General features: G+C 70.2%; 51 protein-coding genes and 1 riboswitch (1 of these 52 running past the window's edge). Of the genes, 37 read left to right on the forward strand and 14 right to left on the reverse strand.

Features of this window, described 5'->3' with window-relative positions:
* Window positions 1-1,013, reverse strand: a 1,013-nt coding sequence (locus ON26_RS01585) for a MaoC family dehydratase (protein WP_040794177.1), incomplete at its 3' end; no start/stop codon positions are given.
* Between the two features lie 200 nt (window positions 1,014-1,213).
* On the opposite strand from ON26_RS01585, the gene ON26_RS01590 reads away from it, so the two are divergent.
* Both ON26_RS01590 and ON26_RS01595 read left to right on the forward strand, forming a co-directional pair.
* Window positions 1,214-2,365, forward strand: coding sequence for an acyl-CoA dehydrogenase family protein (locus ON26_RS01590; RefSeq protein ID WP_040794132.1), 1,152 nt, complete (start codon window positions 1,214-1,216; stop codon window positions 2,363-2,365).
* Between the two features lie 43 nt (window positions 2,366-2,408).
* Window positions 2,409-3,149, forward strand: a complete 741-nt coding sequence (locus tag ON26_RS01595; RefSeq protein ID WP_040794133.1) for a GntR family transcriptional regulator — start codon at window positions 2,409-2,411, stop codon at window positions 3,147-3,149.
* A gap of 49 nt (window positions 3,150-3,198) precedes the next feature.
* On the opposite strand, the gene ON26_RS01600 is transcribed toward ON26_RS01595, so the two are convergent.
* A complete protein-coding gene (locus ON26_RS01600; RefSeq protein ID WP_040794134.1) occupies window positions 3,199-3,846 on the reverse strand; it encodes a TetR/AcrR family transcriptional regulator in 648 nt (215 codons plus the stop codon).
* A gap of 44 nt (window positions 3,847-3,890) precedes the next feature.
* On the opposite strand from ON26_RS01600, the gene ON26_RS01605 reads away from it, so the two are divergent.
* The 6 genes from ON26_RS01605 to ON26_RS01630 all read left to right on the forward strand — a co-directional run bounded on the left by ON26_RS01605 (window position 3,891) and on the right by ON26_RS01630 (window position 9,959).
* Window positions 3,891-4,766, forward strand: coding sequence for an oxygenase MpaB family protein (locus ON26_RS01605; RefSeq protein ID WP_085998929.1), 876 nt, complete (start codon window positions 3,891-3,893; stop codon window positions 4,764-4,766).
* Window positions 4,766-5,731 (forward strand): alpha/beta fold hydrolase, encoded by a 966-nt coding sequence (locus tag ON26_RS01610; protein ID WP_040794135.1) that lies wholly within the window; start codon window positions 4,766-4,768, stop codon window positions 5,729-5,731. The genes ON26_RS01605 and ON26_RS01610 overlap by 1 nt, the downstream gene beginning before the upstream one ends.
* Before the next feature lie 140 nt (window positions 5,732-5,871).
* On the forward strand, window positions 5,872-7,452 hold the full coding sequence (locus ON26_RS01615; RefSeq protein WP_040794136.1) for an LVIVD repeat-containing protein: 1,581 nt from the start codon (window positions 5,872-5,874) through the stop codon (window positions 7,450-7,452).
* The gene (locus tag ON26_RS01620; protein ID WP_051026505.1) at window positions 7,452-8,117 is read left to right on the forward strand and encodes a DUF305 domain-containing protein; all 666 of its coding nucleotides are present in this window, start codon (window positions 7,452-7,454) and stop codon (window positions 8,115-8,117) included. Before ON26_RS01615 ends, ON26_RS01620 begins: the two co-directional genes overlap by 1 nt.
* 55 nt (window positions 8,118-8,172) lie before the next feature.
* Window positions 8,173-8,781: a TetR/AcrR family transcriptional regulator gene (locus ON26_RS01625; RefSeq protein WP_040794137.1), complete on the forward strand. Its 609-nt coding sequence runs from the start codon at window positions 8,173-8,175 to the stop codon at window positions 8,779-8,781.
* On the forward strand, window positions 8,778-9,959 hold the full coding sequence (locus ON26_RS01630; protein WP_040794138.1) for an NADH:flavin oxidoreductase: 1,182 nt from the start codon (window positions 8,778-8,780) through the stop codon (window positions 9,957-9,959). Before ON26_RS01625 ends, ON26_RS01630 begins: the two co-directional genes overlap by 4 nt.
* Before the next feature lie 115 nt (window positions 9,960-10,074).
* Here ON26_RS01630 and ON26_RS01635 read toward each other — a convergent pair whose 3' ends face one another.
* Window positions 10,075-11,142: an alpha/beta fold hydrolase gene (locus tag ON26_RS01635; protein WP_040794139.1), complete on the reverse strand. Its 1,068-nt coding sequence runs from the start codon at window positions 11,140-11,142 to the stop codon at window positions 10,075-10,077.
* 322 nt (window positions 11,143-11,464) lie between these two features.
* Between ON26_RS01635 and ON26_RS01640 the strand changes: the two genes are divergently transcribed.
* A complete protein-coding gene (locus ON26_RS01640; RefSeq protein WP_083883659.1) occupies window positions 11,465-11,950 on the forward strand; it encodes a DUF2752 domain-containing protein in 486 nt (161 codons plus the stop codon).
* A 36-nt stretch (window positions 11,951-11,986) separates the two neighbouring features.
* Complete coding sequence (locus tag ON26_RS01645) at window positions 11,987-12,250, forward strand: hypothetical protein (RefSeq protein WP_373280917.1); 264 nt, start codon at window positions 11,987-11,989, stop codon at window positions 12,248-12,250.
* 12 nt (window positions 12,251-12,262) lie between these two features.
* Here the strand turns inward: ON26_RS01645 and ON26_RS01650 are convergent, their stop codons facing one another.
* Window positions 12,263-13,633, reverse strand: coding sequence for a M1 family metallopeptidase (locus ON26_RS01650; RefSeq protein WP_040794141.1), 1,371 nt, complete (start codon window positions 13,631-13,633; stop codon window positions 12,263-12,265).
* Window positions 13,633-17,592: a Pls/PosA family non-ribosomal peptide synthetase gene (locus ON26_RS01655; protein ID WP_083883651.1), complete on the reverse strand. Its 3,960-nt coding sequence runs from the start codon at window positions 17,590-17,592 to the stop codon at window positions 13,633-13,635. The genes ON26_RS01650 and ON26_RS01655 overlap by 1 nt, the downstream gene beginning before the upstream one ends.
* Window positions 17,593-17,795: 203 nt before the next feature.
* A riboswitch (SAM riboswitch) is annotated at window positions 17,796-17,909 on the forward strand.
* 46 nt (window positions 17,910-17,955) lie between these two features.
* On the opposite strand from ON26_RS01655, the gene ON26_RS01660 reads away from it, so the two are divergent.
* Window positions 17,956-19,275, forward strand: coding sequence for an aminotransferase class V-fold PLP-dependent enzyme (locus ON26_RS01660; protein WP_040794143.1), 1,320 nt, complete (start codon window positions 17,956-17,958; stop codon window positions 19,273-19,275).
* Window positions 19,276-19,458: 183 nt separating this feature from the next.
* Here ON26_RS01660 and ON26_RS01665 read toward each other — a convergent pair whose 3' ends face one another.
* Complete coding sequence (locus tag ON26_RS01665; protein ID WP_040794144.1) at window positions 19,459-20,010, reverse strand: flavin reductase family protein; 552 nt, start codon at window positions 20,008-20,010, stop codon at window positions 19,459-19,461.
* Window positions 20,011-20,226: 216 nt separating this feature from the next.
* Here ON26_RS01665 and ON26_RS01670 point away from each other — a divergent pair, with 216 nt between their 5' ends.
* On the forward strand, window positions 20,227-21,048 hold the full coding sequence (locus ON26_RS01670; protein ID WP_040794145.1) for a crotonase/enoyl-CoA hydratase family protein: 822 nt from the start codon (window positions 20,227-20,229) through the stop codon (window positions 21,046-21,048).
* Between the two features lie 311 nt (window positions 21,049-21,359).
* Window positions 21,360-21,614 carry a hypothetical protein gene (locus ON26_RS01675; protein ID WP_040794146.1) on the forward strand — a complete coding sequence of 85 codons (255 nt, stop codon included), beginning with the start codon at window positions 21,360-21,362 and terminating at the stop codon, window positions 21,612-21,614.
* A gap of 139 nt (window positions 21,615-21,753) precedes the next feature.
* On the opposite strand, the gene ON26_RS01680 is transcribed toward ON26_RS01675, so the two are convergent.
* Window positions 21,754-22,245 carry an inorganic diphosphatase gene (locus tag ON26_RS01680; protein WP_040794147.1) on the reverse strand — a complete coding sequence of 164 codons (492 nt, stop codon included), beginning with the start codon at window positions 22,243-22,245 and terminating at the stop codon, window positions 21,754-21,756.
* Window positions 22,246-22,427: 182 nt separating this feature from the next.
* Here ON26_RS01680 and ON26_RS01685 point away from each other — a divergent pair, with 182 nt between their 5' ends.
* The 4 genes from ON26_RS01685 to hpt are packed head-to-tail and all read left to right on the forward strand — an operon-like array spanning window position 22,428 to window position 26,644.
* Window positions 22,428-23,891, forward strand: coding sequence for a D-alanyl-D-alanine carboxypeptidase/D-alanyl-D-alanine-endopeptidase (locus ON26_RS01685; RefSeq protein ID WP_083883661.1), 1,464 nt, complete (start codon window positions 22,428-22,430; stop codon window positions 23,889-23,891).
* A gap of 13 nt (window positions 23,892-23,904) precedes the next feature.
* Window positions 23,905-25,023, forward strand: a complete 1,119-nt coding sequence (locus ON26_RS01690) for an Rv3626c family coenzyme F420 biosynthesis-associated protein (protein WP_040794149.1) — start codon at window positions 23,905-23,907, stop codon at window positions 25,021-25,023.
* A 10-nt stretch (window positions 25,024-25,033) separates the two neighbouring features.
* Window positions 25,034-26,050, forward strand: coding sequence for a tRNA lysidine(34) synthetase TilS (gene tilS, locus ON26_RS01695; RefSeq protein ID WP_245545685.1), 1,017 nt, complete (start codon window positions 25,034-25,036; stop codon window positions 26,048-26,050).
* Window positions 26,051-26,086: 36 nt separating this feature from the next.
* Window positions 26,087-26,644: a hypoxanthine phosphoribosyltransferase gene (hpt, locus tag ON26_RS01700; protein ID WP_040794150.1), complete on the forward strand. Its 558-nt coding sequence runs from the start codon at window positions 26,087-26,089 to the stop codon at window positions 26,642-26,644.
* Window positions 26,645-26,647: 3 nt separating this feature from the next.
* Here the strand turns inward: hpt and ON26_RS01705 are convergent, their stop codons facing one another.
* The 4 genes from ON26_RS01705 to ON26_RS01720 form a co-directional block, all read right to left on the reverse strand.
* Window positions 26,648-28,939: a protein kinase domain-containing protein gene (locus ON26_RS01705; RefSeq protein ID WP_051026508.1), complete on the reverse strand. Its 2,292-nt coding sequence runs from the start codon at window positions 28,937-28,939 to the stop codon at window positions 26,648-26,650.
* Window positions 28,936-30,972: a serine/threonine-protein kinase gene (locus ON26_RS01710; protein WP_085998931.1), complete on the reverse strand. Its 2,037-nt coding sequence runs from the start codon at window positions 30,970-30,972 to the stop codon at window positions 28,936-28,938. Before ON26_RS01710 ends, ON26_RS01705 begins: the two co-directional genes overlap by 4 nt.
* A 1,421-nt stretch (window positions 30,973-32,393) precedes the next feature.
* Window positions 32,394-33,290 carry a LysR family transcriptional regulator gene (locus ON26_RS01715; RefSeq protein WP_040794151.1) on the reverse strand — a complete coding sequence of 299 codons (897 nt, stop codon included), beginning with the start codon at window positions 33,288-33,290 and terminating at the stop codon, window positions 32,394-32,396.
* Between the two features lie 449 nt (window positions 33,291-33,739).
* Window positions 33,740-35,281 carry an aldehyde dehydrogenase family protein gene (locus ON26_RS01720; RefSeq protein ID WP_040794184.1) on the reverse strand — a complete coding sequence of 514 codons (1,542 nt, stop codon included), beginning with the start codon at window positions 35,279-35,281 and terminating at the stop codon, window positions 33,740-33,742.
* Between the two features lie 233 nt (window positions 35,282-35,514).
* Here ON26_RS01720 and ON26_RS01725 point away from each other — a divergent pair, with 233 nt between their 5' ends.
* On the forward strand, window positions 35,515-36,903 hold the full coding sequence (locus ON26_RS01725; RefSeq protein WP_083883664.1) for a PucR family transcriptional regulator: 1,389 nt from the start codon (window positions 35,515-35,517) through the stop codon (window positions 36,901-36,903).
* Here ON26_RS01725 and ON26_RS01730 read toward each other — a convergent pair.
* Window positions 36,834-37,097 carry a DUF2277 domain-containing protein gene (locus ON26_RS01730; protein WP_040794152.1) on the reverse strand — a complete coding sequence of 88 codons (264 nt, stop codon included), beginning with the start codon at window positions 37,095-37,097 and terminating at the stop codon, window positions 36,834-36,836. The genes ON26_RS01725 and ON26_RS01730 overlap by 70 nt on opposite strands.
* A 141-nt stretch (window positions 37,098-37,238) precedes the next feature.
* Here ON26_RS01730 and ON26_RS01735 point away from each other — a divergent pair, with 141 nt between their 5' ends.
* On the forward strand, window positions 37,239-38,180 hold the full coding sequence (locus ON26_RS01735; RefSeq protein WP_245545686.1) for a DUF1266 domain-containing protein: 942 nt from the start codon (window positions 37,239-37,241) through the stop codon (window positions 38,178-38,180).
* A gap of 36 nt (window positions 38,181-38,216) precedes the next feature.
* Here ON26_RS01735 and ON26_RS01740 read toward each other — a convergent pair whose 3' ends face one another.
* Window positions 38,217-39,170, reverse strand: coding sequence for a hypothetical protein (locus ON26_RS01740; RefSeq protein ID WP_051026511.1), 954 nt, complete (start codon window positions 39,168-39,170; stop codon window positions 38,217-38,219).
* Between the two features lie 323 nt (window positions 39,171-39,493).
* On the opposite strand from ON26_RS01740, the gene ftsH reads away from it, so the two are divergent.
* From ftsH to ON26_RS01825, 17 genes are all read left to right on the forward strand, one after another.
* Window positions 39,494-41,941 carry an ATP-dependent zinc metalloprotease FtsH gene (gene ftsH, locus ON26_RS01745; RefSeq protein ID WP_040794153.1) on the forward strand — a complete coding sequence of 816 codons (2,448 nt, stop codon included), beginning with the start codon at window positions 39,494-39,496 and terminating at the stop codon, window positions 41,939-41,941.
* 68 nt (window positions 41,942-42,009) lie between these two features.
* The gene (gene folE, locus ON26_RS01750) at window positions 42,010-42,684 is read left to right on the forward strand and encodes a GTP cyclohydrolase I FolE (protein ID WP_040794154.1); all 675 of its coding nucleotides are present in this window, start codon (window positions 42,010-42,012) and stop codon (window positions 42,682-42,684) included.
* 83 nt (window positions 42,685-42,767) lie between these two features.
* The gene (gene folP, locus ON26_RS01755; protein WP_051026522.1) at window positions 42,768-43,607 is read left to right on the forward strand and encodes a dihydropteroate synthase; all 840 of its coding nucleotides are present in this window, start codon (window positions 42,768-42,770) and stop codon (window positions 43,605-43,607) included.
* On the forward strand, window positions 43,604-44,032 hold the full coding sequence (gene folB, locus ON26_RS01760) for a dihydroneopterin aldolase (RefSeq protein ID WP_083883654.1): 429 nt from the start codon (window positions 43,604-43,606) through the stop codon (window positions 44,030-44,032). Before folP ends, folB begins: the two co-directional genes overlap by 4 nt.
* Window positions 44,033-44,096: 64 nt before the next feature.
* Window positions 44,097-44,648 (forward strand): 2-amino-4-hydroxy-6-hydroxymethyldihydropteridine diphosphokinase, encoded by a 552-nt coding sequence (folK, locus tag ON26_RS01765; RefSeq protein ID WP_040794155.1) that lies wholly within the window; start codon window positions 44,097-44,099, stop codon window positions 44,646-44,648.
* Window positions 44,645-45,112 (forward strand): DUF3180 domain-containing protein, encoded by a 468-nt coding sequence (locus ON26_RS01770; RefSeq protein WP_218000530.1) that lies wholly within the window; start codon window positions 44,645-44,647, stop codon window positions 45,110-45,112. The genes folK and ON26_RS01770 overlap by 4 nt, the downstream gene beginning before the upstream one ends.
* 70 nt (window positions 45,113-45,182) lie before the next feature.
* Window positions 45,183-46,496 carry a DUF6779 domain-containing protein gene (locus ON26_RS31420; protein WP_157171755.1) on the forward strand — a complete coding sequence of 438 codons (1,314 nt, stop codon included), beginning with the start codon at window positions 45,183-45,185 and terminating at the stop codon, window positions 46,494-46,496.
* Between the two features lie 135 nt (window positions 46,497-46,631).
* Complete coding sequence (locus ON26_RS01780) at window positions 46,632-47,576, forward strand: Rossmann-like and DUF2520 domain-containing protein (protein ID WP_040794157.1); 945 nt, start codon at window positions 46,632-46,634, stop codon at window positions 47,574-47,576.
* On the forward strand, window positions 47,573-48,529 hold the full coding sequence (panC, locus tag ON26_RS01785) for a pantoate--beta-alanine ligase (protein ID WP_040794158.1): 957 nt from the start codon (window positions 47,573-47,575) through the stop codon (window positions 48,527-48,529). Before ON26_RS01780 ends, panC begins: the two co-directional genes overlap by 4 nt.
* 13 nt (window positions 48,530-48,542) lie before the next feature.
* On the forward strand, window positions 48,543-48,962 hold the full coding sequence (gene panD, locus ON26_RS01790) for an aspartate 1-decarboxylase (protein WP_040794159.1): 420 nt from the start codon (window positions 48,543-48,545) through the stop codon (window positions 48,960-48,962).
* 47 nt (window positions 48,963-49,009) lie between these two features.
* Complete coding sequence (locus ON26_RS01795; protein ID WP_040794160.1) at window positions 49,010-49,804, forward strand: type III pantothenate kinase; 795 nt, start codon at window positions 49,010-49,012, stop codon at window positions 49,802-49,804.
* Window positions 49,805-50,143: 339 nt separating this feature from the next.
* Entirely contained in the window at window positions 50,144-50,698 is a 555-nt protein-coding gene (locus tag ON26_RS01800; RefSeq protein WP_245545687.1) for a cysteine dioxygenase, read from the forward strand.
* A gap of 5 nt (window positions 50,699-50,703) precedes the next feature.
* Window positions 50,704-51,126, forward strand: coding sequence for a rhodanese-like domain-containing protein (locus tag ON26_RS01805; protein WP_040794192.1), 423 nt, complete (start codon window positions 50,704-50,706; stop codon window positions 51,124-51,126).
* Between the two features lie 202 nt (window positions 51,127-51,328).
* Window positions 51,329-52,795: a lysine--tRNA ligase gene (lysS, locus tag ON26_RS01810; RefSeq protein WP_051026526.1), complete on the forward strand. Its 1,467-nt coding sequence runs from the start codon at window positions 51,329-51,331 to the stop codon at window positions 52,793-52,795.
* Window positions 52,796-52,930: 135 nt separating this feature from the next.
* Window positions 52,931-53,290 (forward strand): histone-like nucleoid-structuring protein Lsr2, encoded by a 360-nt coding sequence (locus ON26_RS01815; protein ID WP_040794162.1) that lies wholly within the window; start codon window positions 52,931-52,933, stop codon window positions 53,288-53,290.
* A 231-nt stretch (window positions 53,291-53,521) separates the two neighbouring features.
* Window positions 53,522-54,145, forward strand: coding sequence for an FHA domain-containing protein (locus ON26_RS01820; protein ID WP_040794163.1), 624 nt, complete (start codon window positions 53,522-53,524; stop codon window positions 54,143-54,145).
* Window positions 54,146-54,436: 291 nt separating this feature from the next.
* Window positions 54,437-56,992, forward strand: coding sequence for an ATP-dependent Clp protease ATP-binding subunit (locus ON26_RS01825; protein WP_040794164.1), 2,556 nt, complete (start codon window positions 54,437-54,439; stop codon window positions 56,990-56,992).
* A 118-nt stretch (window positions 56,993-57,110) separates the two neighbouring features.
* Here ON26_RS01825 and ON26_RS01830 read toward each other — a convergent pair whose 3' ends face one another.
* Window positions 57,111-57,506, reverse strand: coding sequence for a winged helix-turn-helix transcriptional regulator (locus ON26_RS01830; protein ID WP_051026515.1), 396 nt, complete (start codon window positions 57,504-57,506; stop codon window positions 57,111-57,113).
* Window positions 57,507-57,619: 113 nt separating this feature from the next.
* Between ON26_RS01830 and ON26_RS01835 the strand changes: the two genes are divergently transcribed.
* On the forward strand, window positions 57,620-57,671 hold the start of the coding sequence (locus tag ON26_RS01835) for an NADPH-dependent F420 reductase (RefSeq protein WP_040794194.1). It continues 578 nt past the right edge of the window; 52 of the gene's 630 nt are visible here — the first part of the coding sequence; it begins with the start codon at window positions 57,620-57,622; the stop codon falls past the right edge of the window.

Below are 57,671 nucleotides of genomic sequence, written 5' to 3' on the forward strand. Positions count from 1 at the left end.
AGCAACCCCGTGAAGCGCCAGTCCAATACGGGCTGCGCGGCGGCGGATTCGGAACCGGGCCGGGGGTGCGCGTGGACGATCGAGCGCAGGCGCACGGCGTGGCCGTCACCGAAGGGTTCGGCGGATTCGACGTGCAGTTCGCTGGTGAGGGTGTCGCCCTCGCGGACCGGGCCGGTGTGGTCGCAGGACTGCCAGCCGAGCACGGTCACCAGGGCGGGCAGGGCGCGGGTGGCCTGGGCGAAGGCCAGGCCGATGGTGTGGCCGCCGTAGACCAGGCGACCGGCCGCGCCGGAGCGCTCGTCGTGGTGCACGGCGGCGATGTTCAGGGTGAGCCTGGCCAATTCCGGTGCGCTGGTGACCACATCGCCGCTGCTGTGGAAAACCGTGCCGACGAGGTCGGGGGAGAAGTGCGGGCCGGGGACGCGGGCGCGGTAGGCGGCCAGGTCCCAGCCGTCGATCGCCCGGGGATCGTCGGTGCCCGTCTCGGTGCCGATGGTCGAGAGGTCGTCGGTGCGGCGGACGCGGTCCGCGGCGGCGGCCGGGCTCAGCGGGAGCATGGCGCAGCGGTGGAAGTCCAGGACGGTCCGGCCGTGCTGGTCGGTGCTGGTGATGCGCAGCGCGGCCAGGCCGGTGGGGGCGCGGCCGGGCTTGGCCGAGTTCTCGCGCAGGCCGACCACTTCCGTGCGGGTGCTCAGGGTGTCGCCCAGCACCGGAAAGCGGTGGAAGCGCAGCCCACGGTAGAAGAGATTGGCCTTGACGTGGTGGGTGGCCAGCGTCGACTGGCCGATGGCGACGTCCCAGACCAGGCCGGGATGAGCCAGGGGAGCGGATGAGCCGATGACCGCCGCGCCGGTGTGGGCGTCCAGGGACAGCCGCAGCCGGTCGCCGAGGATCGCCTGGTGGGAGGCGGCCAGGCCGCTGGTCAGCGTGACCGCGGGGGCGGCGTCGAAGGTGGTGCCGGGCTCGAGTTCGTCGAAATACGGTCCGCCGACGAACGTCTCGCGTCGGTTCACAGCGTGGTCCACCTCGATCCCGGTCGCCGGCAAGGCCGGAAGGGCGCCGGCAGCCCGGCGCTGCCGGAATATTGGCAGCGCGACAACAGGCATGTCAAGACCAATGTAGGGCTATGCTACCGAAATGGCCGGTAAATGGCCGTACAAATCGCGCCCGGATGCCGGGCGAACCGTAGTCGTCAATCGGAACTCAGGCGGAAATGTCGAAGCTCAACGACGAAGAGTCCTACCTGGTCGAGACCGTGCGCACGTTCATCGACCGCGAGGTGCGTCCGCACGTGCGCGAGATGGAGCACGCCAACTCCTATCCCGAGAAGTGGATCGAGCAGATGAAGCAGATCGGGATCTACGGTCTGGCCGTTCCGGAGGAGTACGGCGGTTCGCCGGTCTCGATGCCCTGCTATGCCCGCGTCACCGAGGAACTGGCCCGCGGCTGGATGAGCCTGGCCGGCGCGATGGGCGGGCACACCGTGGTCGCCAAGCTGCTCACCATGTTCGGCACCGACGAGCAGAAGAGCCGCTACCTGCCGAAGCTGGCCACCGGCGAGATGCGCGCGACCATGGCGCTGACCGAGCCCTCGGGCGGCTCCGACCTGCAGGCGCTCACCACGCACGCCCGCGCGGACGGCGACGACCTGGTGATCAACGGCGCCAAGATGTGGATCAGCAACGCCCGCCGATCCGGGCTGATCGCACTGCTGTGCAAGACCGATCCGGACGCCTCGCCCCGGCACGCGGGCATCTCCGTGGTGCTGTGCGAGCACGGCCCCGGACTCGAGGTCTCCCGCGATCTGCCCAAGCTCGGCTACAAGGGCGTCGAGTCCTGTGAGCTGGCGTTCACCGACTACCGGGTGCCCGCCACCGCCATCCTGGGCGGCGTGCCCGGCAAGGGGTTCGGGCAGATGATGAAAGGCCTCGAGGTCGGCCGCATCCAGGTCGCCTGCCGGGCGCTCGGCGTCGCGGCGGCCGCGCTGGCGGACTCGCTGGAATACGCCCAGCAACGCGAGAGTTTCGGCAAGCCGATCTGGAAGCACCAGTCGATCGGCAACTATCTCGCCGATATGGCGACCAAGCTGACCGCGGCCCGGCTGCTGGCCTGGCACGCCGCCGAGAAGTACGACGCGGGTGAGCGCTGCGACATGGAAGCGGGCATGGCCAAGCTGTATGCCTCGGAGATCGCGATGGAGGGCGCGCTGTCGGCCGTGCGCATCCACGGCGGCTACGGTTACTCCACCGAGTACGACGTGGAACGCTATTTCCGCGACGCGCCGCTGATGATCGTGGGGGAAGGCACCAACGAGATCCAGCGCAATGTCATCGCGGCCCAGCTCGTCGCGCGCGGCGGGCTGTAGCGGCCGGGGAAAGAGCAGACGGAACGGGAGAGCGCAGAGCACGATGGCCGCACGGGATTCGGAACCGGCGCACCAGCTGGTATCGCGGGAATTGCGCGCGGCCATCGCGGCCGGGAGCTATCGGGGCGGGGTGAAGCTGCCCACCGAAGCCGAACTCGCCCAGCGCTATCGGGTGAGCAGGCAGACCGTGCGCCGCGCCTTCCAGGATCTCGTCGCCGACGGCACCGTCTACCGGGTACCGGGCCGCGGCACCTTCGTGACCGAGTCCGACGGGCGCTATCTGCGCCACCACGGGTCGATCGAGGATCTGATGAACCTGTCCTCGGACACCACGATGGAAGTGATCTCCCCGCTGCAACGGCGGGTCGACATCGAGGCCGCCAGCAGGCTGCGCCTGGACACCGATGTGGTGTACACGGTGGTCTTCCGGCGCATCCACGAAGGCGTGCCGTTCGTGCTGACCACCGTGCATCTGCCCGAACACATCGCCCGGCCGCTGATCGACCTCCCGGAACTCGGCCCGGGCGGCTCCAGCGCGCACACCGTCATCGGTCTGCTGGAACCGCGCCTGGGCAGTCCGATCGTGGAGGCCGCGCAGTCGATCACGGTCGCGCCCGCCACGGCCGAGATCGCGGCCGGGCTCGGGTGCGAAGCGGGGCATTCCATGCTGCGGGTGGACCGGCTCTACTCCGATGCCGCCGGTCAGGTGATCGACCTGTCGATCAGCTACTTCCTGCCCGAGCACTACACCTACCGTGTCACCCTCCGGCGCAGCACGCTCTGAGCCACGACCACGGCGCGGTTCGGCACGGCAGAGCGCAGCGCACGGCGGTTCAGCGCACCGCGCCGGTGACCAGCGGGGCGATCACGCGACGGGCGAGCTCGCGGGCGGCATCGTCGTCGTCGAGGTCGTAGCCGGGGGCGGGCAGCAGCAGGTAGCCCATGGTCAGGCGGATGATCGCGTCGGCCTGCAGGGCGGGATCGCCCGGCGGTAGCGTGCCCTCCTGCTGGCCGGCGCTGATGCGGGCGGAGATGAAGCGGTGGCCGATGTCGATCGGTGAGGGATCGCCCGTGGACAGGATGGCGAGCAATTCGGCGTTGCGGTCGGCGTCCATGCTGTCGGCGAGCAGCCGGTCGCGCAGGCGCAGACAGGCGACGAATGCCTCGGCGATGCGGTCGGCGGGGTCGATGACGGTGAGGAAGGTCGTGGTGATCTCGGCGAGGAATGTGCGCAGGGTGTGCGCGACCGCCGCTTCGAACAACGCGTCCTTGCCGCCGTAGCGGCGGAAGAGGGTGGCCCGGCTGATGCCGGTGCGGGCGGCGATGTCCTCCATGGTTGCCGCGTGGGTGCCGCGCTCGGTCAGCACCCGTAGCGTCGCCTCGTAGACGTCGGCCACATCGGGACCGGCGGTGGAGTGCGCGACGATCTTGGCGACCGCTCGGCCGAACAGACTGGTCAGCGAGGCGGACGGGCGAGGCATTCGGCCATTGTCGCACTTGAGACTTACGTGCTACTAATAGTCTCATGAGCGAGGGAGTGACCGAACGGCCCGCCCCGGCGGCGACCGGCGAGAAGCAGCTTGCGCCGCTGGGACCGGACTCGGTGGCGTGGTCGGTTTTCGGTGATCTGACATTCGTGCTCGGCGCCTCGCGCCGGCTGCTCATCGACGTGGGGCACCCGATCGTGGCCGCGGGGGTGAACGACTACTCGGTGTTCGAAAGCGACCCGTACGGCCGTGCCGACCGCACGCTGAACATGATCATGGGCGTGATCTACGGCCGTGAGGAGGCGCTGGCCACCGCCCAGCGGCTGCGCGATCTGCACAAGCACTTCAAGGGGCAGAATCCCGACGGCTCGCGCTGGAGCGCGCTCAACCCGGAGGCTTTCCACTGGGTGCACGCCAGCCTCGTGCACGGCGTCTACACCCAGCAGAAGCTGCTCGGGCGCGGGTGGAAGCCCGGCGAGGCCGAGCAGTTCTACCAGGAGATGCGCCAGGTCGCCCGCCTGTACGGCGTCCGCGAGCAGGACATGCCCGTGGACTGGGAGAGCTTCCTGGTCTGGTTCGACGAGATGGCCGCCACCAAGCTGGTCCGCACCGAGGTCAGCGACCGGGTGCTCGCCGTGGTCGCCGGTCCCAAGCCGCCGCCGATGATTCCGGTGCTCAGGATCCCGTTCGTGTGGAACTACACGGTGCGGCCGGTCGCGGGCGCGACGCTGACCCTGATCACCGCCGGGCTGCTGCCGCCGAATCTGCGCGAGCTGTTCGGCCTGAAGTGGTCGCGCGGCCGCGAGATCGCGTTCAACGTGGTGGCCGCGATCTCCCGGACCACGATTCCCCGGCTGCCGAAGATCGTGCGGATGGTTCCTCCCGCCCGGCGCGCGCTACGGCGGGCGCGCTGATGCGGGCTCGGCGTGCCGGCGTCGCCGCGCCGAACCGTACACCTGTCGTCGACAGCGGCGGTCCGGCCGAGGTGGTCGAGGTCCGCGGCGCCGACGGCACCCTGCTGCACACCGAGATCCACGGTCGCCAGGATGGGCCGACGATCGTGCTCAGCCACGGCGTACTGTGCGATCTGACCTTCTGGCGCAACCAGATCGCCGCTCTGAGCGCGGACTTCCGGGTCGTCGCCTTCGACCATCGCGGGCACGGCCTCAGCGCGCAGCCGCCCCGCGGCAGCTACACCCTCGATCACCTGGCCGACGACCTGCACGCGGTGCTCACGGCCACCGTGCCGGCCGGTGAACAAGCCGTGCTGGCCGGTCACTCACTGGGCGGTATCGCCGTGATGGCCTGGGCCGCACGGTATCCCGGCGATGTCGCGCAGCGGGTGCGCTCGGTCGCGCTGGTGAACACCACGCCCGGCGAGATCTTCGACAATCTGCACTTCCTGCGCGGTCCGCAACGCCTGCTCGGCGCTCGCAGGCGGCTGGCCATCGCGGTGGCCCCGCTGGCGGGCATCCCGCTGCCGCGTCGGCTGCCGGTGCGCAGGCGACTGCTGTCCTATGTGGCGCTGGGGTCGAAGACCGTGGCGAGCGCGGGCCTGGAACTGGACCGGATGATCGGCGCGACCTCCGCGCGTGGCCGCGGTGGGTACGGCGGGATGCTGGTCAGGATGGTGACCACCATCGACCCGAGCTCGCTCGACGTCCCGACGCTGGTGATCGCGGGTCGCAAGGACAAGATCGCGCCGCCCGCGCGCTCGCAGCTGATCGCCGCGAGCTTGCCGCAGCTGATCGCGTTGCGCGAGTACGACACCGGGCACTGCGGTCCGCTGGAGTGCGCCGACGAGATCACCTCTGCGCTGCGGGCTTTGGGCCGGGGCGAGCTGGGCCGGGCGCAGCGGGCCGGGGAAGCCTCGGCCTGAGCGAAACGTCCCTCGCGATCACCGCGACGGGTGAAACTGTCTTGGAGAGAGGTGGTTTCGCCCTCTCGTGCGACGGCCGAGGGGTGGGGCGGGAAGCGACCGTCCCGTGGCGCCGTTGCGGCGTAGGAACGAGGAGAACGATGATCCGAGGACGAGACAACGATGTCACGGTCCGCCGGACCCGGGGGTGGCGAGCTGTCACCGTCCGCGCGGGTTCGGCACTGGCGGCGGTGGCCCTGTTGGTCACCGGTTCGGCGGTGAGTACCGCCGAACCACCACCGGGCTTCGACGAATTCACCGGGGTCTGGCCCACCGCGGTCGATCGGGCGAACTGCCGCCCCGGCGATCAGGTGGAGACCGGCCTGCAGGGCGAGGTGACGCTCGACGACCGCAGGTCCGGGCGCAGCACGCAGGGCTACAACTGCAATATCGACCTGGTCGGCCGGTACCAGGGCCTGGGCGCCGGACCGGTCAGCCCGACCTACGAGCACTGCGCTTACATCGCGTCGACCTTCCCGACCAACCTGTTCGGTCCCGACGCGGGCGTGCATGTCCTCGATGTCAGCGATCCGGCGAATCCGGTCCGCACCGCGGTGCTCACCGAACCGGCCATGGTCGGCGGCACCTGGGAATCGATGAAGGTGCACAAAGGCCGCGGTCTGCTGGTGGCCACCGGCGTGGGCATGATCGTCGGCGCAGGCTACATCTCGATCTACGACATCTCCCAGGACTGCGCGCATCCCCGGCTGCTGAACACCACGACCGGGTCCATGCTCAACATGCCCATCCCGATCACCACCCACGAGGGCGATTTCTCCCCGGACGGCAACACCTACTGGGCCTCGGGCATCGCGCCCGGTTACGTCAGCGCGATCGACATCACCGATCCCACCCAGCCGATGGTGGTGTGGGGCGGGCTGACCGGCGTCGAGGCACACGGCATGGGCTTCACGCCCGACGGCAACACCATGTATCTGGCGAATCTGGGCGGCCTGACGATCATGGACGTCTCGGCCGTGCAGAATCGCGTGCCGCGCACCGTGGTCGGGCAACCGCTGCCACACATCGGGCAGAAGTTCTGGACCGACGGCTTCATCAACCAGCACAGCATCTACACCACCTACAACGGCGAGCCGCACCTGTTCACCGTGGACGAGGGCGGCTCGGGCGGTGTGAAGCTCTTCGACATCGGCGACCGGGCGAACCCGAAGTGGCGCACCAGCGCGAAGCTGGAGATCAATCTGCCCCAGCACCAGGATCGGTGGACCTCCAGCTCGGCGGGCAACGGCGCGTTCGCCTACGACGCGCACTACTGCCGCTTGGACCGGCCCGACGATCCGCGGCTGATGGCCTGCAGCTGGATCCAGTCCGGCATCAGGGTGTTCGACGTGAGCGATCCCGACCACTTCGAGGAAGTCGCCTACTACAACCCGCCCGCGCAGACCGGCAAGAACCTGCAGTTGCCCAACTCGCTGCACGCCGTGCTCGGATCCATCATCGGCCCGCCGGTCATCGGCACCATCGCGCTGGCACGGGCCTTCGCCGAGGGCCAGACCTCGCTCAACGGCGTGATCAACGATCGCTACCGGCTACTCGGCGGTGATCTGTCCGCGGACTGGTGCCTCTCGCCGCCGGAGTTCCACGGCGACAAGCTGTATGTGGCGTGTATGGACAACGGATTCCTGGCCCTGCAGCTCGATCCGTCGGTGTTCCAGGCCTGATGGGCGCGACGCGCGGAACGCGGGAGCGGCGCACGGGGCGGCGGGCGCAGGCGGTGGCGGTGGCGGTGCTGTGCGTCGCGGCCGGCGTGCTGATCGGGTGGCTCGCTCGTGGCGACGGCGGCAGCGATGCGGCGGGCGGCGGGCAGGTGGTGCTCGCCGACGCCGATATCGTCTTCGCGCAACAGATGTCGGCGCATCACCAGCAGGCACTGACCATGGTGGAGATGCTCGGCCCGGACGCCGCGCCGGAGGTGCGGGCCGCCGCCGAGCAGATCCGCGTCTCGCAGTGGCGGGAGGTGGGTACGCTGACCGGCTGGCTGGAGCTGGTCGGCGCGCCGGTGACGCCCGCGGCCGAGGAGAACGGGCACGACGGCCACGGCGGCCATCAGCACGACGGGTCGTCGGGGATGGCGGGGATGGCCTCGAACGAGGAACTGACCGAGCTGTACCACGCGACCGGCGTCGCTCGGGAAGTCTTGTTCCTGCAGTTGATGATCCGTCATCACCGGGGCGGCGTGGACATGGCCGCGGCGGGCGCGGCCACCACCGATTCGAGCGCCGTGCGGGCCAGGGCACTGTCCATGCTCAACGGCCAGCAGCAGGAGATCTCGACGCTGTCGGTGCTGCTGAACCAGCGCGGAGCAGAGGTTCTGCCGTACCCGTGAAATCGATGCTCCGCCACCTGTTGAATCACTGATTGAAACGTGTTCTACTCGGGAGGTGAGCCGATCCGAGCCCGACACCCGTGAACGGTTGCTGTCGGCAGCCGAGCGCCTGCTGCTGGAGTCGGGCTACGAGAAGGTGTCCATCCGGGCGGTATGCACCGCGGCCGAGGTCAACCCGGCCGCGGTGCACTATCACTTCGGATCCAAGGACGCCCTGGTCGTCGCGCTGTTGCAGAGCAGGCTCGCGCCGCTGTGGGAGTCCTCGATGGACGGCCTCGCGCGCCGGTCGGCCGGCGTGGCCGAGTGCGTGGCGGCCGTGATCGAGCCGCTGGTGTCGCTGGCCGCCGACCCGACCGGGCGGTTGCACCTGCGCTTGCTGGCCAGGCTCGTGCAATCCCGCCGCGACCTGGGCTGGACGGCCCGCTGGTTCAGTCTCGACCCGTTCGTGGAGTTGCTGCGCGAGCAGTGCCCGTGGGTCGGCGAGCGCGAGGCGCGGGCGCGCTGGCTGCTCGCCTTCGATCTGATCCTCGGCCGGTTCGGCGCCCCGCTCGCCGGCGACCACATCCTGTCCCCGCACGCGGTCGCGACGTTGCGCGATTTCGTCACCGCGGGCCTGTGCAGCACCCCCACGGACCTTCGAACCAGCCCCTTGGAGAACCGATGAACAAGGTATTCACCCCCGCCCAGCTCGGGCCGATCACATTGCGCAACAGGGTGATCAAGGCCGCCACCTTCGAGGGGCGCACGCCCGACGCGCTGGTCACCGACGATCTGATCGAGTACCACCGGGCGCCCTCGCGCGGCGGCGTCGGTATGTCCACCGTCGCCTACTGCGCGGTCGCCCCCGAGGGCCGCACCGACCGTCATCAGATCTACATGCGCCCGGAAGCCGTTCCCGGCCTGCAGAAATTGACCGCCGCCATCCACGCCGAGGGCGCCGCCGCCAGCGCGCAGATCGGTCATGCGGGCCCGGTGGCCAATGCCGCGTCCAACCGCCTGCCCGCGCTGGCCCCGGGCCGGTTCTTCAGTCCCCTCGGCATGGCCTTCGCGCACAAGCCCGACGAGGCCGAATTGGCCAGGGTCATCGCGGATTTCGCCGCCGCGGCGCGCACCGCCGAGGAATCCGGCTTCGACGCCGTGGAACTGCACTTCGGTCACAACTACCTGGTCAGCGCGTTCTTCAGCCCGCTGCTCAACCGCCGCCGCGACGGGTACGGCGGCAGCCTGGCCAATCGGGCCCGGCTGGCCCGTGAGATCGCCCAGGCGGTGCGCGAGGCGGTCGGTGGCCGTATCGCGGTGCTGGCCAAGCTGAGCATGGACGACGGCGCGCCCGGCGGCCTGCGCATCGAGGAGAGCCTGCAGATCGGCCGCTGGCTGGAGGAGGACGGCACCCTCGACGCGCTGGAGCTGACCATCGGCAGTTCGCTGCTCAACCCGATGTACCTGTTCCACGGCGACGCCCCGCGCAAGGAATTCGCCGCGGCCTTCCCGCCGCCGATGAGCTGGGGGATGCGCATGGGCGGACGCATGTTCCTGCGGGAGTTCCCCTATCGCGAGGCCTACATGCTGGATCTGGCCCGCCAGTTCCGCTACGAACTGACGATGCCGCTGGTGCTGCTGGGCGGCATCACCAATGCCGACACCATGCAGCTGGCGATGGACGAGGGCTTCGAGTTCGTCGCCATGGCGCGTGCCCTGCTGCGGCAGCCCGATCTGCTGCTGCGCATCCAGGCAGACGAGAAGACGAAATCGCTGTGCACGCACTGCAACAAGTGCATGCCCTCGATCTACGACCGCACCGTCTGCGTGCTGGCGCGTCCGGACGAACTCGCCGCGCACTGACGGAACCGGCGGATACTGTCCGCCGGGAGGCGTTCTCCCGTCCTCGGATCGCCACCGCAGACGACGACGCCGGGGCCCACCTGTCGCGGGCCCCGGCGTCGTCGTGCGGAAAGGGTCAGACCGCGTCCGCCCGGACTTCGTAGGCGCCGGAGGCGATGCGGATCAGTTCGGCGTTGAACCGGTCGGCGGCCTCGACATTGGCCAGGTGGCCGGTCGGCCAGATCTGATAGTCGACGAGCGAGCCGTTGGCGCTCAGCGCCTCCACGATCGGCCGGTTCATCCGCTCCGGCAGCAGCTTGTCGTCGGAGCCGGAGATGACCGTGGTGGGCACCGTGAGGTGCTCGGCGGCGTCGCCCAGGTCCATCACGGCCAGCGCCGCGGCATGCAGGCCGCGGGTGAGGGGCCGGCAGGAGCGGACGATGTTCATCGCGAAGGCGATGTCGTCGTCGGTGGCCTGCTTGCCCACCACCCGTCCGCGCAGCACCGGGCCGAGCATCGGGCTCAGCAGCGGGCCGCCCGGCATCGGCACCGGCGCCGACAGCAGCGTCTCGCCGAGGACCAGCGGCATCCGCAGGTCGCGGCCGAGCAATGTGAGCGGCCGGCTGCCGACCGCCAGAGGCTTGTTCAGCAGCGGAATCAGGTCGGTCTCGCCGCGGATGTTCTGCGCGGCGGTATTGGCGAGCACGGCCGCGGCGGCCCGGTCGGCCACCTGCTCGCGGTAGCGGCGGGCCCAGGCCTGCACGGTGATACCGCCCATGCTGTGCCCGACGAGCACGGCGCGGCGACCGCGCGGCAGGGTGGCGTCCAGCACGGCGGCCAGATCGTCGGCGAGGGTGTGATCGCTGGGCGCGACCCGGCCCAGAGTGGACTCGCCGTGGCCGCGCTGGTCGTAGGCCACCACACGGAATCGGTCGGCCAGTGCGTCGATCTGCGGGTTCCAGTACTCGATGCAGCAGCTCCACCCGTGGATGAGCACGATGACATCGCCGTCGGCCGGGCCGTAGCTGCGCACCCGGAGCCGGGCGCCGTCGACGGTGGTGACGTAGACCTTCTCCGACGGCGTGCGCGGCTTGTTGAGCGCGGGCGTCGAGTATGTCCGCGATCGCAGCGCGGCCCGATAGGCAGCGGTCAGCGGCTCGGCGTCACGCACCCCCGCCAGGGTCTTCATCGACGTCACCAGCATGGCACACACTCCTTTGTGTCTGCGGTCACGGTACCGCTCGACCGGCGGTGCTTGCTAGTGCAAGCGCTCGGTCCCGGAAAACATGACCTCCGATACTGGGTTACCCGATAATCGGTCCGTTCAACTTCCCGGCCAGGCGTCGATTTGTCCGGTGGTCGGAACGGGTTCTGTAGTGACTATCGCGGTGCGGATCGGCAATGCTACTCGCCGTCTTCGCTCGTTGCCGAAGTGAGAACCGGGCGTGCCGCGAACTCGTGCCGCGCCCGTCGCGGACCGCGCCGCCGGTGGCGCCCGGCCGGGACGCGCGGTTACCGTGGGTGGCGTGCAGACCCCCGTCGAATTCCAGTCACCGGAACCGCAGCCGTGGGGGTCCGAGGGGCGCCCGTCGCCTGTGCGCCGGAGCCGTGGTGGCTGGAAGGCGCTGAGCCTGCCGCTGCTGACCGGCGCCGCCGGCGTCGGCGCGCTGGCGCTGCTGCACGTGCGCGACCCGCACGTCGAGAACTCCTACGGCATCTGCCCGACCTGGGGGCTGTTCGGGGTGTACTGCCCGGGCTGCGGCGGGATGCGCGCGGTGCACAACCTCACCGACGGCCGCATCCTCGATTCGCTGCACAGCAACCTGCTCGCGCTGCCGCTGATCGTGCTGTTCTTCTGGTTCGTGGTGGACTGGGCGGTCCGCGCCCGGCGCGGGCAAGGGCCCCGGCTGCCTGCCATCGATCGCACCGTCACCCTGTCGCTCTTCGCGTTCATCGCCGCTTACGCGGTGCTGCGCAACACCCCGTGGGGCACCTGGCTCACACCCGTGTAGCACCTCGCGCCGACGAGAGGAAAGGACCGCTCGCCCATGAAGGATTCTGCTGATTCCCGGCCCTGGGAACCCGTCGCCGAACCCCCGATCGACGGCCACGAGTTCGCGGATGTGCCGGGCACGCTGCGGGACCGGGTGCGCGCGAAGCTGGTGCGGCAACTGCGCGAGGACGGCCCGCCCGACAGCGAGCACGACGATCCGCGCCGCATCTCCGTAGAAGCCGATCTGGACGCCCTCGACAGCGTGCCCGACGGCGACCCCCTGATCGAACAACTCGCCGAGCGCTACCTGGTGTTCTGAGCCGGGCGAGCGCTACCGCGACTCGCGCAGGCCCGTCCCGCCGTGCGGCGGCAGGTCGGGCAGCGCGAGCTCGCCCAGCCACCCGTGGAACAGCGGACGCAGCGGCATCCGGCTGTAGTGCCCGGCCAGGTCGGTGAACTCCTCGGTGGTGACCGAGGAGTGCCGGTACCGGCGTGTCCATTCCCTGAGCAGATCGAAGAACGCGATATCGCCCAGCTCGATGCGCAGCGCGTGCAGGGTCAGCGCGCCGCGCTTGTAGACGCGATCGTCGAACATCAGCACCGGTCCGGGATCGCCGAGCAGGATGTTCTGCGGCTCGCGCGCGAGATTGTGCCGGGCGGCGCGGGCCATCCGGTCCGCGTTCGGCCCGCCGGAGGCCTCCGACCACAGCCATTCGGCGTAACAGGCGAAGCCCTCGTGCAACCAGATGTCGCGCCACTGCCGGATGGTGAGGCTGTTGCCGAACCACTGGTGCGCCAGTTCGTGGGCCACCAGTCGTTCCGAGCCCCGCCTGCCGTCGCAGTGATTGGCGCCGAACACCGAGATACCCTGCGCCTCGATGGGGATCTCCAGCTCGTCGTCGGTGACCACGACGGTGTAGGCGGCGAAGGGGTAGGGACCGAACGCCTCGGCGAAGACCTCCATCATGCGCTGCTGGCGGCCGAAGTCGTGGTCGAAGGCGTCGCGCAGGCGCGTGGGCAGCACCGCGTACATGGGCACCGGCGAGCGCGTGGAGTCGATCCGGTGCTTGCGGTAGGGGCCGATCTGGATGGTCGCCAGATAGCTCGCCATCGGCTCGGCCTGCTCGTAGACCCAGGTGGTCTGACTGGCCTTGGTCTGTTTGCGCACCAGCTCGCCGTTGGCCAGCGCGAAGTACGGGCTGTCGGTGGTGATCGAAATGCGGTAACTCGCTTTGGAACTGGGGTGGTCGTCGCAGGGGAACCAGGACGCGGCGCCGTTGGGCTGGCTGGCGATGAGCGCGCCCTCGGTCAGTTCCTCCCAGCCGACCTCACCCCACGGTCCGCGCACCGGCCGGGGCATGCCCGTGTACACCACCACCACCGACAGCACGCCGCCCGCGGGCACCCGCTGTTGCGGGTTGATCACCAGCTTGCCGCCGCGGTGGGTGTAGCGGGCGGCTCTGACGCCGTTGACCAGTACCCTCGACACGCTCAGCGACTGCGCCAGGTCCAGCGCGTAGCGCGGCCGCACGGAGGTGGTCACCGCGGTGATCTCCGCGCGTCCGGTGAGCCGGTTGCTCGCGACCTTGTAGGTCAGTTCCAGCTCGTAGCGTGAGACCCGATAGCCGCGGTTGCCGTTCTGCGGCAGGTAGTCGTCGATCGGCTCGTCGTAGAGCTTCTCCGCGGGTGACTTGCCACCCATCAGCGTGTGGGCTCCGGATGCGGGCGGGCCCAGGGCGCGATCGGGTTACCCCACCAGCTGCTGGACGCGGGCACGGTGTCACCGCGCATCACCAGCGAGGCCGGGCCGACGGTGGCGCCCGCGCCGATACGCGCGGCGGGCAGGGCGACACAGTGCGGGCCGAGGGTGGCGCCCGGTTCCAGCACGACGGTGTCCATGGCCATGATGCGGTCGTGGAACAGATGGGTCTGCACCACACAGCCGCGTTCCACGGTCGCGCCGTCGCCGAGAGTCACCAGGTCAGCCTCCGGAAGCCAATAGGATTCGCACCATACCCCGCGGCCGATCCGCGCGCCGAGTGCGCGCAGCCACAGGGTGAGCACGGCGGTGCCGGTGGCGGCGCGGGCGAACCAGGGCGCGGCAACGGTCTCGACAAAGGTGTCCGACACCTCGTTGCGCCACACGAACGAACTCCACAGCGGGTGTTCCCCGGCCCGGATGCGGCCGACCAGAAGCCATTTCGCCGCCACCGCGATCGCACCGGCCACCGCGCCCGCGACCAGCAGGGTCACCCCGCTCAGCAGCGCGGCGACCGGATGGCCGAAGGTCCTGGCCAGCCAGGCCAGCGCGAACAACACGCCGAGGCCGATGGCGAAGGTCACCACGACCGGGATCAACCGGCAGGTCTCCACGAACGCGCGCGCCACCTTCAGCTCGGGCGACGGGGCGAAAGTGCGCCGGGCGTCGCCGGATTCGGCGGCGCGGCGCAACCGCACCGGCGGGCTGCCCACCCACGACGAGCCCGCCTTGGCCTTGGAGGGCGCGGCCGAGAGCACCGCCACCAGACCGTTCTTGGGCACCCGGCGGCCGGGCGCGGTCATCCCGGAATTGCCGAGGAAGGCGCGCTTTCCGACCTTGGCCTCGCCGATGCGCAGCCAGCCGCCGCCGAGTTCGTAACCGGCGATCATGGTGTCGTCGGCCAGAAAGGCGCCGTCGGCGACGGTGGTGAACTTCGGCAGCAGCAGCACCGTCGAGGCCTCCACGTGCTTGCCGACCTTCGCGCCGAGCAGCCGCAACCAGATCGGGGTGAGCAGGCTCGCGTAGAGCGGGAACAGGAAGGTGCGCGCGCCGTCGAGCAGCCGCTCGGTGGCCCAGGCCTGCCAGCCGACCCGGCTGCGCACCGGGTGGTAGCCCTCGGTGAGCCCGATCGAGAACAGCCGTACCAGCACGATGGTCGCGCCCGCGTACGCGGCCAGGGTGATCAGCACGGCGGGTGGCAGCGCGCCGTACGCGCCGAGCAGGGCGTCCTCGAGGGTGGCGGTGTCGCGAACGCACCACGCCAGCCAGCCCGCGCCGGCGATCAGCGCCAGCACGGGCAACGACGCCAGCCCCATCGAGGTGAGCGCGAAGACGACGATCCAGTGCCTGGCGCGGGCCGGGGTCTGCTCCGGCCAGCGATGGCGGGCCTTGCCGACCTTCACCGCGGGCGAGCCCGCCCACTCCTGACCGCCCTTGACCCGGCCCGCCACCGCCGAACCGGGCGCGATCTCGGCGCCCTTGCCGATCTTGGCGCCGGGCAACAGGATCGAACGCGAACCGACCACCGCGCCCGCCCCGACCTCGATCGGGCCGATGTGCACGATGTCGCCGTCGAGCCAGTAGCCGGAGAGATCGACCTCGGGCTCCACGCAGGCCCCGTCGCCGAGGTCGAGCATGCCGGTCACGGGCGGCAGCGTGTGCAGATCCACCCCCGTGCCGACCCGGGCACCGAGCGCTCGCGCGAAGGGCACCATGAACGGCGCGCCCGACAGGCTCTCCGCGCCGCTGGCCTCCGAGAGCCGCACCGCCGCCCACAGCCGCAGGTGGACCGCCCCGCCGCGCGGATACCGGCCGGGCCGCACGCCACGCAGCAGCAGTCGCGCGCCGAGGACGCACAGCGTCATCCGGCCGATCGGGGCGATGAACACCAGGAACGCCAGCAGCGCCCACCACCACGACAGCCGGGGCAGCCAGGGCAGCGAACCCGACCAGGCCGCGACATTGCCGACGATGGCCAGCCAGGTGAACCACTGCAGGCCGGTGAGCGTGGTCAGCGGCACGGTCGCCAGCAGCTGGACGAGCTGGGCGCGTCGCGGCGTCGGCTCCACCGTGCGGTTCTCGACGGCCGCGGCGGGCGCGGACTGCTCCAGGAAGGTCACCAGCGCGCCGAAGCGGGGGTGGTCGTAGAGGTCGGCGACGGCGACGGTGGGGTAGCGCTCGCGCAGTGCGGTGACCAGCTGGGCAGCCGCGAGCGAGCCGCCGCCCAGATCGAAGAAGTCGGCGCCGGGATCGGTGACCTCGGCGCCGAGCACGGCGTCCCACTGCGCGGCGACCCAGCGGGCCGTCTCGGAGAGCCCGGCGTCCGCGTCGTCGCCCGCGCGGCGCGGCAGCGGCCAGGGCAGGGCGTCGCGGTCCACCTTGCCGGAGGTGCGGGTCGGCATGTCCTCGACCAGGGCCAACCGGGGGACCAGCGGCGCGGGCAGCTGCCCGGCCAGGATCTCGCGGGCCGCGTGCAGGTCGTAGTTCTCGTCCGGGCCGGTGAGGTAGCCGATGAGGATCTTGTTGCCCGCCTTGGTGGTTCGGATCGCAGCCGCGGCGGCGGTGACGCCGGGCAGATGCTGCAGGGCGTTGTCGATCTCGCCCAGTTCGATGCGCCGGCCGCCCAGCTTGATCTGGTCGTCGGCGCGGCCGAGGAACACCAGGCCCGCGGCCTCGTTGCGTACCAGATCGCCGCTGCGGTAGGCGCGTTCCCATCCGAGTCGCGGTGCCGGAGCGTACTTTTCGGCATCCTTGACCGGGTCGAGGTAGCGGGCCAGGCCGACGCCGCCGATGACGAGTTCGCCGGATTCGCCCTCGCCGACCGGATTGCCCGTGGCGTCGACCACCGCGAGATCCCAGCCGTCCAGGGGCAGGCCGATCCGGACCGGGCCCTCGCCGGTCAGCGGCGCGGCGCAGGCCACCACGGTCGCCTCGGTGGGGCCGTAGGTGTTCCACACCTCGCGGCCGGTGTCGTCCCCGCGCACCACCCGCTCGGCGAGTTCCGGCGGTACCGCCTCGCCGCCGAAGATCAGCAAACGCACGGCATCCAGGGCTTCCGGCGGCCAGGTGGCGGCCAGCGTCGGTACCGTCGAGACCACGCTGATCTCGCGCCGGACCAGCCAGGGGCCGAGATCGGCGCCGGTGCGCACCAGTGCGCGCGGCGCGGGGACCAGGCACGCGCCGTGTCGCCAGGCCAGCCACATCTCCTCGCAGGAAGCGTCGAAGGCCACCGACAGGCCGGCCAGCACCCGGTCGCCCGGGCCGATCGGGGCGTCGCGCAGGAACAGTCGCGCCTCGGCGTCGACGAAGGCCGCGGCGCTGCGATGGGTGACGGCCACGCCCTTCGGGGTGCCGGTGGAACCCGAGGTGAAGATGATCCAGGCGTCGTCGTCGAGGCCGGTGTCGTCGCTGTTCGTGGTGCGGATCCGTTGGTCGTCGCCGGGATCGGCGTCGACGCGTGCGGTGTCGAACTCTTCGATGCCGGAGCCGGTGACCAGGACGCGGATGCCCGCCTCGCCGAAGACGAGTGTCGCGCGCTCGTCGGGGTCGTCCGCGTCGACGGGGACGTAGGCGGCGCCCGCGTAGAGGGTGGCGAGGATGGTCACGTAGAGCAGGCGGTTGCCCGAGGGCATCCTGATGCCGACCCGGTCGCCGCGAGTCACTCCGGCGGCGGCGAGTTCGTTCGCGCGGGCGGCGATTTCGTCGCGCAGTTCGGCGTAGGAGACAACCGTGTCGCCGTCGTCGATCGCGGGCGCGTCCGGGTGCGCGGCGACGGTGGCGTCGAGGATGTCGACCAGCGTGCGCGGGGCCGGAGCGAGCCCGCCGCGCGACAACGGATCGGGCTGTGGCCCCGGCTGCCGCGGCGCCGCCCCCGTCGCCGCATCGGCCTGTGGCTGGAGCATCACGTCGTGCCTGCCTCTCCTGAAACCGTTCGCTCGGTGGTGATCGTCTGGCTCTCTTGCTTCGCAGCAGTTGTTTCACAGCATGGTTACCGGTTGGCGAACAGCGCGTGCGCCCGCTGCCACGGTACCTGCGATGCCGTCGAGAAATGGCCTGCGACCTGGTGATTTGACATAGAGATCACAGATCTGCAAGCCTGGGAAAAGGTCATGAGTACCAGCGTCAAGCCCCGGCTCGCTGGTCGGCAACCCTCCTCCGCGGTGGGGTGCTCCGGGTGACGACCTGGCCGCCGTCCGACCGGACGCGGCAAGCGCGGACTCGACGACTCCATGATCTCGGGTCCATGAGCCGACGGGATTTTCGTCATGACTGCTGTGCTGACCGGGACCAACCGCGCCGCCTTCGCCCGGGTTTCCGGCGACGACCTGCGGGTGCCTCTCGTCCAGGGCGGGACCACCGCCTACGCCAACTTCGACTACGCCGCGAGCGCTCCCGCGCTGGCGCAGGTCACCGACCACATCCAGCGGCTGCTGCCCTTCTACGCCAGCGTGCACCGCGGCGCGGGCTACGCCTCCCGGATCTCCACCGAGTGCTACGAGTCCGCCCGCGACTCGGTGGCCGGCTTCCTCGACGCCTGCGACGACCAGGTCGTGGTGTTCACCCGCAACACCACCGATTCGCTGAACCTACTGGCCGCCTGCGTGCCCGGCGAGACCGTGGTGCTCGACATCGAGCACCACGCCAACTTCCTGCCGTGGACCCGCAACGGCCGTCGCGTGGTCGGCGCCGCCGACACGATCGCCGAGACCCTGGCCCGGATCGAGGCGGAACTGGCGGCCCGGCCCGCCGCGCTGCTCGCCGTGACCGGCGCCTCCAATGTCACCGGCGAGGTGCTGCCGGTGACCGAACTGGCCGAGATCGCGCACCGGCACGGCGCCCGGCTGCTCTGCGACGCCGCGCAACTCGCGCCCCATCGCCGGATCTCGTTGCGCGACAGCGGGATCGATTACCTCGCGTTCTCCGGGCACAAGCTCTACGCCCCGTTCGGCGCCGGTGTGCTGGTCGGGCGGCGGGACTGGCTCGACGCCGCGCAGCCCTATCTGGCCGGCGGCGGCGCGGTCCGCGAGGTCACCGTCGACGACGCGCAGTGGGCGTGCGCGCCGCAGCGGCACGAAGCCGGTTCACCGAATGTGCTCGGCGCGGCCGCGATCGCCGCGGCCTGTGATGCGCTGGCCGCCATCGACTCCGACGACCATCTCGCGCACGAGCGGGCGCTGACCGAGCGGCTGCGCGCCGGTCTGTGCGCGATTCCCGGCGTCGAGACGCTACGGGTGTTCGCCGACAGCACCGATTGCGTCGGCATCGTCGCCTTCACGGTCGCCGGTGTCGAACCCGGCGAGGTGGCGGCCTATCTGTCCGCCGAGCACGGCATCGGCGTGCGCGACGGTCGCTTCTGTGCCCATCCGCTGCTGTCGAGGCTCGGACTCGGCGCGGCCCTGCGGGCCAGCGTCGGTCTCGGCACGACCGCCGACCAGGTCGATCGTCTCGTCGATGCGGTAGCCCGGCTCGTCGAAGCCGGTCCAGGCTGGGATTATGCCCAGGTCGCCGGGCATTGGCATCCGGTGCCCGAAACGCGTTCGCTGACCGCCGATTCCGCGAGCGGCGCCGCGCCCTGCGTCGGCTGAGCGCTCGGTGCTTCCTGTCGGTCCGGTGCCTTCTGCCCGCGCTGCGCTGTCCGCCTGTGCGGCGCCGGCTGTCGAAAATCCCCCTGCGCTCGGATCGAGGCGGTAGAGCTCGGCGATCCCGCCCCGGCGGGACCTGTTCTGCGACCTGATCGCGCGGGGGTTGGTACAGCAGGTGCTCAGGGCTCAGCCCTCCAGTTCGGACGGACGGTGGTAGCGGCCGTTGTAGTACAGCAGCGGCGAGGCGGCCGGACGCTCGCCGGTCTCGTCGTGCACGCGGGTGACCAGGCCGATGAAGATGGTGTGGTCGCCGACCGCGATGCGCTGGTGCACGGCCGCGCGGACCCAGATGGGGGTGCCGTGCAGGACCGGCTCGCCGCTGTCGAGGGTGGTCCACAGCGAGGAGTCGGAGAACCGCTCGGTGGCGGTGCGGGAGAAGCGCTGCGCGATGTGGCGCTGATGCTCGCCGAGGAAATGGATCACCACCGAGTCGGCGGCCAGCAGGGCCGTCAGGCTCGAGGAGGTGTGCGCGATGTTGAACGACACCAGCGGCGGCTCCAGCGACAGCGACGCGAACGAGGTGGCGGTGAAGCCCACCGGCCCGTTCGCCGAATCGAGGGTGACGACGGTGACGCCGGCCGGGTAGTGCCGCATCGACGCCCGGTACTGGTCGGCGGTGATGCCGCTGACGTCGTCGGGGACTTCCAGGCCCGTCTCGGGCGGGGGTACTTCACTCACATCACGAAAGCTACGCCGGTTGCCGGGCCCGCGGACGACCCCTGTGCCGTGCCGCTGTCCGCGCCTTCCATCGAATCAGCTTGCTGACCAGCGAGAACACCGTCGCCGCCGCGGTACGTCGAGGATTCGATCCACGCGGAAGGAAAATCCACGCCGGGCGGCACGTCCGCTCAGGTCCTGGTTTGTACGCCGTCAGGCAGCCGATACGCTGGGCGGATGACTGATTGGCAGGCTTTCACCGTCGAGATCGACGATCATGTCGCCCGGGTGACCTTGACCGGCCCCGGCAAGGGCAACGCGATGGGACCGGATTTCTGGAAAGAGCTCCCCGAGATCTTCGCCCGGCTCGACGCCGACCCGCAGGTCCGCGCGGTGGTTCTCACCGGCAGCGGCAAGCACTTCTCCTACGGACTCGACCTGCCTGCGATGTCGGGCACCTTCGGCCCGCTGCTGGCCGACCGGGCGCTGGCCGCGCCGCGCACCGATTTCCTCAAGGAGATCCGCCGGTTGCAGGCCTCGATCAACTCGGTCGCCGAGTGCTCCAAGCCGGTCATCGCCGCGGTGGCCGGATGGTGCATCGGCGGCGGCGTCGATCTGATCTCGGCCGCCGACATCCGGCTGGCCAGCGCCGACGCGCAGTTCAGCATCCGCGAGGCAAAGGTGGCCATCGTCGCCGATGTCGGCTCGCTGCAGCGCCTGCCCGGCATCATCGGCGAGGGCCACCTGCGCGAACTGACCTACACCGGCAAGGACATCGACGCCGCGCGCGCGGAGAAGATCGGCCTGGTCAACGACGTGTACCCGGACAAGGACGCGCTGCTGGAGGCCGCGCACGCGCTGGCGAACGAGATCGCCGCCAACCCGCCGCTGGTGGTCCAGGGCGCCAAGGACGTGCTCGAGCAGCGCCGCGTGAACGACATCACCGAGGGCCTGCGCTACGTCTCGGCATGGAACGCGGCGTTCCTGCCCTCGGAGGATCTGACCGAGGCCATCCAGGCCGTCTTCGAGAAGCGCGCCCCGGAGTTCAAGGGCCGCTGAGGTTTTCGTGCGCCGGGTCGGTCCGGCGCCGGGTGCTCGTCGAGCCCGCCGGAGTTTCTCCGGCGGGCTCGTTCGTGTCCGGGGCCGGCTCGCGGGCGCCCGGCCGCCGGTGGTGGCCGACCGCGAGTTCGAGGCAGTGCGTGCGGTGCCTACCCGGGGTGCGTCACGCACGTCCGAGGGTGGGGACGGTGAGTACCGCCAGGGTGGGCCGGAACGCCCCCTTGGGGTGGCTGTGCAGGGGTTTCCCGATCCGTAACTTTGATCTCGGCAACCGAGATCAACAACTACCGAACACCGATCAGGAGCACGAAATGCGCATCAAATCCTTCATCGCCGCCGCCGCGCTGGCCACCGCGACCGTCGCCGGGGTGTCGACGGCCGCGACCGCCACCGCCGCCGCGCCGACCGAGAGCACCTACCAGGCCGCCTACTACGAGGGCACCTACATCGGCACCTACGCCACCCTGGCGGCCTGCCGCGCCGACGGCGAAGCGCCGAGCACCGGCGGCTGGTACTGGGAGTGCATCGAGACCTGGGACGGCTACGACCTCTACATCTACTACTGATCCACAGCTGTCCCCGGCTGCACCGGCCGATAGCCACCGAGCACGGTTCCCCCACCACCGTGCTCGGACAGAGGGAAAGGGACGTCCGGCATCGTGCCGGACGTCCCTTTCGCCGTTCCCGGGGCAGAGGGGGAGGGGCTCAGTGGCCGCCCTTCTCCTCCAGCCGCGCGAAGGAGGCGCTGATCTCGGCCTCGGCCTCGGCGCGACCGACCCACTCCGAGCCCTTCACGTACTTGCCCGGCTCGAGATCCTTGTAGCGCTCGAAGAAGTGCTTGATCGCGGCCAGCTCGAACTCCGGGACGTCGGCGAGATCCTGGATGTGATCCCAGCGCGGGTCGCCCGCGGGCACACACAGCACCTTGGCGTCGCCGCCGGCCTCGTCCTCCATCTTGTACATAGCGACCGGACGCGCCTCGACGATGACGCCGGGGAACACCGATTCCGCCAGCAGGACGAGCGCGTCCAGCGGATCGCCGTCCTCACCGAGGGTGTTCTCGATGAAGCCGTAGTCGGCGGGATAGGCCATCGACGTGTAGAGGTAGCGGTCGAGGCGGACCCGGCCGGTTTCGTGGTCGACCTCGTACTTGTTGCGGGAACCCTTCGGGATCTCGATGGTGACGTCGAACTCCACGCCATCTCCTCCTGTGCTTCATCTGGGGGCGCGAGCAGGCGCGCTGCCGACTCGCCCGACTGTCGGGGAGAACGGTAGCCGAACACCGATAGTGTGAGTGGTGCGGATACGGGTGCGCCGGGCGGGTGCGCGGTGGGCGGAGTCAGGGAGACGACGGGCACGTGGTTGGGAACGACAAGAGGATCGGCGACTTGGCCACGCGCAGGCGCAGACGCCTGTGGATTTCGGTGGTCGCGACGTTCGCCGTGCTCGCGCTGCTGGCGGGGACAGCGGCGCTGGTGGTGCGGCCGTGGACCCCGGAATTCCGGCACGGCGGACTGACCATCGCCGAATCACCCGCACCGGTGAAGGCCTTCCCCCGGCTGCAGCCCGCCGACGGCAACGGCGCGCCCAGCCCGGCCGCGGTGGCCGCCGCGCTGGCCGAGCCGATCACCAACCCGGACCTGGGGGATTTCTCCGGCGTGGTCACCGACGCCGAGACCGGGACGACGCTGTGGAGCTCCGACGCCGACGAGCCCCGAATCCCCTCCTCCACCAACAAGGTGCTGACCACCGCGGCCGCGCTGCTGGCGCTGCCCGCGGATCAGCGGCTGGTCACCAAGGTCGTCGCGGGTGCCGCGCCGAACGAGCTGGTGCTCGTGGGCGGCGGCGATCCGACGCTCACCGCCCAGCCGGACGGCAAGGGGTATTACCCCGATGCGGCCGAACTGTCGGATCTGGCCGATCGGATCCGGGCGTCCGGGCGCACGGTCGACACCATCGTGGTGGACACCTCGCGCTACGCCGGGCCGACCATGGCCCAGGGCTGGGTGGACATCGATGTGCAGGAGGGGTCGATCGCGCCGATCGAACCGGTGATGATCGACGGCGGCCGTGCCGAGGCGCTGGTCGAGTACTCCCCGCGGACCACCACCCCGGCGCTGGACGCCGGACGCGCCCTGGCCCTCGCCCTCGGGCTGGATCCGAACCGGGTGCGGACCGGGACCGCCGAACCCACGGCCGCCGAGGTGGCCTCGGTGTCATCGGCGCCGCTGCGCGACCGCCTGCGCGCGATGATGCTGCACTCGGACAATGTGCTCGCCGAGACCATCGGCCGTGAGATCGCGCTGGCCACCGGCCACCAACCCACCTTCGACGGCGCGGCGGCCGCGGTGCGCGCGACGCTCGAGGGTGCCGGCTTCGATCTGACCGGAGTGGTGCTGCACGACTCCAGCGGCCTGTCGACCGACGACCGGCTGCCCGCGCGGCTGCTGAACGACATCCTCGCCGCCGCCGCGCAGGCAGGCGGCGAGATCCCGGAGTCCGGCGACGGTCCGACCGCCGCCACCGCCACCGCGGCGAGCGGCGGCACCGATGCGGACACCGCCGACCACGCGAAGCTCACCCCGCTGCTGGACGCGCTGCCTGTCGCGGGCGCGACCGGGTCGCTGAGCTCGCGTTATGTCCAGCAGAACCGGGAGGGCGCGGGCTGGGTGCGCGCCAAGACCGGAACTCTCACGGTTGCCAGCACGTTGGCCGGGTATGTGCTCGATCGAGACGGGCGGGTGCTGACCTTCGCGTTGATGTCGAACGATCGGCCGCCGGAGGTGAGCAGACCGGCGCTGGACGCCATCGCGCGCACATTACGCAATTGTGGATGCTCGTGATGGGTGGTTGACCATGTTCGAAGGTGCTGACAGGGCAGACCGGACGACAGCGGCGAATTCCGCGTCGGGCGGGCAGGGCAGGCGCGGATCCGGGCTCTCCGCCCCGGTCGACTGGCGGCTGGCCGCGCGCACCGGCGCCGCCCTGGTCCCCACGGGGCCGAGCACGACCAGAGCCGCGGCCGAACAGGTGGTCGCCGAACTCGCGGCGGCCTCGGTGCGCGCCGAGGGGCCGGTGCGCGAGGTGAGCGGTCTGCTCGACGACCGGCCGATCCCGGAGGCCAGGATCGTGGACCGGCCCGGCTGGATCAGCGCGGCGGCCGACTCGATGTCCGTGCTCACCGGTCCGGCCGGGCCGCAGGCCGGCCTGCCGGGCAAGTTTGCGGGCAAGCCCGCCGGTGTGCAGGCGGGCGCGATGCTGGCCTTCCTGTCCACCGCCATCCTCGGCCAGTACGACCCGTTCACCGGGGCGGACGGCACGCTGCTGCTGGTCGCGCCCAATATCGTCGCCGTGGAGCGCACGCTGCGCGTCTCGCCCGGCGACTTCCGGCTGTGGGTGTGCTTGCACGAGGTCACCCACCGGGTGCAGTTCTCCTCCGCGCCGTGGCTGTCGGGCTACATGCGCGACACCGTCGACGTGTTCGGTGACATCGGTGACGACACCATGCCCAAGATGCTCTCCCGGCTGCTCGAGGAGGTGCGCGACCGCAGGCGCGGCGTGGCCTCCGATGATCCCGCCTCGCGCGGCATCATCGGCCTGCTGCGCGCCAGCCAGGCGGAGCCGCAACGCCAGGCGCTCGACCGGCTGCTGATGCTCGGCACGCTGCTGGAAGGGCACGCCGATCACGTGATGGACGCGGTCGGCCCGGCCGTCGTCCCGACCGTCGCCCAGATCCGCGCGGCCTTCGACCGGCGCAGGCAGCGCCCGGCCAATCCGGTTCAGCGGCTGCTGCGGGCGCTGCTCGGCATGGACGCCAAGATCGCCCAATACGTGCGGGGCAAGGCCTTCGTCGACCATGTGGTCGGCCGGGTCGGCATCACCGAGTTCAACGCCGTGTGGACGGACGCGACCACCCTGCCGCGTACCGACGAGATCGAGGATCCGGACCGGTGGATCGCGCGCGTGCTCGGGTGAGTAGCGCGGCGTGAGCGGCCCGCCGTTCCGGTTGCCGGAGACTCCGGCCGCGCTGGTGCTGCGCCGTGCCGTGCGGTCCTGGCTGGCGGAGTTCCTGCCGCCGGACGCGCCCGCGGTGGCTGTCGCCCTGTCCGGCGGCGCCGACTCGCTGGCACTCACCGCCGCGGCCGTGGTGGAGGCGGCCGCGCGAGGGCTGCCGGTGGACGCCCTGATCGTCGACCACGGCTTGCAGGCCGGTTCCGATCGGATCGCCGCCGAGGCCGCCGCCACCGCCCGCAGTTTCGGCGTCCGTGGGGCGCGGGTGCTCACCGTCCGCGTCGGCGCCGAGGGCGGCCCCGAAGCCGCCGCCCGCACCGCGCGCTACGCCGCTCTCGAATCCGCCCGTGCGGGCCGCCCGGTCCTGTTCGGTCACACCCTCGACGATCAGGCCGAGACCGTGCTGCTCGGACTGGCCCGTGGCTCCGGCGCCAGGTCGATCCAGGGGATGGCCGCGCACACCCCGCCGTGGGGCAGACCGCTGCTCGGCGTACGTCGAGCCGAGACCCGGCGGCTGTGCGCCGATCTCGGGCTCGTCCCGTACGACGACCCGCACAACGCGAGCGCGGAGTTCACCCGGGTCCGGGTGCGCACCGAGGTGCTGCCGCTGCTCGAGGACGTACTCGGCGGCGGGGTGGCCGAAGCGCTGGCCCGCACCGGAGCGCAACTGCGAGAGGATTCGGCGGTCCTCGACGCGCTCGCCGCCGATCTGCTGGCGCGGGCGAGCGACGATGCGGGCGCGCTGTCGGTCGAGACGCTCGCCACCGCACCCGCCGCGCTGCGCAGACGGGTGATCCGGGCCTGGCTGCTCGCCGGTGGCGCTAATGCCTTGACCGGCAAGCATCTCCACGCCGTCGACGCGTTGATCGCCGACTGGCGCGGTCAGGGCGGAGTGGCCGTGGGCGGCGGAACAGCGGAGGCGAGGTTGGTCGCCGCGCGCGAACGTGGCAGGCTGACACTGCGCAGGCACGACCGATCGCCCGCGCGGTGAACGTGCCGCGAACACAGGGAAGGGAAACCATTACACGTGTACGGGGACGACATCGCATCGGTGCTGATCACCGAGGAACAGATCGCCGCCAAGACCGCTGAGCTGGCCGAGCTGATCGCCAAGCGCTACCCGCCGGGCTCCTCGGACGAGGATCTGCTGCTGGTCGGCGTGCTGAAAGGCGCCATCTTCTTCATGACCGATCTGGCCAAGGCACTGCCCATCCCGACCCAGATGGAATTCATGGCCGTCTCCTCCTACGGATCGTCGACCTCCTCCTCGGGCGTGGTGCGCATCATGAAGGATCTGGACAAGGACATCGCGGGCCGCAATGTGCTGATCGTCGAGGACATCATCGACTCCGGCCTGACACTGTCGTGGCTGATGCGCAACCTGTCCACCCGCAACCCGGCCTCGCTCGAGGTGGTGACCCTGCTGCGCAAGCCCGACGCGCTGCGCACCCAGGTGGAGGTCGCCCACGTCGGCTTCGACATCCCCAACGAATTCGTCGTCGGCTACGGCCTGGACTACGCCGAGCGCTATCGCGACCTGCCCTACATCGGCACCCTGCACCCCAAGGTCTACGGCGGGGCCTGAGCCTCACCCCGGGACGGTGCCGGCGCCGGTGCCCGGCGGCGGCGTCAGCACCCGTTCCAGCGCGGCCAGATCGCGTTCGATCGCGCCGAACAGCAGGTAGACGGCCACGAACATGACGATGCTGCCGATGCACAGCACCCGCACCGCCACGATGATCCGATCGATGTCCTCGGCGGGCAGCAGGGTGACACCCGCGACCGCCAGCAACGGGATCGACGCGGCGACCAGCAGATATCCGACGCATCGGCGCTGCAATCCACGCAGCAGCGCCACATCCCCGGCGCTCGCCGCATCGTGCCCCAGCAGCATCGGATAGATGCAGCGCACGATGTAGAAGCCGACCAGGAAGAACGGATACGCCAGCGCGATCGCCCCGCACACCGCGTGCGAGGCCAGGAAATGCGCGAAGGCGTGCGGGACGAGTTGTTCGCCCGCCAGCGCCACCCCGATCGGGTAGGTCACCGCGCTGATCATCCAGAACCCGAACGCCACCAGCACGCTGCGATCACCCAGCAGGATCGCCGACTTGCGCGCCCGCGCCAGTTCCGCGGGCGGGTACTCCACGCCGCGGCTCAGCCCGCGCGGCACCGTGATGACCCGGCGGGACCAGTACGTCAGCAGGATCGCGGCCAGCCCGAAGGACAGCACATTGGTGATCGGTGTCGACGTCGCGAACAGCTCTTGGGTGTGCTGCGACAGCCGCCCGGTGACCAGTGCCCGATCGTGGTCGATGTTGTACAGCGAGGCGAGCAGGTTCGGCACCGCCACCGCCGCGACCACCAGGGGGACCCGCCACGGCCGCAACCGCCGCCGCCAGCTGTCCGGCGGCGGGTCGACCAGATCCCTGGCCCGCTGGTCCAGGCAGAGGTCCAGTTGCTGGGCGAGTACCGCGGCGTCGGCCCAGCGGTGCCGCGGGTCGGGCTCCAGGCAGGTGCTCAGCACCCGGTGCAGGGCGGGCGGGCAGTCGCCGGGCAGATGCGCTGCGGCCGCCGGCCCGGTGGTCCGGTCGCCATCGGCCGATATCGGCGTGGGATCGAGAACTTCGGTGTGGCACGGGGATTCGCCGGTCAGTAGTTCCCAGAGCAGTCGGCCGAGCGCGTGGATGTCGTCGGCGCCATCCGGCGGGCGGGGCGTGGCGGCTGGGGACGACGGGGAATGCTGCTCGGCGCGTGCGGAATTCGCGGCCGGGACGGGGGTGAGGGCGAAATCGGCCAGCTTCGGCACACCCTCCGCGGTGAACACGACATTCGCCGGTTTGATGGCGCGGTGCGCGGCGCCGTTGCGGGCGGCGTAGTCGAGGGCGCTCGCCAGGCCGCGGCCGATCCAGGCGACCGTCTCCGGCCAGCTCAGCTCGGCCAGTGCGCGCCGGACCGACGAATCGGCGGGGGCGATCTCGCCTTTCGCCTCCATCGCGGCGTCGACCGCGTGCAGCAACAGCGCCCCGCTCGGGGGTTCGGGATGGGCGCGGCGCAAGGCGAGCAGTTCCTCGGCGGTGCCGCCGGGCAGGTACTCCATCCACACCAGCGCGGCGGTGTCGGCGCCGGGCATTCGCTGGTCGTAGACGCGCACGATGTGCGGGTGGTCGAAGCGCGCCATCGGGCGCGGGCCGCCACCCGCCCGATCGGTCAGCCGCAGGGCGACCAGGCGCTGCATGGAGATCTGCCTGGCCAGGAACACCCGGCCGGAGGCGCGGGCACCCAGCTCGGTGCGCAGTTCGAAATCGCCGATCCGGTCGCCCGGCTGCGCGCGGGCGATGTCCTCGGCTCGAAGCCCTGTCCTGCCGCCCGAGTCCGCCACGGCCGCGATCGCGGAGTCCCCATCCGGTTCGGTGCTCGATGCCCCCGGGTGGCTCCGATCCACCGTGATCGGCCCCGCGGTGACCGTGGAAGTCGGGTAGGCGCACGTGGCGTCGTCCGGTGCGCCCGCCTCGCCGGGCGAGACACGAGTGGTCTCCTCCGGTGTGTCGGCGTGGCGGACAGCGGTGTGCGCGCCGTGGTCGGCGTGCGTGGCCGGGTCGGCGGGGTGGGCCGGGTGTTCGTGGGGCAGCGTCGAAAATGCCGTGGAATCGGACAACTCCGGGAACTCGCGGCGGTAGTCGTCGATGTCCTTGGCGAGTCCGGGCCGGGCGGCGCGCTCGCGCATGTCGGCGCGGACGAGGGCGATCAGGACCGCGCGACGGGCGTACGCCGCGCTCGGCGCGAAATCGGCGGGGTGCGGCGGTTCGCCGCCCTCGTGGAGGAACGTCCGCCAGTGCGCGCCGAACCGGGCGACGGCTTCGGCGACCGGGTCGGTCACGAGCGCGGCTCCGCCGGGCCCGCGCGGTCGGTGTCGCGGCGGGCCGACTCCGGCGCGACCACCCGCTCGAGCGCGTGCAGATCGGCCTCGAGCGCCCGGAACAGCAGGTAGGACCCCACGAAGGCGACGATGGCGCCGACGCACAGCACCCGGACCGCGACGATCACCTGCGGAATGTCGGCGGGCGGCAGGAAGGTCACCCCGGCCACGGCCAGCAGCGGCACCGACGCCGCGACGGCCAGGTAACCGTTGCAGCGCCGGTCCAGCGCCCGCAGCCGGACCGCGTCTCCGGCGCTGATCTCGCCGTGCCGCAGGAAGATCGGATAGATACAGCGCACGATGTAGAAGGTGGCCAGGAAGAACGGATACGACGCCGCGATCGCGCCGCACACCACCAGCGAGGCCAGGAAGTGGATGACCGCGTTGGCGGTGATGCCGCCGGTCGACAGTTGCAGCGCCAACGGGAAGGTCAGCCCGGCCAGCACCCACAGCGCGAACGGGATCACCACCGCCCGCTCGCCGAGCAACAGCGCGTCGTTCCGCGCTTTTCGCAGCGTCTCGGCGTCGTAGCGCTTGCCCTTGCGCAGCCCGCGTGGCACCGCCAGCACGGCTCGCGACAGATAGGCCACCAGGAGGAAGCCGAGCGGGAAGAAGATGCTGTTCACGAGCCCGGTGATGATCAGGAAGGTGCGCTGGGCATCCACCTCCATCCGCGAGACGATCAGGGTCTGGTTGTGCTGGATGTTGTACAGCGAGGCGAGCAGGTTCGGTACGCCGATCGCGATCACCAGCACCGGGATGATCCACGGCCGCAGCCGCAGCCGCCAACTGCCCGGCTTGGGGTCGACCAGCTCCCTGGCCCGCTGATCCATGCACAGGTCGAGCTGTTTGGCGACCACTTCGCCGCTCGCCCAGCGGTTCTCGCGATCGGGTTCCAGGCAGGTCAGCAGGACGCGGCGCAGCGCGGCCGGGCAGTCCGGCGGCACTCGCTCCAGCGCCGACGGGTCGACGCCGAGTGCGCGGCGCTCCAGCATCGCCTCGAGCGTCGTGTCGTCCCCGCGATCACCGATGCCCGCGGTGGAGTCGTCGAAGGGCTTGGCGCCGGTCAGCAGCTCCCACAGCACCACCCCGAGGGAGAAGATGTCGGCGCGGGTGTCCAGATCGGCCGCCGAGCGGGCGCGGCCGGGATGACAGGCCTCCAGCTGCTCGGGCGACATGTAGGACAGCGAGCCGCCGAAATAGGCGACCGGGCTGGCGCCGGCCACATTGCGGCTGAAACTGATGTTGAAGTCGGCCAGCTTCGGCACGGCCTCGGCGGTGAGCAGCACATTCGCCGGTTTCACGTCCCGGTGCAGCACCTCGTGCGAGGAGGCGTACTCCAGCGCCTCGGCCAGCCGGCGGCCCAGCCAGGCGACCGTCTCCGGCCAGCTCAGCGCCGCGATCTCGGCGCGCACACTGGAATCGGTCGGCCGGATCTCGCCCTTCTCCTCCATCGCCGCGTCCACCGCGGCCAGCAGCAGTTTGCCGTTGCGTTCGGCGGGCGGCGTGGTGCGCACCCAGCGCAGCACACTCAGCAAGGTGCCGCCCGGCAGGAACTGCATGTACAGCAGGCGCAGCCGCCGCGCAGCCGCCCCCGAGCCCCGCTGGGCGTCCATCAGCCGCTGGTCGAAGACGCGAACGATGTAGTCGTGGTCGAGCTGGGCCAGCGTCTGCGCCTCGGTGCCGTGATCGGCCGAGATCTTCACCGCGACGAGCCGCTGCATCGATCGCTGCCTGGCCAGGAACACCCGCGCGAACGCCCCGCGGCCCAGACCGGTGAGCAGGTCGAAATCGCCCACCCGCCGACCGACGTGGATCCGGTCGAGCGGATCGGTATCGGTGTCCTGCGTCCCGCGTCCGGTCGAGGTCGCCGTCGGTTCGGTGGCCGCGGCCGTGTCTTCGGCCGTCGCGGCCGGATCGGCGTCGGCGACGGTTGCCGCGTCGGTGTCCGGGCCGGGAGTGCGGGCGGTGGGCCGAGCGGGTTCGGCCGACAGGGTGGACTCGGCGCCGGTGTCAGGGGCGAACGCGGTGGTGGACTCGGCGCCGGTGTCAGGGGCGAACGCGGCGGTGCCCTCGGCGAAGGTATAGGTGGCGGTGGCCTCGAACGAGGCATAGTCGGCGGTGGCGGCCGTGGCGTCGGTCGCGGCGGTGGGGTCGGTCGCGACCGTGGCGTCGGCATCGGCGGCGGGGGAGTCGGTGGCACCGGCGGAGTCGGCGGCGGCTGGGGAGTCGGCGGTACCGGGGGAGTCGGCGGCGGTGGGGTGCGCGGCAGCCGGGGATTCGGTGGCTGCGGTGAGGTCGGCTGCGGCGGTGGGGTCGGTCGCGACCGTGGCGTCGGCATCGGTGACGGTGGAGTCCACGTCGACAACGCCGGTTTCCGCGTCGGCGGTCTCGGTGACGTCGGTGTAGAAGGTGACGTCCGCGTCCTCGATATCCGCATCGCCACGACCCGCGGCGACCGTGGCGTCGGAGTGGGTGATCGCGGCGGTGGCCTCGGGTCCCGGCGAACCGGGCGACGGCCGGCTCCGGGCTCCGGTCGGATCGATATCCGTCGGCCCGCCCGCGTCCGCTCGGGCCGGACGCGCCTGTGGGGTGCGCAGGGTCGTGGAGGCGGGGGCATCCGGTGCGACCGAACCGTTCCCGGCCAGGTAGGTGGTGTCGTCGGCGGGGCCGCCCTCGTCCGGGCGGGCGCGCCGGGTGCTCTGATCCGGGTCGTCGGCATTGAGCAGTTGGCGAAGGGCGTCGGCCTGGGCCGGGTATTCGCTCAGGCAGGTGCGCGGGTCGAGATGTTCGCCGCTGTGCCTGCGCACGACGAATTCCTCGAACACCAGTCCGGCGGGGAGGCGGTCGCGGTCGAGCTCGGGGAATTCCTCGCAGTATTCGGCCAGTCGTTTGCGCTGGGCGGCCCGGCCCGCGTTCGCGGCGGGCAGGCCGAGCCAGCGGTAGCGCAGATCGATCCGGACCAGTTCGATGAGCGCCTCGGTGCGCAGGGTGTGCGCATCGGGCAGGAAGTCGGCGATCCGGGGCAGGCGGGCGGAGCGTTCGGCGATCGGTAGCTGGTCCACGGTGGCCCAAGCGGCGGTGAACGCGCTCACCACACCGGCGTCGATCCCGAGCGCTCTGTCGGCTCCGCGTAAACCGGCGCTCGTGGGAACACTTCTCTCGGACTCGGCACTCATTCTCGGACCTCGAGGCTGAGCGGGTGGCGCGTACCCCCCGCGCTGGTCGGCAACGAGCTGTGCCGGATTGCGACCACCCGACGGATTCGTCCCCGCGTGGTACTTCGAATGATACGTGCCCGACGGGCCTGATCTGGCAGTTCAGCGCTGATCCGGCAGTTTGCCCCCGATGCGGTCGTCGCGCACGCGGGGGCGGGGCGATCGCTCGCTTGCGCCGGCGACCGCATCCGCGTGGATCAGCTCGCGACCGGCTGGGGCTGGTGCTGCAGCGTGGCGAAGCCGCCCTCGGTCGCGCGGCCCGCGAACTCGAGAATCGTCGGCCGGGTGTCGTCGGCACGCCAGGCGACCGCCAGCTCGCAGGGCGCGATGCCGCTGAGCGGCCGCGCGGTGAGGCCGGGCCACCGGTACATGGGCACATTGTTCTCGGCCAGCAGGCACACGCCGAGACCGAGGCTGACGGCTTCGAGTTTGTCCTCGGGGGTCGCCGCCTCGGCGCCGATCTTGGCTGCCCGCCCGCCGCGCGCGTCGTTGCCCAGCCAGAAATCCCGCACGGCGCCGGCTTCGGCGGGTAGTGCGATGAACGGCTCGTCGAGCAGATCGGCGAAGTCGATGACCTCCTGCCCGGCGAGCGGATGGTTCTCCGGTAGCAGCACCCAGCGCGGCTCGCTGCGCAGCACCTGCCAGCGGTAGCGGTTGGAGTCGGGTAGCGGGAGCCAGACCAGCGCCAGGTCCGCCTGCCTGCCCGCCAGCCCACTGGAGGCGTCGTTCCAGGAGGCGGCGTGCAGGGCCAGCCGGTAGCCGCTCGCGCTCTCCAGGTCGTTGAGCAGCCCGCGGCCGAGCGCGGACTGGATGCCCACGCGCAGCACCTCACCCGCCTCCTGCAGCGAGACGTTGGTGACCTCCCACAACTCCAGGATCTTGCGCGCGCCCTCGAGCAGTTCCTTGCCCGCGACGGTCAGCGCCACGCTGCGCTGATTGCGATCGAACAACACGACGTCGAGCTGACGTTCCAGCTGACGGATCTGCCGGGACAGGGTCGGTTGAGCGATGTGCAGCCGCTGAGCGGCGTTGGTGAAATGCAGTTCCTCAGCGACGGCGACGAAATACCGCAGGTCGCGCAAGTGCGGGTCCATAGCCCTTTGCTATCAGAATCGGTCTTGAATTTCCAGCCTTATCAGGCCGAGAAGTCTGGATTACGCGAGCGAAACCGTCCAGCGGTTTGTTACTCGACAGCATAGAGGGTTCTGTGGTGATTCGCACCATGCCTGCGGGCGAACTGTGAGCAGCCTTGCTCGCGTTCGCGGCGGCGCGGCAGATCTGGACACTTGACCAGCATGAATGGGGTGGACGGCCGCTGTTCCCGCGCCGCATCGGTGGCGAGACCACCGGTCTCGGTAATCGAACAGAAAATGGAACCGGACGGAAAGTTTCGACGCGAAATCCGTTGAAGTGATCTTCATCACATTATGTGTAGTGGGCTGCCGGAATGGGTCCTGAAACGACGAAAGCGCTGTGATCCACGACGAGGTCGTGAACCACAGCGCTTTGCGCCGAAGACGGCCGGACGCGGCCGGCGCGACGGCTAGGACTCGCTGTTGCGCTTCAGTTCCAGCAGCGCGGGGACATTGAAGCGGCGCAGGCCACGCGCACCGGCCAGTCGCATCGCGCCCACCGCGGTCAGCAGGTTGGGCAGCTTCACCGGGTACCAGAAGAGTTCGCGTTCCTGAGTCGGCATGATCGGCTTGGTGATCGCCTTCTGCCTGCAGTACTTTCGCACGCCGGCGGCGCCGCCCCATCGCGCGCCGACGCCCGACAGGCCCCAGCCGCCCATCGGCAACGCGAAGCTGAACAGGTTGGCGAACACGTCGTTGATGTTCACCGCGCCCGCGTTCAGCTGACGCGCGATGCGCTCGCCGCGATCCTTGTCGCCGGTCCAGACCGACGCCGACAGACCGTAGATCGAATCATTGGCCAGCCGGACGGCCTCGGCCTCGTCGGCCACCTTGATCACCGGCAGTGTCGGCCCGAAGGTCTCCTCGGTGATGCAGCTCATCCCGTGGTCGACATCGACCAGCACGGTGGGCTCGAAGAAGGTGCCCTGGCCGGTGCGCTTGCCGCCGGTGAGCACCTTGGCGCCCGCCGCGACCGCCTCGTCGACGTGGCGCTGCACGATCCGCACCTGGTTCTCGTTGGCGAGCGCGCCCAGATCGTGCTCGACCGCGCGACCGTCGAGACCTTGGCGCAGCGCGGCGACCTTCTCGGTGAGCTTGGCGACGAACTCGTCGTAGACCGGTTCCTCGACGTAGACGCGCTCGACCGAGATGCAGACCTGCCCGGCGTTGAACATGCCGCCGAAGGCGATGCCGTTGGCGGCGCGCTCGAGATCGGCGTCGGCCAGCACGATCGCCGGATCCTTGCCGCCCAGCTCCAGGCTGTAGGGGATCATGCGCTCGACGCAGGCGGCGGCGATCTTGCGGCCGGTCGCGGTCGAACCGGTGAACTGCACGTAGTCGACGTTGTCGATCACCGCGGCGCCGGTCGCACCCGCGCCGGTGACCACGGCGAAGACCGGCGGCGCGCCGATCTCCTCCCAGCCCCTGGCCAATTCCAGGGCCGAGAGCGGAGTGACTTCCGAAGGCTTGAGCACCACGGTCGCGCCCGCGGCCAACGCCGGGAAGACGTCCATGATCGGCATGGCGAGCGGGAAGTTCCACGGCGTGATCACGCCGACGACCGGATAGGGCCGGTAGGCGACGGTCAGCTTCTTGACCCGCGCCAGCGGGCTGTGCGGCGAGGGATGCTCGTCGGCGAGGAACTTGGCCGCGCGCCGGGCGTAGAAGCCGATCAGATCGGCACCGAAGGACGGATCGATCAGCGCGTCGCCGCGCGCCTTGGCCGTCTCGGACTGCAGCACATCGGCCAGGTGCTCGGTGTTGTCGATGATCCAGTCCTGGAACGCCAGCAGCCACTTCTTGCGGCCGTCGGGGCCGAGCGACTCCCAGCCGGGCTGGTGCTTGCGCAGTTCGGCCACGGTGGCGGCGACCTCGTCGGCGGTCTGTACCGGCACCGTGCCGACGATCTCCCCGGTGCCCGGATTGCGCACCTCGATCACGTCCCGGCTCACGGCCTTTTCTTCGGCGTCCTGCTGCGCGGCGCTGCCGTCGGCGGCCTGCTCGGTCACGACCTGCTCGATCGCGGACTCGGTGTTGGTCACTGCTGTCTCTCCCACTGACGTCGTGCTGTGGACATCGCCCGTGCGCCGACCCTGTGAGTCAGCTCACTGAACTATGATCGTGACACAATACAAGGGGACTTTCTTGGCCCATTTTGTCAATCGGATCGGGTCTATTTGTGACGGTGAGACAAAATCCGGAGGCGCACCGGCCGGAGAACGGGCCACCGGGCAGGAACGGTCCGGTGGTCGTCGCCTGGCTGGCCGACTACGTCTCCGACACCATGCGCTCGGACACCCTCGAACAGGTCGTCGCCCGGCTCGACAGGGTCATCGTGGCCAAAGTGCCCGAACTCGCCGACCGCGACATGAGCCGCGACCTGGCCGCCAGCACCCGCGCCCACACCAGGACCATGCTGAGCAACCTCACCAGCGACAACTTCGAGTTCAGCCTGCCGCCCGAGGCGCAGGCCTTCGCCCGCACCATCGCCCGCCGCGGGTTCGACCTGCGGGTGCTGCTGCGCACCTATCACGCCGGCATGGAGGCCGTGCTCGAATACATGAACGAGGCGGTCGAACAGCGTGAGGTGCCGCGCGAGATCGAACGCGCGGTCATGCTGCGCATGTTCGATCGCACGACCAAATGGATCAGCATGTCGGTGGAACTGCTCACCGACACCTATGTCGAGGAGCGCGAGCGGGTACTGCGCGCCGCGCTCAACCGGCGCACCGAGACCGTGCGGGCGCTGCTGGCCGGGGAGGATCTCGACAGCGATCAGGCCGCGGTGCGGCTCGGCTACCGGCTCACCGGCCACCACCTGGCGTTCGTGCTGTGGACCGATCAGGGCGAGCCCGGCGGCGACGCGGAGGTGACCGACCTGCTCGACCGGGTCGCCGCCCGGGTGGCCACCGAACTGGGCAGTGCCCGGCTGCTCACGGTGTCCTCGGGGGCCAGTGGGATGTGGGCGTGGGCCGGACTCGACGATCTCGCCCACGCCGCCGATCTCGCGGCGCCCGGCCGGATCGAGCAACTGCTGGCGGGCTCGGTCGACGAACCCGTACGGATCGCCTTCGGGGTGCCCGGCGCGCGGATCACCGGATTCCGGTCCGGGCACCGCGAGGCGATGGCGGCCCGTCAGGTCGCCGAGCGCGGCGCGGGCGGCAGGCGGGTGGTGGCCTACCGGGACGTGGAGATCGCCTATTTGGCCGGCGTCGACGCCGAGGCCATGCGGGGGCTGATCGAACGGGAACTACGCGCGCTGGCGGGCGCGGAGGAGAACGCCGTCCGGCTGCGCCGCACCCTGCACACCTATCTCGCCCAGCAGCGGAGTCCCGAGGCGACCGCGAAAGCGCTCGGAGTCCACAAGAACACCGTGCGCTATCGGTTGCAGCGCATCGAGGAACTGCTCGGGCATCCGATCGAGCAGCGCGGTCTGGCGCTCGAGGTCGCGCTCACCTGCCTGGCCGCCTACGACGGCGCGGCGGACCTGCTGCCGCCGCCGTCTCAGTCGGCGACGCCCTCCCTCATCCGCGCCCGGCGCGCGGGCGGCTCGACGCCGTCCGCGCTCGGGTGATTCGGGAGTTCGGCGAGCAGCGTGGTCGTCGCGGCCGCGATGGTCGCCACGGCCTTGTCCACCGCGGCCTTGGTGGTGGTGGACAGGCCGGACACACCACCGACCTTGCGCACGTATTGCAGTGCGGAAGCATAGATTTCCTGCTCGGTAGCGGCAGGTTCCAAACCGCGCAGGCGGGTGATGTCACTACACATGGGTGCACATTAGCTCGCCGAAAGCCGAAGTGGGACCGCAAGAATCCGCCTGCTTCCGAATCTGCCGCAATATCTGCGAAGAAATCCCCGCCGGGGCGATAACGGCGCTCCCGCACCGCTCCATGGTGAACAATCGTGGGCATGCCTGTCCGCGGTATACCCACATTGACGACCTTCCCGTACGAAGAGCTCGACAAGCGGGAGGAGGACCACTGGTCGGGCGCCGCCATTTCCGATGACGAGTTGCGTGCGCTGGCGCTCGGTGGCTACTACTCGACGCGCTGGGACGCCTTCCACGACGCGCTGCTGCTCGGCCCCGAACGTGAGCACCCGCTCGGGGATCGGCGCGAACTCGCGATCGACACGCTGACCGGCGCGTGGGGAATCACCGACGGCACCGAGGCGCAGGCCTCCATGGAGCAGTTGCTCGACGGCATGCACGCCCCGCTGTACGCGTTGGTGAACCCCCTGGTGAAGGCCTCGATCAATGCCAGCGAACGCGATCGCTTCGGTGAGCGCGCCGACCGGCACCGGGCCTTCCTACGACAGATCGCCTCGTTCCGCGGCATGGACAACCCGGAGTCGCTGGTGCGTGACTACGACATCTGGGCCCAGGCCATCAAGATCGGTTTCACCGACCATCTCGCCCGCCCGCTACCGGCCGACATCCACGCCTGGGATCTGGCCAGGGTCGTCGCGGTCGCCCGGATGGCCTTCACCGCCGGATACATCGAGGCCGATGTGGCCTGGGGGTATCTGATGCGCGCGCTGCCGCTGGCGCAGCGCAAATACCGCAACTGGCGCCAGTTCGGCGACGCCTACCTCACCGGCTGGACCTACTGGCAGGCGTGCGAGGACCTGGCCGAACTCAAGAACGGCGGCGTCGACCGGCGGCTGGAACTGCTGCGGTTGTGGATCCGCCCGACCAGCCCGTGGCGGCGCATCGAGCTGAACGGGCCCAAGCCCGAGGTGGGACCCGACCCGCTCGAGGACACCGATCCGCTGGACCGGATCGACCGCGGCGAACAGCCGGGGGGCGACGCGGCCGGAGATACCGGCGAACCCGGCACGACCGGAGTGTGAGCCGGTCCGCGCCGGGCAGACCGCGGGGCGGGTGAATCAGCCCGCGTCGGGCAGCGAGCGCAGGATGCCGCGTCCGTAGCGCTGGAACTGCACGTCGTCGACCATCCCGAGTGAGTGCCGCTCGACCAGGAGTTCCCACTCGGCGTACAGCTGAGCGACATCCGGGTCGGGCGGTCCAGCCGAACCGTCGACGGCCTCGCGGCGTACCGCGAAGCTCACCGCGAGCGCCACCCGTTCCATATCGGCCCGGTCCGCGCCGGTGAAGCGCAGGGTGAGATGGCCGTCGTTGATCTCGAGGCCGGTCTCGCCGCGCGCGGCGCCGATCTCGCCGGGCGCCCCGGCGGGCGTCTCGGTGGAATGCGCGTACAGCACCGCGGCGACCGGGAATTCGTGGGCCCAGCCGTTCTCGGGATCGAGCGAGACGAACAGCACCCGGGAAGTGGTGGCGGCCAGCAGGCCGGGACCGGCGGCCGGGCGCGCGGTGGCCACGGTCGTCTCCAGGACGTATTCGTCGGGCCGGACGAAGTGGTGCAGCGCGGCGATGCCCGCCTCCGCGCCGGGACGCCGGGTCATCCTCGACACCGCGCGGTCGACGTCGCCCCTGGTCGGACCGTCCTCGCCCCACACGGGTGCGGGCGGATCCAGCTCGGGTGCGGCGATGTCGATCCGCTGCGCGTTCAGGATCTGGTCGTTGATGCGCTCGATGATGCGGCCCGCGGCGGGCACGTCGTGCTCGGCGATGAGGACCGGCAGCGGGGTGCGGTCGGCGGGTACGCCGGTGAGCACCGGGGCGGGGTGGCGCAGATAGATCTCGATGACGACGGCGTCGTCGGCCCGCCTGCTCAAGCGGACCTTCAACAGTTCGTCGACGGGAACGTCCAGGACGCGTTCACCCTCGGCGTCGCCCTCGCCACCCGGACGGAGAACGATCAGACGTCCGTGCCCGTGCCGCACGATCGCGGTGGGCGTTCGTAGCTCGACTATGTCCATACCCCCTGCGCTCCGTTTTGTGTCGTCGCTCACGATAGGCCGAACATGACATGCTTGTGTCCACTCGAGGTAAACCGGTGCGGAGAATCGGGAACCTTCGCTGTTTCCCGGTCGTTTACCTGTCGAACCGCACCGATTGCCGAACGGCGCGATGTATCGAGTAGACCGTACGCGGTAACCTGGCATGTCCGCATCCGATTCCCTCAGCGGACGGAACCCGGGTGCGAAATGCCACACGCTGTGCTCGATGTATCGCTGCTCGATGGATCACTCGGCAAGAACCCGGAGAAACCGGAAAGGACTGGCCGCCCGGCCTACGCTCTATGAACCGCAAGACAGTGTTTCGCACCCTGGCCATAGTCTCCGGCATCTTGCTGGTGATCTATGCGTTCAGCTACTTCGGAGACGACACGCGCGGCTGGCAGAGCGTCGACACGTCGGTGGCCTTGAGCCAGCTCCAGGACAAGGGCAATGTCGAGAACGTCCAGATCGACGATCGCGAGCAGCAGCTGCGCATCGATCTGAAGAACGGCAACGACGCCACCGAGGGTTCCGACAAGATCATCGCCAAGTATCCCGGCGGTAGCGAGACCTCCTCGAAGATCTTCGACGCCGTGCAGGCATCCGGCGCGCCGTACAACACGGTGGTCAAGCAGGACAGCTGGCTGGCCCAGATCCTGCTGTTCGTGCTGCCGATGGTGATTCTGCTCGGCCTGTTCATCTTCGTGATGGCCCGCATGCAGGGCGGCGGCCGCGGCGGCATGATGGGCTTCGGCAAGTCCAAGGCCAAGCAGCTGTCCAAGGACATGCCCAAGACCACCTTCGCCGATGTGGCCGGCGCCGACGAGGCGGTCGAGGAGCTCTACGAGATCAAGGACTTCCTGCAGAATCCGGTGCGCTACCAGGCGCTCGGCGCGAAGATCCCCAAGGGCGTGCTGCTCTACGGCCCGCCCGGCACCGGCAAGACCCTGCTCGCGCGCGCGGTCGCGGGCGAGGCGGGCGTGCCGTTCTTCACCATCTCCGGTTCGGACTTCGTCGAGATGTTCGTCGGCGTCGGCGCCTCCCGGGTCCGCGACCTGTTCGAGCAGGCCAAGCAGAACAGCCCCTGCATCATCTTCGTCGACGAGATCGACGCGGTCGGCCGCCAGCGTGGCGCGGGTCTCGGCGGCGGCCACGACGAGCGCGAGCAGACACTCAACCAGCTGCTCGTCGAGATGGACGGCTTCGGCGATCGCACCGGCATCATCCTGATCGCGGCGACCAACCGCCCCGACATCCTCGATCCCGCGCTGCTGCGCCCCGGCCGCTTCGACCGGCAGATCCCGGTCGGCAATCCCGACCTGGCCGGCCGCCGCGCGATCCTACGGGTGCACTCGCAGGGCAAGCCCATCTCCCCGGAAGCCGACCTCGAGGGTCTGGCCAAGCGGACCGTCGGCATGTCCGGCGCCGACCTGGCCAATGTGATCAACGAGGCCGCGCTGCTCACCGCGCGCGAGAACGGCTCGGTCATCACCGGCGAGGCGCTCGAGGAATCGGTCGACCGCGTCATCGGCGGCCCCCGCCGCAAGAGCCGCATCATCAGCGAGCACGAGAAGAAGATCACCGCCTACCACGAGGGCGGCCACACTTTGGCGGCCTGGGCGATGCCCGACATCGAGCCGGTCTACAAGGTCACCATCCTCGCGCGCGGGCGCACCGGCGGTCACGCCATGACCGTGCCCGAGGACGACAAGGGCCTGATGACCCGCTCGGAGATGATCGCCCGCCTGGTCATGGCGATGGGCGGCCGCGCCGCCGAGGAGCTGGTGTTCCACGAGCCCACCACCGGCGCGTCCTCCGATATCGACCAGGCCACCAAGATCGCCCGCGCGATGGTCACCGAGTACGGCATGAGCGCACGCCTCGGCGCGGTCCGTTACGGCCAGGAGCAGGGCGACCCGTTCCTCGGCCGGTCGATGGGCATGGCCTCGGACTACTCGCACGAGGTGGCCCGCGAGATCGACGAGGAGGTGCGCAACCTCATCGAGGCCGCGCACACCGAGGCGTGGTCGATCCTCAACGAGTATCGCGATGTGCTCGACGATCTGGCCGTCGCGCTGCTGGAACGCGAGACGCTGCACCGCAAGGATCTGGAGCAGATCTTCACCGGCGTCACCAAGCGCCCGCGCATCACCGCGTTCAACGATTTCGGCGAGCGGATCCCCTCGGACAAGCCCCCGGTGAAGACCCCGGGCGAACTGGCCGCCGAGCGCGGCGAGCCCTGGCCCCCGGAGCAGTCGCAGGGTGCGGCGGCGGTGCAGGTCGCGGCCAAGCGGCTGGAGCCGGTGCCCGCCAACGGGCATGCGGCGCCGCCCCAGGGCGCCCCGCAGGCGGGTGGCCATCAGGGCCAGGCGCAGGGCGGCTACCAGGCGCAACCGCAGTACGCCTACCCGCAGCCGGGCTACACCCCGCCCACCGAGAGCTATCCGCGCCCCGGCGCGCCCACCCAGGGTTCGCGACCGGACTACGGCGCCCCCGCGGGCTGGTCGGCTCCCGGCTGGCCGCCGCGCGAGGATCCCGCACAGCAGGCGGGCGCCGCCGGTTACGGCGGCTGGGGCCGGCAGCCACAGCCGGAACAGCCACAACCGCCGCAGGGCTTCCAGCCGTGGGGCGAGCCGAAGCAGGGGGAGACCGCGGGCCAGGAAGGTTCGGCCTACGACGACCCGTCGCGTCCCGGCCCGGGCCACGACGACGACCGCCGTGACTGGGACGGGCCGAACGGCCGGAACTGATCCGGTGCCGATTAGGCTCGACCCTCGCCGGGCGAAGATCACCGGCGCGGATTTGGAGGTGTCCTCGATTGTCGGCCAACCATGACACAGCGCTCGACGACGTGACCGGTGCGGAATTCGACGGCGCGACCAGCGCGGTGTCCGAACCCGGCCTGCGCGCGGAGGCGACCGGTCGCCTGTTCGACCAGGACCGAGCCGAGGCGGCGATCCGCGAGCTGCTGATCGCCGTCGGCGAGGACCCGGACCGTCCCGGCCTGATCGACACCCCGGCCAGGGTCGCGCGCGCCTACCGCGAGATGTTCGCCGGGCTGTACGTCGAGCCCGACCGGGTACTGGACACCACCTTCGACGAAGGGCACCAGGAACTGGTGCTGGTGCGCGACATACCGATGTACTCGACCTGCGAGCACCACCTGGTGTCCTTCCACGGTGTCGCGCATGTCGGCTACATCCCCGGCCCGGCCGGGCGCGTGACCGGCCTGTCCAAGCTGGCCAGGGTCGTCGACCTCTACGCCAAGCGCCCACAGGTGCAGGAGCGGCTGACCAGCCAGATCGCCGACGCCGTCATGCGCAAGCTGGAACCGCGTGGCGCAATCGTCGTGGTGGAGGCCGAGCATCTGTGCATGGCGATGCGCGGCATCCGCAAGCCCGGCGCGAGCACCACCACTTCGGCGGTGCGCGGTCTGCTGCAGACCAATGCGGCCTCGCGTGCCGAGGCGCTCGATCTGATCCTGCGCAAGTGAACCGTTTCGCGGGGCAGGCAGCGGCTGTGTCTGCCCAGTCCGTCCCGATCGTCACCACACGCGGCGATCGCCGCTGTGTGGTGATGGGCGTGGTCAACGTGACCGGCGATTCCTTCTCCGACGGCGGGCGATATCTGGATCCGAACCGTGCCATCGCGCACGGCATCGAGTTGTACGCGGCGGGCGCCGACATCATCGACGTCGGCGGTGAGTCGACCCGGCCGGGCGCGGAACGCGTGGATCCGGCCACCGAGGCCGCCCGGGTGACCCCGGTGATCCGCGGTCTGGTCGCCGCGGGTGTGCCGACCAGCGTGGACACCATGCGCGCCGCGGTCGCCGAGGCCGCGCTGGCCGCCGGTGTCGCGGTGATCAACGACGTGTCCGGTGGCCGTGCCGATCCCGCCATGGTGAAGGTCGTCGCCGACGCGCAGATCCCGTGGATCCTCATGCACTGGCGGGCGGCGGCCGACTACCGGCACGCCGGGCCCGCCGAGCACTACGACGACGTGGTCGCCGAGGTGCGTGCCGAACTCGACGCCCAGGTCGAACTGGCCGTCCGCGCGGGCGTCGATCCGGGCAGGCTCATCCTCGATCCCGGTCTCGGCTTCGCCAAGAACGCCGAGCACAACTGGGCGCTGCTGGCCGCGCTCCCGGAGTTCGTCGCGGCGGGTCTGCCGGTGCTGATCGGCGCGTCCCGCAAGCGTTTCCTCGGCACCCTGCTCGCGGGCGAGGACGGTCCCCGGCCGCCCGACGGGCGCGAGGTGGCGACCGCGACGGTCTCCGCGCTCGCCGCCGAGCACGGCGCCTGGGGCGTCCGGGTGCACGACGTGCGCTCTTCGCTGGACGCGATCGCCGTCGTCGACGCCTGGCGGCGGGCCAGGACCGCGAACCCGACCGAGCGGCCCGGAGGAACCACCCGATGACCCAGCAGAGCACACCGGCCGCCCCGGCGGGCGCCGCCGATCCGCGAGCGGCCGAACTCGACCGCATCGAACTGCGCGGACTGCGCGTGTTCGGCAGGCACGGTGTGTTCGAGCACGAACGCCGCGACGGCCAGGATTTCGTGATCGACCTGACCGTGTGGGTGGATTTCACCGTCGCCGCGGCCTCCGACGACCTCGCCGCCACCGTCGACTACGGCGCGCTCGCCGAGCGGGCGGTGCGCATCGTGGCGGGCCCGCCGCGCAATCTGATCGAGACGGTGGTCTCCGAGATCGCCGACGACGTGATGACCGATCCGCGCATCCAGCGCGCCGAAGTGGTGGTGCACAAGCCGTCGGCGCCGATCCCGCACACCTTCGCCGACGTCCGCGTGATCACCACCCGCACCAGGCAGGAGGCCGGGTGAGCGGCAGGTCGCTGTCGACCGGTGCGCCCGCGGGCCGGTCCACTCGGGTGGGGCGGGTGGCCGGATGAGCCGCGCGGTGCTGTCGATCGGCTCGAATCTCGGTGATCGCCTGGCGCACCTGCGCGGGGTGGTCGAGGAGTTCGCCGACTGCCTGGTCGCTGTCTCGCCGGTGTACGCGACGGCGCCGTGGGGTGGGGTCGAACAGGACGATTTCCTGAACGCGGTGCTGGTGGTCGACGACGACGCGCGGGAACCGGTCGATTGGCTGACCGCCGGGCAGCGCCTGGAGCGGGCGGCGCACAGGGTCCGCGAGATCCGCTGGGGCGCAAGGACACTCGATGTCGATGTGGTCTGGTGCGCCCGGGGCGGCGAACCGGTGGTCAGTGCCGATCCGGTGCTCACCCTGCCGCATCCGCGCGCCCACGAACGCGCCTTCGTGCTGATCCCGTGGCTGGCGGTGCAGCCGGAGGCGACGCTGGCGGTGGCGGGCGTCGTACGACCGGTGCGAGACTGGCTGGCCGATCTGGACGCCGCCGAACGCGCGGGTGTGCGCCGCACCGAGTTGTCGTTGAGTACCCGCGCGATCGCGGGGGAGGGATCGACGGAGTGCAACTGAAGCCGACCAAGGCGTGGGATCTGGTGGCCACGTTCGCGATCGCGGCGCTGCTGGCCTGGGGGGCGACGCGGTTCGCCTACGGCAGTTTCCCGCCGATCTCGGTATTCGCCGGCGCATCGCTGTATCCGGTGGCGGTGATCGAGGCGGTGCTGGCGTTCGTCATCCGTGCCAGGGTGCACAACGAGGAAGTCGGCACCGGCCGCAAACTGCACCCGATCACCGCGGCCCGCGCGGTCGCGCTGGCCAAGGCCTCGGCGCAGGTGGGTGCGATCGTCGCGGGCATCTGGCTCGGTTTCCTGTTCTGGGTGTTCCCGCAGCGCGGTGAGCTGACCGCTGCCGCCGCGGACGCCCCCGGTGCCGTCGTGGGCTTCTTCGCGGGTGTGGCGTTGGTCGCCGCCGCACTGTGGCTCGAGTATTGCTGTCGGGCTCCTGAGGACCACACCGACGACACAGCAACCACGTAGCGAACTTCGGGGCTCGAATCACACCGGCTCGTCGTGGGCGCGCCCGCGCGCGCAAGCTACCCTGGCGGGCATGGTTGGACCGTCCCGTAGCAGCGCTTCCCGTCCCCGGCGGGATCAGGCGGGGCGCTATCTCATCGGCGCTCTCGTGCTGCTCGGGCTGGTTGCCAGTGTGTTCCTGATCTTCAGCAACAACCTGCAGTGGATTCGCGTGGGCATGGTCGCGGCGCTGTGGGCGGCCGCTATCGGCGCGATGGCCGCCACCAAGTACCGCAAGGACGCCGCCGTCGATCAGGCGAAGGTGCGCGACCTGCAGAAGGTCTACGAACTGCAACTCGACCGCGAGATCTCCGCGCGCCGCGAGTACGAGATGGGCGTGGAGGCCAGAGTCCGTGCGGAGGTCGGCGCCGACGCCGCCGAGATGGCCGCCCTGCGCGCCGAACTCTCGGTCCTGCGGCAGAGCCTGCAACGCCTCTTCGACGGTGACCTCCCCGTCGACCGTCCTGCCCTGCGCGCCGACGCCGTGCGCGTACAGGAGTTGATCGGCAGCTCTGCCGGAACGGATACCCCGGCGAACGGTAACTCGCCGAATGCCGAAACCCGCTCCAGGACATCGACACCGGTGTTCGAGCCAGGCCATCCCCATCCGGCGGCCTTCGCGGGCCCCGACGACGAGCCGGTGACAGCCGAGACCTCCATCGTCCCCGCCGACTACGACCCCACCGCCCCCGCCGCGACCGGCCTCGGCCCGAACAACTGGCCGCACGCGTTCCACGCCATCGGCGACGCCGGAGCCTGGGCCGACGTCTACGCCGCCGCCGAAGCCGACACCCCTTCCGACGAGCCCGGCGCGTCGTCGGCCGAAGGCGCTCAGGCGGGGCCCGCCACCGGCCCCGCGGTCACGGGCGCTGCTGCCGCAGGGCCCGCCGAGGGGGCGTCCGCGGCCATCCGGCCTGCCACAACGGACGTCGCCGCCACCGGACCCGCTGCCACCGGAGCTGCTGCCACCGGTGCTGCTGCCACCGGACCCGCTGCCACCGGTGCTGCCGCCACCGAACCCGATACCGCGGGATCTGCCGCCACCGAACCCGATACCGCGGGATCTGCCGCCACCGAATCCGCCGCAGCTGCGGAAGTTCCCGCACCCGGCGATACGCCCGCCGCGCAGTCCGCCGCCTCGGCCGTCGCCGCCGGCTCCGCGTCACCGATCACGGAAGCGAACACCGTCGTGCCCGGCGCCGCCGCGTCGACCGAACCGAAGTCGTCCATCGGCACCCCCGCCCGCCGTCGCCGTCGCGGGGACTCCGGCGACGAGGCGGGCGGGCGCAGGCTGTCGGTCGCCGAGATCATGGCCAACCTCGCCTCCGAGCGGCAGCACGGCAGCTGATCCGCGCGGCCGCGGCCGGTGAGCGATAAATCACCCCGGGTCCCGGTAGCTCCGGCAAACGGCGGGCGGATATCCTCGATCACGAAACGTCCGGTACCCGCATGGCGGGACTGGAACGACATCGAGAGGACAACGTTGACCTCGGAACCGACTTCCGACAGCGCTGCGTCGGGATTCGACCCCGCGCCCGCACGCCTGACGGTGGGAATCGTCTCGGCGGGACGCGTCGGATCGGCTCTCGGCTCGGCCCTGGAACGCGCCGGACACGTGGTGTTCGGCGTGGCCGCGATCTCCGATGCCTCCAAGCATCGCGCGCGTACCCGCTTGCCCGATTCGGAGATCCTGCCGGTCGAGCAGGTGGCGGCGCGCGCCGAACTGCTGCTGCTCGCCGTCCCCGACGCCGAACTGCCCGGCCTGGTCCGCGGCTTGGCGACCGCCGGGGTGGTCCGCCCCGGCACGTTGGTGGCCCATACCTCCGGCGCGAACGGCGTGGGCGTGCTCGAACCGCTGACCGCCCTGGGCGCCCGCCCGCTGGCCATCCACCCGGCGATGACCTTCACCGGTCACGACGAGGACATCAGCCGGCTGGCCAACGCCTGTTTCGGCGTCACCGCCGCCGACGACATCGGCTATGCCGTCGCGCAGTCGCTGGTGATCGAGATGGGCGGCGAACCGGTCCGGGTGGCCGAGGAGAACCGCACGCTCTACCACGCCGCTCTCGCGCACGGCAGCAATCACCTGGTCACCCTGGTGCTCGACGCCGTGCAGGCGCTGCGCGAGTCGCTGGCGGGCCCCGGCCTGCTCGGCCAGCAGATCGTCGACGACCAGCCGGGCGGCCTGGCCGAACGGCTGCTGGCCCCGCTGGCCTCGGCCGCGCTGGACAACGCCCTGCGCCGCGGCCAGTCCGCCCTGACCGGCCCGGTGGCCAGGGGCGATGCCGGTGCGGTGGCTGCCCACCTGGACGCGCTCGAATCCGCCGATCCCGGCGTGGCCGAGGCCTACCGCGCTCTGTCGCTGCGCACGGCCCGCCGGGCCGCCGCCGACTCCGCCCTGATCGACCTGCTGGAGGGACGCCGATGATGAACACCGCACTCCGTGGCGCGTATCGCCCCGGCGAGCTGACCGTGCACCACGATCCGGAGGTGCTCGGGTCGGTGGCCAAGGCGTTGCGCGGCGTCGGGCGCACCGTCGCGCTCGTGCCGACCATGGGCGCCCTGCACGACGGTCACCTCGAGATCGTCCGGCAGGCCAAGCGCACGAATCAGGTCGTCATCGTCTCGATCTTCGTCAATCCGCTGCAGTTCGGCGCGGGCGAGGACCTCGACAAGTACCCGCGCACCCTGGACGCCGACGTGGAGTTGCTGCGCGCCGAGGGCGTGGAACTGGTGTTCGCGCCGAGCCCGGCGGACATGTACCCCGACGGCCCGCGCACGACCGTGCACCCCGGCCCGCTGGGCGCCGAACTCGAAGGCCGCACCCGCCCAACGCATTTCGCGGGCATGCTCACCGTGGTCGCCAAGCTGCTCCAGATCGCCCGTCCCACCCAGGCGTTCTTCGGTGAGAAGGACTACCAGCAGCTCACCCTGATCCGGCAGATGGTGCGCGATCTGAACTTCGACGTGAAGATCGTGCCGGTGCCGACCGTGCGGGAGTCCGACGGTCTCGCGCTGTCCTCGCGCAACCGCTACCTCGACGAAGCGCAGCGCGAGACGGCCCTGACGCTCTCGGCCGCACTGTCGGCGGGCGCGCATTCGGGCGGTCTCGGCGCGCAGGGCGTGCTCGACGCGGCCCGCGCGGTCCTCGACGCCGCCGACGGCATCGACCTGGACTACCTGGAATTGCGTTCCTCGACGCTCGGCCCGGCCCCGGCCACCGGCAATGCCCGCCTGCTGGTGGCGGCCAAGGTCGGCGCCACGCGGTTGATCGACAACATCGCCGTCACCCTCGGCGCCCCGATCGACGGGCATCCGAACCACGGCGCCCAGCCGAAACCGGCGCCCGCCGACCCCGCTCTCGTTCCTCCCGCGCGCTAGAAAGGCGACGACGATGCTGCGCACCATGATGAAGTCCAAGATCCACCGGGCCACCGTGACCCACGCCGATCTGCACTATGTGGGTTCGGTGACGGTGGACCAGGATCTGCTCGACGCCGCCGACCTGCTCGAGGGTGAACAGGTCTGCATCGTCGACATCGACAACGGCGCCCGCCTGGAGACCTACGTCATCGCCGGTGAGCGCGGATCCGGCGTGATCGGCATCAACGGCGCCGCCGCGCATCTCGTGCACCCGGGCGACCTGGTGATCCTCATCGCCTACGGGATGATGAACGAGCAGGAGATCGCTGAGTACGAGCCCAAGGTGGTCTTCGTCGACGAGCGCAATCGCGCGATCGAACTCGGCGCCGATCCGGCGCACGCGCCGGAGGGGTCGGGCCTGACCTCGCCGCGCTCGCTGACCTTCGCCTGATGCCCGACCCTTCCCCCGCGACCGGGGAAGCCTCCACCGGGGGACCGATGCTGCTGACCATCGACGTCCGTAACACGAGTATCGAACTGGGCCTGTTCACCGGCAGCGGATCGCACGCGCGCCTGCACCGGCACTGGCGCACGCACACCAACCCGCTGCTGACCGCCGACGAGTTCGCCATGCAGCTGCGCGGTCTGGTCGGCGCGCCGCTGGAGGAGGTGGTCGGGGTCGCCGCGCTCTCGACCGTGCCGCCGGTGCTGCACGAATTACGCGCCATGCTGGAGCGCTACTGGTCGCATGTGCCGCACGTGGTGGTCGAGCCCGGTGTGCGCACCGGCATCCCGCTGCTGGTGGACAATCCGAAGGAGATCGGCGCGGACCGCATCGTGAACGCGCTGGCGGCCTACCAGCAGTTCGGCACGGCCGCGATCGTCGTCGACTTCGGCACCGCCACCACCGTGGACCTGGTTTCGGCCAAGGGCGAGTTCCTGGGCGGGGTGATCGCCCCCGGCGTGGTCATCTCCGGGGAGGCGCTGATCGAGAAGGCGGGCCTGCGCCGGGTCGAGCTGGCCCGGCCGCGCTCGGTGGTCGGCAAGAACACCGTGGAGGCGATGCAGTCCGGCGCGGTGTTCGGGTTCGCCGGCCTGGTCGACGGGCTGATCGACCGCATTCGCGACGAGTTCGACGCCTTCGCGGGCAACGACGTCACGGTGGTCGCCACCGGCATCAGCGCGCCGCTGATCGTGCCGGAGTCCGAGACCATCGACAAGCACGAACCGCATCTCACGCTGACCGGCCTGCTGCGGGTCTACGAGCGAAATCAGCAGCGGCGCAAGGGATGACGATGCGACGGCGGCAGCGTTGCGGAATTGCGGCGTGGATCACGCCGCCCGGTGCTGTCGCCCGCGCGAACGACGCTGCTACACTCGCTGGCGTGTTCCACCGTGCGCGTACCCAGGAGTGTTGTCGAGGCTGATCCGGCCTCGACCGTTCGAGGCTGACTTCTTCCAGTCCCTCGACCGTTCACACTTCCTGGAGCAACGCTCATGCGTACCTCTGTTCTTTCTTCGGCCGATTCCGCGCAGGCTCGCACCGCACCCGCCGATTCCGTCTCGGCGCAGTCCCGCCGGGCGGCCGGGTCCCCGCTGATCACCGCGCGTCGCCGCGCCACCACCGTCGGCCTGTCCGACGACCCTCGCCTGGAGCGCCCGGTCGCGCCCGCGCTGCCGACCCGGCTGCGTCCCGCCGACCTGCTGCGCATCACCGACGAGGGCGCCGAGGACGTGCTCGACGGGCGCTACGACCACCTGCTGCCCGAGGGCGGCATCCTGCCCAGCGTCGAACGCTGGTCCACCCGGATCCACGCCGACGACGAGGTCGACGTCTGGCTGATCAGCTGGACCCCGTCGAAGACCACCGAACTGCACGATCACGCCGGCTCGCTCGGCGCGCTGACCGTGCTCAGCGGTGCGCTGTCCGAATTACGCTGGAACGGAACGGAATTACGCGCAAGAACACTCTCGGCGGGTGATCAGGCGTCCTTCCCGATCGGCTGGGTGCACGAGGTGATGCGCGCGCCCTCGGCGATCGAGCCCGTCACCGCCGAACCGACCCTGAGCGTGCACGCGTATTCGCCGCCGCTGACCGCAATGTCCTATTACGAGGTCACCGGTCACGGCACGCTGCGCCGCACCCGCACCGTTCTCACCGATGAGCCCGAAGGTGATATCCGATGAGCCGCCTGACCATCGATCAGATGCTCGACCACGCCCGCGCCGCCCTCACCCGTATCTATGCCTGGCAGCTTCCCGAGGCGCTCGGCCGCGGCGCGATCCTCGTCGACATCCGCCCGCAAGCCCAGCGCGATCGCGAGGGAACCCTGCCCGGCGCCCTGGTCATCGAACGCAATGTCCTGGAATGGCGGCTGGATCCGTCGAGTTCCGCGCGACTGGCGCTGGCCACCGACCACGATGTGGAATGGATCGTGGTCTGCTCGGAGGGATACACCTCCAGCCTGGCCGCCGCCTCGCTGCAGCAACTCGGTCTGCACCGGGCCACCGATCTGGTCGGCGGATATCAGGCTCTGAAAGCCGCCGGGCTGCTCACCGTCGCCGCCCGTACCCCGCATTTCGCCCGTGAGGTCGCCTCGCTGGCCTCGCTGTGATCACAGCTTTCGCGTAACCGTTCCTCGCCGCCCGCACGCCCCGCGCGTGCGGGCGGCGAGGCGTTCCCGGCCTGTTCGCGCGGTGTCCGGGCGCTCGCGGACACCTTCGGGGGCCACGCTAGGGTTACCCGATGTGAGCACTGCGAATACGCCCCCAGGCAAGAAGAACGCTGCCCAGTCCGTCGCCGACGTGCCCGAGCAGATGCGAATTCGCCAGGACAAGCGTGCGCGGTTGCTCGCCGAAGGCGCCGAAGCCTACCCCGTGGTCGTCCCGCGCACCCACACGCTGGCCGAGATCCGGGCCGCCTATCCCGATCTGCCCGCCGATTCCCAGACCGGGGAAAAGGTCGGCGTGGCCGGCCGCGTCATCTTCGTGCGCAATACCGGCAAGCTGTGCTTCGCCACCCTGCAGGAGGGTGACGGCACCAAATTGCAGGCCATGATCAGCCTGAACGGCGTGGGCGCCGACGCGCTGGCGGCCTGGAAGTCGGACGTGGATCTGGGCGACTTCGTCTTCGTGCACGGCGAGGTGATCGTCTCGCGCACCGGCGAATTGAGCGTCATGGCCGATTCCTGGACGATGGCGGCCAAGTCGCTGCGCCCGCTGCCGGTGGCGCACAAGGAGATGAGCGAGGAATCGCGGGTCCGCCAGCGTTATGTGGATCTGATCGTGCGCCCGGAGGCCAGGGAGATGGCCAGGACACGCGTCGCGGTGGTGCGCGCGCTGCGTAATGCCCTCGAACGTCGCGGCTTCCTCGAGGTCGAGACGCCGATGCTGCAAACCCTGCACGGCGGCGCGGCGGCACGGCCGTTCATCACCCATTCCAATGCCCTCGATATGGACCTCTACCTGCGTATCGCGCCGGAGTTGTTCCTCAAGCGCTGTGTGGTCGGCGGCCTGGAGAAGGTCTTCGAGATCAACCGCAACTTCCGTAACGAAGGCGCCGATTCCACGCATTCGCCGGAGTTCGCGATGCTGGAAACCTACGAGGCCTACGGCACCTATGACGACTCCGCGGCGATGATCCGGGAATTGATCCAGGAAGTCGCGCAGGAGGCGCTCGGCACACTGGTGGTAACCCTCCCCGACGGCAGCGATTACGACCTCGGCGGCGAGTGGACGACCGTCGAGATGTATCCGTCGCTGTCCGAGGCGCTGGGCCGCCCGGTGACTCCGGAAACGACCGTCGAGGAATTGCGTGCGATCGCCGCCCATGTCGGACTGGAAATTCCGGAGCACAAGGGTTACGGCCACGGCAAACTCGTGGAAGAACTCTGGGAACACCAGTACGGCGACAAGCTGTATGCGCCGACTTTCGTGCGCGACTTCCCGGTGGAGACTTCTCCGCTCACTCGGCAACATCGTAGCAAGCCCGGCGTGACCGAGAAGTGGGATCTGTATGTGCGCGGCTTCGAACTGGCCACCGGTTATTCCGAACTCGTCGATCCGGTGATCCAGCGCGAGCGGTTCGTCGACCAGGCCAGGCTCGCCGCCCAGGGAGACGACGAGGCAATGGTCCTCGACGAGGACTTCCTCGCGGCGATGGAGTACGGTATGCCGCCGACGACCGGAACGGGTATGGGAATCGATCGCTTGTTGATGGCGCTCACCGGATTCGGAATCCGGGAAACGATACTGTTCCCAATTGTTCGCCCGGCCGCTCGCTGAGTCGCAGTAGAACGGCAGCAGTAGTTCGGTAGTGCTGTTCCGGTCTCGTCTTGGAATTTTTTGACTTCAAGGTATTCTTATCACGGGTAATCGGCCTAGTCGCGGGTCGCACGATTTCGAGAGGACGTTCAGCTCATGGCAAAGAAGGTCACCGTTAGCCTGATCGACGATGTCGACGGTGAGTCCATCGCAGACGAGACCATCGAGTTTGCGATCGACGGTGTGTCGTACGAGATCGATCTGTCGTCGGTCAATGCCGCGAAGCTGCGTGACGGGCTGGAGGAGTGGGTTTCCAATGCGCGCCGGGTGAGCGGTCGGCGTCGTGCCAAGGCGGTCTCCGGTGCCGCCGCGGCCCCCAAGAGCCGAGTTTCCATCGATCGCGAACAAAGCGCCGCAATTCGTGAGTGGGCGCGCCGTAATGGTCACAAGGTGTCCGCGCGGGGTCGTATCTCCGCCGACATCACCGAGGCCTACAACAAGGCGGCGAAGAGCTAGATCTTTTTTCCACCGCCGCCCGGGTGAATCGTGCGACACCCGGGCGGCGGTGTGTTCTCGTCGGCCCGGTGGTGATAGGGCATCGGTATATTCGGCCCCGCCGGTGGCAGGCGACCTCGGCAGGGGGTGGGCCGCACGGGCGATCTGTGCGATCGTTCCACTGGTGGATCGTCGGTGCTCGCCGGTGCTCCGCAGTGGCCGGCGATGTGGGAAAGATGAGGTGGCGGCGCGGTGACAGCATTCGTCGGTTCGTTGTTGCGGTACGTCGACGACAACGGACGGCAGCAGGAGTTCGAGCTGAGCGCCGAGCGTCAGCGCATCACCATCGGCCGATCCCCGCAGGCCGACCTCTCGTTGAGCTGGGACGCCGAGGTCTCGCGGCTGCACGCCGCGATCGAATACCTGGGCACGCACTGGACCATCGTCGACGACGGTCTGTCCCGCAACGGCACTTTCGTCAACGGCGAGCGGCTCACCGGCAGGCATCGACTACAGCCGGGCGACCGCATCCGGGTCGGCACCTCGCTGGTCTCCTTCCACGAGTTCGGCACCCCGGCCGAGGACATCACCCGGGTGGCCACCGGCAGCACGCCCACGCTGCGCTCGCTCACCGAGACCCAGCTGGCCGTGCTGATCGCGCTGTGCAGGCCGTACAAGAACGGGGCGGGCTTCGCGACCCCCGCGTCCAACCAGCAGATCGCCGAGGAGCTGTTCCTCAGCGTCGACGCCATCAAGACCCATCTGCGCGCGCTGTTCGCCAAGTTCGGCGTGGAGAATCTGCCGCAGAACCAGAAGCGCGTGCGTCTGGCCGCGCTGGCCATGCAGAGCGGCATCATCTCCGACCGGGACCTGTGATCCGGCCGGGCCGGTGCTGTGGCGAGACGGATGGGCCCGGTGAGGTGTAGCGATGTTCGCTCTGGGCAAAACCCACACGGAAACGATTCGCCGACCGCCCGCGTTGTGAGTGAATGACCATGTGGCCGCCGGTTCCCAATAGGGTGGACCGCAGGCGGCCGAAACCCCCGCCAACTAGAGTGGAGGCAGGGGCCGCAACCCCCGGGCTTCATGGCAGGCTGACGATACACAGGCTGCAGAGCACCGAGTGTCGGATGCCACTGAAGGTCTGAGCAGGAGAGTGAGGGAGCGATGTTCGAGAGGTTCACCGACCGCGCGAGGCGCGTCGTTGTCCTGGCCCAGGAAGAGGCCAGGATGCTCAACCACAACTACATCGGCACCGAGCACATCCTGCTTGGCCTGATCCATGAGGGTGAAGGTGTCGCGGCCAAGTCGCTGGAGTCGCTCGGCATCTCGCTGGAGGGTGTGCGCAGCCAGGTCGAGGAGATCATCGGCCAGGGCCAGCAGGCGCCGTCGGGGCACATCCCGTTCACTCCGCGGGCCAAGAAGGTGCTGGAGCTGAGCCTGCGCGAGGCGCTGCAGCTCGGCCACAACTACATCGGCACCGAGCACATCCTGCTCGGCCTCATCCGTGAGGGCGAGGGCGTGGCGGCGCAGGTGCTGGTCAAGCTGGGTGCGGATCTGAACCGGGTCCGTCAGCAGGTCATCCAGCTGTTGTCCGGGTACCAGGGCAAGGAGCCGGTCGAGTCCGGCACCCGCGGCGAGACGGGCACCCCGTCCACCTCGCTGGTGCTCGACCAGTTCGGCCGGAACCTGACCCAGGCCGCCCTGGAGGGCAAACTCGACCCGGTCATCGGCCGCTCGAAGGAGATCGAGCGCGTCATGCAGGTGCTGAGCCGCCGCACCAAGAACAACCCGGTGCTGATCGGCGAGCCCGGCGTCGGCAAGACCGCCGTGGTCGAGGGCCTGGCCCAGGCCATCGTCAACGGCGAGGTCCCCGAGACGCTCAAGGACAAGCAGCTCTACACCCTCGACCTGGGTTCCCTGGTCGCGGGCAGCCGCTACCGCGGTGACTTCGAAGAGCGCCTGAAGAAGGTGCTCAAGGAGATCAACACCCGCGGCGACATCATCCTGTTCATCGACGAGCTGCACACGCTGGTCGGTGCGGGCGCGGCCGAGGGCGCCATCGACGCGGCCTCGATCCTGAAGCCGAAGCTGGCCCGCGGCGAGCTGCAGACCATCGGCGCCACCACCCTCGACGAGTACCGCAAGTACATCGAGAAGGACGCCGCCCTGGAACGCCGCTTCCAGCCGGTGCAGGTGGGCGAGCCGACCGTCGAGCACACGATCAACATCCTCAAGGGTCTGCGCGACCGCTACGAGGCGCACCACCGGGTCTCCATCACCGACGGCGCGTTGGTCGCCGCCGCCACCCTGGCCGACCGGTACATCAACGACCGGTTCCTGCCGGACAAGGCGATCGACCTCATCGACGAGGCGGGCGCGCGCATGCGCATCCGCCGGATGACCGCGCCGCCGGACCTGCGCGAGTTCGACGACAAGATCGCCGACGCCCGCCGGGAGAAGGAAAGCGCGATCGACGCGCAGGACTTCGAGAAGGCCGCGCGCCTGCGCGACAAGGAGAAGCAGCTCGTCGCCAAGCGCGCCGAGCGCGAGAAGCAGTGGCGTTCCGGTGATCTGGACGTCGTGGCCGAGGTCGACGACGAGCAGATCGCGGAGGTGCTGGCCAACTGGACCGGCATCCCGGTGTTCAAGCTCACCGAGGAGGAGACCACCCGTCTGCTCCGCATGGAGGACGAGCTGCACAAGCGGATCATCGGCCAGGAGGATGCCGTCAAGGCCGTCTCCAAGGCGATCCGCCGCACCCGCGCAGGCCTGAAGGACCCGAAGCGCCCGTCCGGCTCGTTCATCTTCGCCGGCCCGTCCGGTGTCGGTAAGACCGAGCTGTCCAAGGCGCTGGCGAACTTCCTGTTCGGCGACGACGACGCGCTCATCCAGATCGACATGGGCGAGTTCCACGACCGCTTCACCGCCTCGCGCCTGTTCGGTGCCCCTCCGGGCTACGTGGGCTACGAGGAGGGCGGCCAGCTCACCGAGAAGGTGCGCCGCAAGCCGTTCTCGGTGGTGCTGTTCGACGAGATCGAGAAGGCGCATCAGGAGATCTACAACACCCTGCTGCAGGTGCTCGAGGACGGCCGCCTGACCGACGGTCAGGGGCGCACGGTCGACTTCAAGAACACCGTGCTGATCTTCACCTCGAACCTCGGCACGCAGGACATCTCGAAGGCGGTCGGCCTGGGCTTCTCGGCGAGCAACAACGCCGGCTCGAACTACGAGCGGATGAAGCTCAAGGTCAACGACGAGCTGAAGAAGCACTTCCGCCCCGAGTTCCTCAACCGCATCGACGACGTGATCGTCTTCCACCAGCTCACCAACGAGCAGATCGTCGAGATGGTGGACCTGATGATCAACCGCGTCGCCACGCAGCTGAAGAACAAGGACATGGCGATCGAGCTCACCGAGCAGGCCAAGAACCTGCTGGCCAAGCGTGGCTTCGATCCCGTGCTCGGCGCCCGGCCGCTGCGCAGGACCATCCAGCGCGAGATCGAGGACCAGCTGTCGGAGAAGATCCTCTTCGGCGAGATCGGCCCCGGCCAGACCATCCTGGTCGATGTCGAGGGCTGGGACGGCGAAGGCTCCGGCGAGGACGCCCGCTTCACCTTCACCAGCAAGGCGAAGCTGACCAAGGCCTCGGCCGAGGACAAGCCCGAGGTCGTGCTGACCGGTGCCGCCGAAGGCACCACCGAGGCCGCCTCCGGCGAGTAATCCCCTCGGTGGTCCGCCCCGGCGGACGACACGATTCGAGGCCCGCTCCGACCAGGAGCGGGCCTCGTTCGTTCCGTACACACGAGCTACCGAGCTACCGAGCTACCGAGCTACCGAGCTACCGAGCTACCGCCGCCTGCCGTGCGGGCGGCGACTCGGCGCGTTCCTGCGCGGCCAGCAGTTCCGCCCCGTGCGCCACGATCCAGTCCGCGAGCGCGCGCATCGGGCCGTCCATGAGGCTGGAACCCAGTGTGGTGAGCGCGTATTCGACGTGCGGCGGCGCCGCGGGCCTGCGCTCACGGGTGATCAGCCCGTTGCCGAGCAGCCGGTGCAGGGCCTCGGTGAGCGCCTTGTCGCTGATCGGGCCGATGCTCGCGCGCAGCGTGCTGCGGCGCAGCGGACCGTCGTGCAGGGCGGCGAGCACGACCGGATCCCATCGGTGCGCGAACAGGTCGGTGGCAGCCCGCAGTACGCAGTCGACCGCCAGATGCGGTACGGAATCGAAGCCACTCATGTCTCGATGATGCCCGGGTCGTTACGCACCGATCGGTGCGCATCGGCGGATCTACGGTGGCTGTCACCCGAGCGGCGGTCGCCGTACGGGGCGAGACACGGGAGGAAACCACGATGCGGATCACGATTCTGGGTACGGGAGCGATGGCAGCCGCGCTGGGCGGGC

The sequence above is a fragment of the Nocardia higoensis NBRC 100133 genome, from assembly GCF_000308595.1.
GTDB classification, from domain to species: Bacteria; Actinomycetota; Actinomycetes; order Mycobacteriales; family Mycobacteriaceae; genus Nocardia; species Nocardia higoensis.

Excerpts from the sequence above, each read along its gene's own strand:
- ON26_RS01815 (WP_040794162.1), top strand. The coding sequence starts at position 52,931 with ATGGCAAAGAAGGTCACCGTTAGCCTGATCGACGATGTCGACGGTGAG.
- ON26_RS01655 (WP_083883651.1), bottom strand. The coding sequence starts at position 17,592 with ATGCTCCAGCCACAGGCCGATGCGGCGACGGGGGCGGCGCCGCGGCAG.
- ON26_RS01795 (WP_040794160.1), top strand. The coding sequence starts at position 49,010 with ATGCTGCTGACCATCGACGTCCGTAACACGAGTATCGAACTGGGCCTG.
- folB (WP_083883654.1), top strand. The coding sequence starts at position 43,604 with ATGACCCAGCAGAGCACACCGGCCGCCCCGGCGGGCGCCGCCGATCCG.
- panD (WP_040794159.1), top strand. The coding sequence starts at position 48,543 with ATGCTGCGCACCATGATGAAGTCCAAGATCCACCGGGCCACCGTGACC.
- ON26_RS01605 (WP_085998929.1), top strand. The coding sequence starts at position 3,891 with ATGAGCGAGGGAGTGACCGAACGGCCCGCCCCGGCGGCGACCGGCGAG.
- ON26_RS01825 (WP_040794164.1), top strand. The coding sequence starts at position 54,437 with ATGTTCGAGAGGTTCACCGACCGCGCGAGGCGCGTCGTTGTCCTGGCC.
- ON26_RS01830 (WP_051026515.1), bottom strand. The coding sequence starts at position 57,506 with ATGAGTGGCTTCGATTCCGTACCGCATCTGGCGGTCGACTGCGTACTG.
- ON26_RS01590 (WP_040794132.1), top strand. The coding sequence starts at position 1,214 with ATGTCGAAGCTCAACGACGAAGAGTCCTACCTGGTCGAGACCGTGCGC.
- folK (WP_040794155.1), top strand. The coding sequence starts at position 44,097 with ATGAGCCGCGCGGTGCTGTCGATCGGCTCGAATCTCGGTGATCGCCTG.
- ON26_RS01615 (WP_040794136.1), top strand. The coding sequence starts at position 5,872 with ATGATCCGAGGACGAGACAACGATGTCACGGTCCGCCGGACCCGGGGG.
- ON26_RS01635 (WP_040794139.1), bottom strand. The coding sequence starts at position 11,142 with ATGCTGGTGACGTCGATGAAGACCCTGGCGGGGGTGCGTGACGCCGAG.
- ON26_RS31420 (WP_157171755.1), top strand. The coding sequence starts at position 45,183 with ATGGTTGGACCGTCCCGTAGCAGCGCTTCCCGTCCCCGGCGGGATCAG.
- folP (WP_051026522.1), top strand. The coding sequence starts at position 42,768 with ATGGGCGTGGTCAACGTGACCGGCGATTCCTTCTCCGACGGCGGGCGA.
- ON26_RS01690 (WP_040794149.1), top strand. The coding sequence starts at position 23,905 with ATGTTCGAAGGTGCTGACAGGGCAGACCGGACGACAGCGGCGAATTCC.
- ON26_RS01645 (WP_373280917.1), top strand. The coding sequence starts at position 11,987 with ATGAAGGATTCTGCTGATTCCCGGCCCTGGGAACCCGTCGCCGAACCC.
- ON26_RS01730 (WP_040794152.1), bottom strand. The coding sequence starts at position 37,097 with ATGTGTAGTGACATCACCCGCCTGCGCGGTTTGGAACCTGCCGCTACC.
- ON26_RS01595 (WP_040794133.1), top strand. The coding sequence starts at position 2,409 with ATGGCCGCACGGGATTCGGAACCGGCGCACCAGCTGGTATCGCGGGAA.
- ON26_RS01675 (WP_040794146.1), top strand. The coding sequence starts at position 21,360 with ATGCGCATCAAATCCTTCATCGCCGCCGCCGCGCTGGCCACCGCGACC.
- ON26_RS01715 (WP_040794151.1), bottom strand. The coding sequence starts at position 33,290 with ATGGACCCGCACTTGCGCGACCTGCGGTATTTCGTCGCCGTCGCTGAG.
- ON26_RS01740 (WP_051026511.1), bottom strand. The coding sequence starts at position 39,170 with ATGGACATAGTCGAGCTACGAACGCCCACCGCGATCGTGCGGCACGGG.
- panC (WP_040794158.1), top strand. The coding sequence starts at position 47,573 with ATGATGAACACCGCACTCCGTGGCGCGTATCGCCCCGGCGAGCTGACC.
- ON26_RS01650 (WP_040794141.1), bottom strand. The coding sequence starts at position 13,633 with ATGGGTGGCAAGTCACCCGCGGAGAAGCTCTACGACGAGCCGATCGAC.
- ON26_RS01630 (WP_040794138.1), top strand. The coding sequence starts at position 8,778 with ATGAACAAGGTATTCACCCCCGCCCAGCTCGGGCCGATCACATTGCGC.
- ON26_RS01610 (WP_040794135.1), top strand. The coding sequence starts at position 4,766 with ATGCGGGCTCGGCGTGCCGGCGTCGCCGCGCCGAACCGTACACCTGTC.
- ON26_RS01670 (WP_040794145.1), top strand. The coding sequence starts at position 20,227 with ATGACTGATTGGCAGGCTTTCACCGTCGAGATCGACGATCATGTCGCC.
- ON26_RS01660 (WP_040794143.1), top strand. The coding sequence starts at position 17,956 with ATGACTGCTGTGCTGACCGGGACCAACCGCGCCGCCTTCGCCCGGGTT.
- ON26_RS01620 (WP_051026505.1), top strand. The coding sequence starts at position 7,452 with ATGGGCGCGACGCGCGGAACGCGGGAGCGGCGCACGGGGCGGCGGGCG.
- ON26_RS01735 (WP_245545686.1), top strand. The coding sequence starts at position 37,239 with ATGCCTGTCCGCGGTATACCCACATTGACGACCTTCCCGTACGAAGAG.
- ON26_RS01600 (WP_040794134.1), bottom strand. The coding sequence starts at position 3,846 with ATGCCTCGCCCGTCCGCCTCGCTGACCAGTCTGTTCGGCCGAGCGGTC.
- lysS (WP_051026526.1), top strand. The coding sequence starts at position 51,329 with ATGCGAATTCGCCAGGACAAGCGTGCGCGGTTGCTCGCCGAAGGCGCC.
- ftsH (WP_040794153.1), top strand. The coding sequence starts at position 39,494 with ATGAACCGCAAGACAGTGTTTCGCACCCTGGCCATAGTCTCCGGCATC.